Source organism: Mesorhizobium sp. M0960 (assembly GCF_040319055.1).
GTDB lineage: Bacteria > Pseudomonadota > Alphaproteobacteria > Rhizobiales > Rhizobiaceae > Mesorhizobium.
Genome location: NZ_JAMYNN010000001.1, coordinates 163,518 through 217,073 on the forward strand (window position 1 = coordinate 163,518; position 53,556 = coordinate 217,073).

65 protein-coding genes (2 of these 65 running past the window's edge) are annotated in these 53,556 nt (G+C 61.9%); 50 read left to right on the forward strand and 15 right to left on the reverse strand.

The window, feature by feature from the left end:
* From NKH63_RS00905 to NKH63_RS00935, 7 genes are all read left to right on the forward strand, one after another.
* Positions 1 to 62 carry the final stretch of a hypothetical protein gene (locus tag NKH63_RS00905; RefSeq protein ID WP_023718156.1) on the forward strand. The gene continues 928 nt to the left of window position 1, outside the view, so only the last 62 of its 990 coding nucleotides appear in the window; its start codon lies beyond the left edge, outside the window; its stop codon occupies positions 60 to 62.
* 213 nt (positions 63 to 275) lie between these two features.
* Entirely contained in the window at positions 276 to 521 is a 246-nt protein-coding gene (locus tag NKH63_RS00910) for a hypothetical protein (protein ID WP_352589722.1), read from the forward strand.
* A 286-nt stretch (positions 522 to 807) separates the two neighbouring features.
* Complete coding sequence (locus NKH63_RS00915) at positions 808 to 1,410, forward strand: phage connector family protein (protein ID WP_352589725.1); 603 nt, start codon at positions 808 to 810, stop codon at positions 1,408 to 1,410.
* A complete protein-coding gene (locus tag NKH63_RS00920; RefSeq protein ID WP_352917599.1) occupies positions 1,407 to 3,863 on the forward strand; it encodes a phage tail protein in 2,457 nt (818 codons plus the stop codon). Before NKH63_RS00915 ends, NKH63_RS00920 begins: the two co-directional genes overlap by 4 nt.
* A 246-nt stretch (positions 3,864 to 4,109) precedes the next feature.
* Positions 4,110 to 4,775 (forward strand): hypothetical protein, encoded by a 666-nt coding sequence (locus tag NKH63_RS00925; RefSeq protein WP_352917600.1) that lies wholly within the window; start codon positions 4,110 to 4,112, stop codon positions 4,773 to 4,775.
* A 2-nt stretch (positions 4,776 to 4,777) separates the two neighbouring features.
* Entirely contained in the window at positions 4,778 to 5,269 is a 492-nt protein-coding gene (locus tag NKH63_RS00930) for a hypothetical protein (protein ID WP_352917601.1), read from the forward strand.
* A complete protein-coding gene (locus NKH63_RS00935; RefSeq protein ID WP_352917602.1) occupies positions 5,269 to 6,078 on the forward strand; it encodes a hypothetical protein in 810 nt (269 codons plus the stop codon). The genes NKH63_RS00930 and NKH63_RS00935 overlap by 1 nt, the downstream gene beginning before the upstream one ends.
* A gap of 34 nt (positions 6,079 to 6,112) precedes the next feature.
* On the opposite strand, the gene NKH63_RS00940 is transcribed toward NKH63_RS00935, so the two are convergent.
* Positions 6,113 to 6,631, reverse strand: coding sequence for a hypothetical protein (locus NKH63_RS00940; protein WP_352699859.1), 519 nt, complete (start codon positions 6,629 to 6,631; stop codon positions 6,113 to 6,115).
* Between the two features lie 75 nt (positions 6,632 to 6,706).
* Entirely contained in the window at positions 6,707 to 7,168 is a 462-nt protein-coding gene (locus NKH63_RS00945; protein WP_352724593.1) for a hypothetical protein, read from the reverse strand.
* 843 nt (positions 7,169 to 8,011) lie between these two features.
* Between NKH63_RS00945 and NKH63_RS00950 the strand changes: the two genes are divergently transcribed.
* Positions 8,012 to 8,215: a hypothetical protein gene (locus tag NKH63_RS00950; RefSeq protein WP_352505481.1), complete on the forward strand. Its 204-nt coding sequence runs from the start codon at positions 8,012 to 8,014 to the stop codon at positions 8,213 to 8,215.
* A 1,015-nt stretch (positions 8,216 to 9,230) separates the two neighbouring features.
* Here the strand turns inward: NKH63_RS00950 and NKH63_RS00955 are convergent.
* Positions 9,231 to 10,070, reverse strand: coding sequence for an ATP-dependent DNA ligase (locus NKH63_RS00955; RefSeq protein ID WP_502896285.1), 840 nt, complete (start codon positions 10,068 to 10,070; stop codon positions 9,231 to 9,233).
* Positions 10,071 to 10,181: 111 nt separating this feature from the next.
* Positions 10,182 to 10,394 carry a KTSC domain-containing protein gene (locus NKH63_RS00960; protein WP_352917603.1) on the reverse strand — a complete coding sequence of 71 codons (213 nt, stop codon included), beginning with the start codon at positions 10,392 to 10,394 and terminating at the stop codon, positions 10,182 to 10,184.
* 275 nt (positions 10,395 to 10,669) lie between these two features.
* Between NKH63_RS00960 and NKH63_RS00965 the strand changes: the two genes are divergently transcribed.
* Positions 10,670 to 11,263, forward strand: a complete 594-nt coding sequence (locus NKH63_RS00965; RefSeq protein ID WP_352917604.1) for an SGNH/GDSL hydrolase family protein — start codon at positions 10,670 to 10,672, stop codon at positions 11,261 to 11,263.
* On the opposite strand, the gene NKH63_RS00970 is transcribed toward NKH63_RS00965, so the two are convergent.
* Positions 11,248 to 11,967, reverse strand: a complete 720-nt coding sequence (locus tag NKH63_RS00970; protein ID WP_352917605.1) for a hypothetical protein — start codon at positions 11,965 to 11,967, stop codon at positions 11,248 to 11,250. The genes NKH63_RS00965 and NKH63_RS00970 overlap by 16 nt on opposite strands.
* Before the next feature lie 144 nt (positions 11,968 to 12,111).
* On the opposite strand from NKH63_RS00970, the gene NKH63_RS00975 reads away from it, so the two are divergent.
* The 4 genes from NKH63_RS00975 to NKH63_RS00990 all read left to right on the forward strand — a co-directional run bounded on the left by NKH63_RS00975 (position 12,112) and on the right by NKH63_RS00990 (position 17,853).
* A complete protein-coding gene (locus tag NKH63_RS00975) occupies positions 12,112 to 12,957 on the forward strand; it encodes a S1 family peptidase (RefSeq protein ID WP_352917606.1) in 846 nt (281 codons plus the stop codon).
* A gap of 370 nt (positions 12,958 to 13,327) precedes the next feature.
* On the forward strand, positions 13,328 to 13,702 hold the full coding sequence (locus tag NKH63_RS00980; protein ID WP_352917607.1) for a hypothetical protein: 375 nt from the start codon (positions 13,328 to 13,330) through the stop codon (positions 13,700 to 13,702).
* Positions 13,703 to 13,862: 160 nt separating this feature from the next.
* Positions 13,863 to 17,075, forward strand: a complete 3,213-nt coding sequence (locus NKH63_RS00985; protein ID WP_352917608.1) for an SGNH/GDSL hydrolase family protein — start codon at positions 13,863 to 13,865, stop codon at positions 17,073 to 17,075.
* A gap of 64 nt (positions 17,076 to 17,139) precedes the next feature.
* Complete coding sequence (locus NKH63_RS00990) at positions 17,140 to 17,853, forward strand: class I SAM-dependent methyltransferase (RefSeq protein WP_352917609.1); 714 nt, start codon at positions 17,140 to 17,142, stop codon at positions 17,851 to 17,853.
* On the opposite strand, the gene NKH63_RS00995 is transcribed toward NKH63_RS00990, so the two are convergent.
* From NKH63_RS00995 to NKH63_RS01015, 5 genes are all read right to left on the reverse strand, one after another.
* Positions 17,836 to 18,390 carry an acyltransferase gene (locus NKH63_RS00995; RefSeq protein WP_352917610.1) on the reverse strand — a complete coding sequence of 185 codons (555 nt, stop codon included), beginning with the start codon at positions 18,388 to 18,390 and terminating at the stop codon, positions 17,836 to 17,838. The genes NKH63_RS00990 and NKH63_RS00995 overlap by 18 nt on opposite strands.
* Positions 18,391 to 18,572: 182 nt before the next feature.
* A complete protein-coding gene (locus tag NKH63_RS01000) occupies positions 18,573 to 18,746 on the reverse strand; it encodes a hypothetical protein (RefSeq protein ID WP_023723043.1) in 174 nt (57 codons plus the stop codon).
* A 165-nt stretch (positions 18,747 to 18,911) separates the two neighbouring features.
* On the reverse strand, positions 18,912 to 19,079 hold the full coding sequence (locus tag NKH63_RS01005) for a hypothetical protein (protein ID WP_352844564.1): 168 nt from the start codon (positions 19,077 to 19,079) through the stop codon (positions 18,912 to 18,914).
* 181 nt (positions 19,080 to 19,260) lie between these two features.
* Positions 19,261 to 19,410 carry a hypothetical protein gene (locus NKH63_RS01010; protein WP_352917611.1) on the reverse strand — a complete coding sequence of 50 codons (150 nt, stop codon included), beginning with the start codon at positions 19,408 to 19,410 and terminating at the stop codon, positions 19,261 to 19,263.
* Between the two features lie 169 nt (positions 19,411 to 19,579).
* The gene (locus NKH63_RS01015; RefSeq protein ID WP_023723040.1) at positions 19,580 to 19,765 is read right to left on the reverse strand and encodes a hypothetical protein; all 186 of its coding nucleotides are present in this window, start codon (positions 19,763 to 19,765) and stop codon (positions 19,580 to 19,582) included.
* Positions 19,766 to 19,915: 150 nt separating this feature from the next.
* Between NKH63_RS01015 and NKH63_RS01020 the strand changes: the two genes are divergently transcribed.
* From NKH63_RS01020 to NKH63_RS01045, 6 genes are all read left to right on the forward strand, one after another.
* A complete protein-coding gene (locus NKH63_RS01020; protein WP_352917612.1) occupies positions 19,916 to 20,707 on the forward strand; it encodes an N-acetylmuramidase family protein in 792 nt (263 codons plus the stop codon).
* Position 20,708: 1 nt separating this feature from the next.
* On the forward strand, positions 20,709 to 20,921 hold the full coding sequence (locus NKH63_RS01025; protein ID WP_023723038.1) for a hypothetical protein: 213 nt from the start codon (positions 20,709 to 20,711) through the stop codon (positions 20,919 to 20,921).
* The gene (locus NKH63_RS01030; protein WP_023723037.1) at positions 20,921 to 21,190 is read left to right on the forward strand and encodes a hypothetical protein; all 270 of its coding nucleotides are present in this window, start codon (positions 20,921 to 20,923) and stop codon (positions 21,188 to 21,190) included. The genes NKH63_RS01025 and NKH63_RS01030 overlap by 1 nt, the downstream gene beginning before the upstream one ends.
* The gene (locus tag NKH63_RS01035) at positions 21,175 to 21,378 is read left to right on the forward strand and encodes a hypothetical protein (protein WP_352589760.1); all 204 of its coding nucleotides are present in this window, start codon (positions 21,175 to 21,177) and stop codon (positions 21,376 to 21,378) included. The genes NKH63_RS01030 and NKH63_RS01035 overlap by 16 nt, the downstream gene beginning before the upstream one ends.
* Positions 21,378 to 21,701 (forward strand): hypothetical protein, encoded by a 324-nt coding sequence (locus NKH63_RS01040; RefSeq protein WP_036245970.1) that lies wholly within the window; start codon positions 21,378 to 21,380, stop codon positions 21,699 to 21,701. Before NKH63_RS01035 ends, NKH63_RS01040 begins: the two co-directional genes overlap by 1 nt.
* A gap of 171 nt (positions 21,702 to 21,872) precedes the next feature.
* Positions 21,873 to 22,172 carry a hypothetical protein gene (locus NKH63_RS01045; RefSeq protein ID WP_352481618.1) on the forward strand — a complete coding sequence of 100 codons (300 nt, stop codon included), beginning with the start codon at positions 21,873 to 21,875 and terminating at the stop codon, positions 22,170 to 22,172.
* A gap of 63 nt (positions 22,173 to 22,235) precedes the next feature.
* On the opposite strand, the gene NKH63_RS01050 is transcribed toward NKH63_RS01045, so the two are convergent.
* The gene (locus tag NKH63_RS01050) at positions 22,236 to 22,511 is read right to left on the reverse strand and encodes a hypothetical protein (protein ID WP_023723033.1); all 276 of its coding nucleotides are present in this window, start codon (positions 22,509 to 22,511) and stop codon (positions 22,236 to 22,238) included.
* Positions 22,512 to 22,681: 170 nt separating this feature from the next.
* On the opposite strand from NKH63_RS01050, the gene NKH63_RS01055 reads away from it, so the two are divergent.
* The 5 genes from NKH63_RS01055 (at position 22,682) to NKH63_RS01075 (ending at position 25,712) form a co-directional block, all read left to right on the forward strand.
* Complete coding sequence (locus NKH63_RS01055; RefSeq protein WP_352481617.1) at positions 22,682 to 22,978, forward strand: hypothetical protein; 297 nt, start codon at positions 22,682 to 22,684, stop codon at positions 22,976 to 22,978.
* Positions 22,979 to 23,353: 375 nt separating this feature from the next.
* Entirely contained in the window at positions 23,354 to 23,659 is a 306-nt protein-coding gene (locus tag NKH63_RS01060) for a DUF1236 domain-containing protein (RefSeq protein ID WP_031195423.1), read from the forward strand.
* A gap of 77 nt (positions 23,660 to 23,736) precedes the next feature.
* A complete protein-coding gene (locus NKH63_RS01065; protein WP_352481616.1) occupies positions 23,737 to 23,994 on the forward strand; it encodes a hypothetical protein in 258 nt (85 codons plus the stop codon).
* An 83-nt stretch (positions 23,995 to 24,077) separates the two neighbouring features.
* Complete coding sequence (locus NKH63_RS01070; RefSeq protein WP_352481615.1) at positions 24,078 to 24,302, forward strand: DUF2934 domain-containing protein; 225 nt, start codon at positions 24,078 to 24,080, stop codon at positions 24,300 to 24,302.
* 708 nt (positions 24,303 to 25,010) lie between these two features.
* Positions 25,011 to 25,712, forward strand: a complete 702-nt coding sequence (locus NKH63_RS01075) for a hypothetical protein (RefSeq protein ID WP_352589769.1) — start codon at positions 25,011 to 25,013, stop codon at positions 25,710 to 25,712.
* 143 nt (positions 25,713 to 25,855) lie between these two features.
* On the opposite strand, the gene NKH63_RS01080 is transcribed toward NKH63_RS01075, so the two are convergent.
* A complete protein-coding gene (locus NKH63_RS01080) occupies positions 25,856 to 26,188 on the reverse strand; it encodes a hypothetical protein (protein WP_023721299.1) in 333 nt (110 codons plus the stop codon).
* A gap of 274 nt (positions 26,189 to 26,462) precedes the next feature.
* Between NKH63_RS01080 and NKH63_RS01085 the strand changes: the two genes are divergently transcribed.
* The 11 genes from NKH63_RS01085 (at position 26,463) to NKH63_RS01135 (ending at position 35,276) form a co-directional block, all read left to right on the forward strand.
* Complete coding sequence (locus tag NKH63_RS01085) at positions 26,463 to 26,717, forward strand: hypothetical protein (RefSeq protein ID WP_023721298.1); 255 nt, start codon at positions 26,463 to 26,465, stop codon at positions 26,715 to 26,717.
* 161 nt (positions 26,718 to 26,878) lie between these two features.
* Positions 26,879 to 27,250: a GntR family transcriptional regulator gene (locus NKH63_RS01090; RefSeq protein ID WP_352917613.1), complete on the forward strand. Its 372-nt coding sequence runs from the start codon at positions 26,879 to 26,881 to the stop codon at positions 27,248 to 27,250.
* A 29-nt stretch (positions 27,251 to 27,279) separates the two neighbouring features.
* A complete protein-coding gene (locus NKH63_RS01095) occupies positions 27,280 to 27,609 on the forward strand; it encodes a UTRA domain-containing protein (protein WP_352917614.1) in 330 nt (109 codons plus the stop codon).
* Positions 27,610 to 27,612: 3 nt separating this feature from the next.
* Entirely contained in the window at positions 27,613 to 28,653 is a 1,041-nt protein-coding gene (locus tag NKH63_RS01100) for an ADP-ribosylglycohydrolase family protein (protein WP_023721296.1), read from the forward strand.
* A complete protein-coding gene (locus NKH63_RS01105; RefSeq protein ID WP_352481613.1) occupies positions 28,650 to 29,624 on the forward strand; it encodes a PfkB family carbohydrate kinase in 975 nt (324 codons plus the stop codon). Before NKH63_RS01100 ends, NKH63_RS01105 begins: the two co-directional genes overlap by 4 nt.
* Positions 29,625 to 29,677: 53 nt before the next feature.
* A complete protein-coding gene (locus NKH63_RS01110; RefSeq protein ID WP_352481612.1) occupies positions 29,678 to 30,739 on the forward strand; it encodes an ABC transporter substrate-binding protein in 1,062 nt (353 codons plus the stop codon).
* Between the two features lie 66 nt (positions 30,740 to 30,805).
* Positions 30,806 to 31,675 (forward strand): ABC transporter permease, encoded by an 870-nt coding sequence (locus NKH63_RS01115; RefSeq protein WP_352481611.1) that lies wholly within the window; start codon positions 30,806 to 30,808, stop codon positions 31,673 to 31,675.
* Complete coding sequence (locus NKH63_RS01120) at positions 31,675 to 32,463, forward strand: ABC transporter permease (RefSeq protein ID WP_031194613.1); 789 nt, start codon at positions 31,675 to 31,677, stop codon at positions 32,461 to 32,463. Before NKH63_RS01115 ends, NKH63_RS01120 begins: the two co-directional genes overlap by 1 nt.
* Complete coding sequence (locus tag NKH63_RS01125; RefSeq protein ID WP_352481610.1) at positions 32,463 to 33,530, forward strand: ABC transporter ATP-binding protein; 1,068 nt, start codon at positions 32,463 to 32,465, stop codon at positions 33,528 to 33,530. The genes NKH63_RS01120 and NKH63_RS01125 overlap by 1 nt, the downstream gene beginning before the upstream one ends.
* A 79-nt stretch (positions 33,531 to 33,609) precedes the next feature.
* Entirely contained in the window at positions 33,610 to 34,857 is a 1,248-nt protein-coding gene (locus NKH63_RS01130; RefSeq protein WP_352481609.1) for an aconitase X, read from the forward strand.
* The gene (locus NKH63_RS01135; protein WP_352481608.1) at positions 34,854 to 35,276 is read left to right on the forward strand and encodes an aconitase X swivel domain-containing protein; all 423 of its coding nucleotides are present in this window, start codon (positions 34,854 to 34,856) and stop codon (positions 35,274 to 35,276) included. Before NKH63_RS01130 ends, NKH63_RS01135 begins: the two co-directional genes overlap by 4 nt.
* Here the strand turns inward: NKH63_RS01135 and NKH63_RS01140 are convergent.
* Together NKH63_RS01140 and NKH63_RS01145 are read right to left on the reverse strand one after the other, a co-directional pair.
* On the reverse strand, positions 35,273 to 36,355 hold the full coding sequence (locus tag NKH63_RS01140) for an SIP domain-containing protein (RefSeq protein WP_352917615.1): 1,083 nt from the start codon (positions 36,353 to 36,355) through the stop codon (positions 35,273 to 35,275). The two genes, NKH63_RS01135 and NKH63_RS01140, sit on opposite strands and share 4 nt — an antisense overlap.
* A gap of 2 nt (positions 36,356 to 36,357) precedes the next feature.
* Complete coding sequence (locus NKH63_RS01145) at positions 36,358 to 38,490, reverse strand: TonB-dependent hemoglobin/transferrin/lactoferrin family receptor (protein ID WP_352481606.1); 2,133 nt, start codon at positions 38,488 to 38,490, stop codon at positions 36,358 to 36,360.
* A 250-nt stretch (positions 38,491 to 38,740) separates the two neighbouring features.
* Here NKH63_RS01145 and NKH63_RS01150 point away from each other — a divergent pair, with 250 nt between their 5' ends.
* The 3 genes from NKH63_RS01150 to NKH63_RS01160 are packed head-to-tail and all read left to right on the forward strand — an operon-like array spanning position 38,741 to position 39,623.
* Positions 38,741 to 39,022, forward strand: coding sequence for a hypothetical protein (locus NKH63_RS01150; protein WP_352481605.1), 282 nt, complete (start codon positions 38,741 to 38,743; stop codon positions 39,020 to 39,022).
* On the forward strand, positions 38,998 to 39,363 hold the full coding sequence (locus NKH63_RS01155; protein WP_352481604.1) for an ABC transporter substrate-binding protein: 366 nt from the start codon (positions 38,998 to 39,000) through the stop codon (positions 39,361 to 39,363). The genes NKH63_RS01150 and NKH63_RS01155 overlap by 25 nt, the downstream gene beginning before the upstream one ends.
* The gene (locus NKH63_RS01160; RefSeq protein WP_352481603.1) at positions 39,354 to 39,623 is read left to right on the forward strand and encodes a hypothetical protein; all 270 of its coding nucleotides are present in this window, start codon (positions 39,354 to 39,356) and stop codon (positions 39,621 to 39,623) included. The genes NKH63_RS01155 and NKH63_RS01160 overlap by 10 nt, the downstream gene beginning before the upstream one ends.
* Positions 39,624 to 39,686: 63 nt before the next feature.
* On the opposite strand, the gene NKH63_RS01165 is transcribed toward NKH63_RS01160, so the two are convergent.
* Positions 39,687 to 40,718, reverse strand: coding sequence for a LacI family DNA-binding transcriptional regulator (locus tag NKH63_RS01165; RefSeq protein ID WP_023721287.1), 1,032 nt, complete (start codon positions 40,716 to 40,718; stop codon positions 39,687 to 39,689).
* Between the two features lie 373 nt (positions 40,719 to 41,091).
* Here NKH63_RS01165 and NKH63_RS01170 point away from each other — a divergent pair, with 373 nt between their 5' ends.
* The 12 genes from NKH63_RS01170 to NKH63_RS01225 all read left to right on the forward strand — a co-directional run.
* Entirely contained in the window at positions 41,092 to 42,705 is a 1,614-nt protein-coding gene (locus tag NKH63_RS01170) for an extracellular solute-binding protein (protein WP_352481602.1), read from the forward strand.
* Between the two features lie 76 nt (positions 42,706 to 42,781).
* Positions 42,782 to 43,642 (forward strand): carbohydrate ABC transporter permease, encoded by an 861-nt coding sequence (locus tag NKH63_RS01175; protein WP_352481601.1) that lies wholly within the window; start codon positions 42,782 to 42,784, stop codon positions 43,640 to 43,642.
* On the forward strand, positions 43,639 to 44,598 hold the full coding sequence (locus NKH63_RS01180; RefSeq protein WP_352481600.1) for a carbohydrate ABC transporter permease: 960 nt from the start codon (positions 43,639 to 43,641) through the stop codon (positions 44,596 to 44,598). The genes NKH63_RS01175 and NKH63_RS01180 overlap by 4 nt, the downstream gene beginning before the upstream one ends.
* Positions 44,595 to 45,686, forward strand: a complete 1,092-nt coding sequence (locus tag NKH63_RS01185) for an ABC transporter ATP-binding protein (RefSeq protein ID WP_352481599.1) — start codon at positions 44,595 to 44,597, stop codon at positions 45,684 to 45,686. Before NKH63_RS01180 ends, NKH63_RS01185 begins: the two co-directional genes overlap by 4 nt.
* 1 nt (position 45,687) lies before the next feature.
* Positions 45,688 to 46,761, forward strand: coding sequence for an ABC transporter ATP-binding protein (locus tag NKH63_RS01190; protein ID WP_352481598.1), 1,074 nt, complete (start codon positions 45,688 to 45,690; stop codon positions 46,759 to 46,761).
* A gap of 35 nt (positions 46,762 to 46,796) precedes the next feature.
* The gene (locus NKH63_RS01195) at positions 46,797 to 47,900 is read left to right on the forward strand and encodes a Gfo/Idh/MocA family protein (RefSeq protein WP_352481597.1); all 1,104 of its coding nucleotides are present in this window, start codon (positions 46,797 to 46,799) and stop codon (positions 47,898 to 47,900) included.
* Between the two features lie 26 nt (positions 47,901 to 47,926).
* Complete coding sequence (locus tag NKH63_RS01200) at positions 47,927 to 48,841, forward strand: sugar phosphate isomerase/epimerase family protein (protein WP_023721280.1); 915 nt, start codon at positions 47,927 to 47,929, stop codon at positions 48,839 to 48,841.
* A 37-nt stretch (positions 48,842 to 48,878) separates the two neighbouring features.
* Positions 48,879 to 49,820 (forward strand): sugar ABC transporter substrate-binding protein, encoded by a 942-nt coding sequence (locus NKH63_RS01205; protein ID WP_352481596.1) that lies wholly within the window; start codon positions 48,879 to 48,881, stop codon positions 49,818 to 49,820.
* An 85-nt stretch (positions 49,821 to 49,905) separates the two neighbouring features.
* Positions 49,906 to 50,886, forward strand: a complete 981-nt coding sequence (locus NKH63_RS01210; RefSeq protein WP_352481595.1) for an ABC transporter permease — start codon at positions 49,906 to 49,908, stop codon at positions 50,884 to 50,886.
* Positions 50,883 to 51,665 carry an ATP-binding cassette domain-containing protein gene (locus tag NKH63_RS01215; RefSeq protein WP_352481708.1) on the forward strand — a complete coding sequence of 261 codons (783 nt, stop codon included), beginning with the start codon at positions 50,883 to 50,885 and terminating at the stop codon, positions 51,663 to 51,665. The genes NKH63_RS01210 and NKH63_RS01215 overlap by 4 nt, the downstream gene beginning before the upstream one ends.
* A gap of 34 nt (positions 51,666 to 51,699) precedes the next feature.
* Positions 51,700 to 52,881, forward strand: coding sequence for an aldose 1-epimerase family protein (locus tag NKH63_RS01220; RefSeq protein WP_352481593.1), 1,182 nt, complete (start codon positions 51,700 to 51,702; stop codon positions 52,879 to 52,881).
* Between the two features lie 91 nt (positions 52,882 to 52,972).
* On the forward strand, positions 52,973 to 53,556 hold the 5' portion of the coding sequence (locus NKH63_RS01225; protein WP_352481592.1) for a fatty acid desaturase family protein. Its footprint extends 505 nt past the window's final position; 584 of the gene's 1,089 nt are visible here — the first part of the coding sequence; the start codon lies at positions 52,973 to 52,975; its stop codon lies off the right edge, out of view.

The window sequence follows — 53,556 nt, forward strand, 5'->3', positions numbered from 1 at the left end:
ACCGCACGGCGTCGAGCGTCAAGCACATGACGTTCATCGCGCTGAAGACGATGGAGGCCTGATCCGGCCGGAAGGGGCGGGCATCAGACGTCCCGCCCCTTCTGGACACCAGGTCGGCCGGTGTGGCGAATCCCAAGTTCACCCGCTGCGCCGCGCCGGAGTGATGCGAATTTTGCGGTTCGCCACAACGTTCATGTTGCTCGTTTGGCCAATCGACGGCACCAAACAGTTACAAGAAAGGGCGATGCTGCCTTGTCTGAGCAAGGGAGGTAACTATGAACGTGAAGTACAAAACAGTTCAGGAAGTGCTCCGAAAAGCGGGCATTGTCATGAGCAAGAAGGGGGAAGTTCATCGCATAAACTTCTTCAGCGGTCTGGAGGACACCGCCTACTACACACCAAGTCTTCAAGATGCCCTGGACAAGGGCTTGGCTCTGGCGGGAGGTGCCGGAAGGGTGAAAGCAAGCGTCTTTGCCAAGTCAGCCGAAACAGGGATCTCGACCGGCGCACGCATCGGCTGACACAATCCAGGCAAGACATCGCCGCATTGCGCGGCGGTGTCGTGAAACTGCAACAACCGAAGCATTGCCGTCTTCCTCGCTCGAATGGAAAAAGACGGATCACGCAGCACGTGCCACCCATTCCCTGACGGGCGGCTGGCATCGTGACGGCTCCATGCACGAGACGTGCAACGTTCTGCCCAAGCAACAATCACAAAGAATCCCCAGCCGCCTTGAAGCGGCTTTTTGCCGTGGAGGCACCATGCCCCGTTTTCCCCGACCAACCACACAGACAGAGGCCTGAGCCATGGCCATCACCCCGCTCGATATCGCCAACATGGCGCTCGCCGTGCTCGACGAGGCGCCGATCGACAGTCTCGACCAGGACGCCAAGGCGGCGCGTCTGCTCAATCTGCACTTCGACCTGACCCGCGAGGCCGAATTGACCAAGCACGCCTATGTCTTCGCTATCCTGGCGGCCTCGGTCGCCGGCTTCGACACCGGCAGCGGCGCTGGCACGCTGAACTTTGCCTATGAACTTCCCGCCGACTGCCTGCGGCCCTTGCCGCTGACCCATAATGGCGAGCCGGACGGCGTGCCGCTCTCATGGCGGCAGGAGGCCGGGTTGGTCTATTCCGATCAGGCCGGGCCGCGCCTCATCCGCTATATCGCTAACCTGACCGACCCCAACGACTGGGACGCGCTGTTCACCGAGGTGCTGGTTGCGGCGCTCGCCATCAAGATCGCGCATCCCTTGACCCACAAGGCCGGCATGATCGACGTCGCCCGCAGCGCCTATGACAGGGCGCTGGATGCCGCCTACTCGGCCAATGCCATCCAGCGGGGCGGCAGATTGTCCGCGATTTCCTGGGCTTTCCAGCGCGGCGACAACAGGTTCGTCGGCCGATGACCACGCTCTATCCGGTCCAGGACGCTTTCATCCGCGGCGAGATTTCTCCCCGCTTGCACGCTCGCGCCTCGCTTGAGCTCTACCGGGCGGCGCTGTCCAAGTGCACGAACTTCGTCACGCTGCCGCATGGCGGCATCAGAAAGCGCGGCGGCACCTATTTTTGCGCGGAGGTGAAGGCTCCGTCAAAGGCGACACGGCTGATCCCGTTCATCTTCTCGGCCGATCAGGCCTATGCGCTCGAATTCGGCGACCTTTACATCCGCGTCTACGCCTATGGCGCCCGCGTCGGTACGGTCGAGGTGGCGGCCCCTTATCTCGAGGCCGATCTCTTCGACCTGCAGTTCGTCCAGTCGGCAGACCAGATGTGGATCACCCACAAGGATTATCCGGTCAAGGTGCTGACGCGCACCGCGCACACGACTTGGACGCTCGCCGATTTTGTCTTTCTCGACGGCCCATACGACAAGATCAACACCACCGCCACGACCTTGACGCCGGCCGCAACCGGCAACGCCATGCCGGTTATGGCCTCGAATACGCTGCCAAGCGGCACGGTCAGCAACAGCAACGGCTCATCCGACGTGTGGCAGGCTTTCGGCGGCGACAAGCAGGAGGGGGTGGACATAGCGGGATTTCCGAGCGGGTATCTGCGCTGCCAGTTCGGCGGCGACGAGGCCAGGGCAGTCGACGCCTACTGGATTACCGCGACGAATGATCACTCAGACACTGTCTCGCCGACCCAGTGGCAGTTCCAGGCCTCGCACAACGGCACCGACTGGACGACGCTCGACAGCCGGGACGGAGAGACCGGCTGGTCCAAATCGGAAACCCGCTTCTTCGACGGCTTCAACAACACGGTTGCCTACGAATTTTATCAGCTGCTGTTTTCGGGCGGCGACAGCGACGGAACCGCTATCGCCGAACTGGCCCTGCACGAATACGCGCCGTCGCAAACGCCGTTTGATCTCTCGGCCTCCTCGGTCGTCGGCATCAACGACGGCACTGGATTCCAGACCAGCGATGTCGGCCGCGCCATTCGTCTGCTTGGCGCAGATGGCTTCTGGCGCTGGGCCAAGGTCACTGCCCGCACCAGCATGACGGTGGTCACCGTCCAGTTGTATGGGCATGCTCTTCCCGATCTCAGCCCGATCATCCGCTGGCGTCTCGGCACGTTCGTGCCCGGCAGGTACGTGCAGAGCGGTTCGCTTTACGAGGAGCGCCTGGCGTTCAGCCGAAAATTCTCGGTCTATGCCTCGCAAACCGGCGATTTCGACAACTTCGCCACCGGCGAGAAAGACACCGACGCGCTGGAATTCGTGCAGGCCGGCGGCGGTCAGGCCAATGACATTACGTGGGTGGCGGAATCGGACGGTGCGCTGATCATCGGAACGCTTGGCGGGGTGAGGGCGCTGTCCGGCTCCGGCATCGACGAGGCGCTGACACCGTCCTCGTTCAAGAACCGCCGGTCGCGGACCTTCGGCTGTGCCCCGATGCGTCCTGTCGATGCGGGGCAGTCGTTCCTCTATGTCACCCGCTCCCGCAAATCGATCGCCGAGTTGACACAAAACGCCACCGGCCGCTTCACCTCCGACGACGTCGGTCAAATATCGGAGCACATTCCGAAGAAAGGCGTCGTCGAACTCGCCTTTCAGACCGACCCCGACCCGCTGCTCTGGTTCCCGCTCGGGAATGGCGAACTCGGCGGCTACACGCACCAGCCGTCGCAAGACGTGCGCGGCATGCATATCCACCAGATCGCCGGAAGTTTCGCCGGATCGAACTGGGCCGTTGTCGAAAGCGCCGTGGTGACGCCCGGCCAGGACGGCAATGACGACCTGTGGCTGATCGTCAAGCGCACGATCGGCGGCGTGACCAGGCGCTATATCGAAATAAAGACCGTGCCGTTCGAATATGCGGCAATCGAGGACGCTTTCGAGATCGACTGCGGGCTGACCTATTCGGGTGCTGCCGTCAATGTCGTCTCCGGCCTCGATCATCTCGAAGGCCAGGCGGTCGACGTGCTGGCCGGCGGCAAGGTCTACAAAGGGCTCACGGTCGCTTCCGGCCAGGTGATGCTGCCGGGCGGCGCCACCGCCGCCAAATGGCAGGTCGGGCTCGGCTACCAGTCCGAGGCCAACACGCTGGAGCTGGACGTCGGCGGCCGCGACGGCTCGATCGTCGGCCGGCGCAAGAAGGTCGCCAAGCTCATTCTTTCGCTGCTGGAAACCGACATCGCCGGGCTTCAGGTCCAGTCGTTTATCCGCGGCCGATGGGAGCAGGTTCGCATCCCGTCCGCGGTTGCTCCGGGTGCCATGGCGAAATTGTTCACCGGCAATGTCGAGGTGCCGATCGACGACAGCTGGGAAGGGCAGGGGCGGGTGAAGATCCGCCACGTCAATCCGACGCCCTGCACGATCAGGGCGATGACACCGGTGTTCGACGCCGAGCCTTAGACGCATTGCAGGTTGGCGAAACTCTTGACTACGGCCGATCTCCCCCCTCGTGGGGGAGATGTCCGGCAGGACAGAGAGGGGCGCTGTCCCGCCGACCAATCGTAATTACGTCCTTATCCATTCTGGCCTGACCGCAGTTAGCTAAAGCCGCGATCCTTCGCGCCCCCCTCTGCCCTGCCGGGCATCTCCCCCACAAGGGGGGAGATTGGCAGCTGCGATGTCCTCCCTCAAGAAGGAAATTCTCCAGTGACCCAACTCCCCCATGCCGAAGACCTCGGCAGGGCGCGGACGGCTGCCGATTTTGCCGCCGTCATCGCCTTGCTCGACACCGACCTCAACAATGCGATCGCCCGCAAGGGCGAGCTGGAAACGGAAAAGTTTCACGCGATCTTCGGCGCCGGCAATTTGACGGCGGCGCGTGCCGCATTGGACGACTGCACCGCTGAAATTGCGCTGATCGAGAAAACCATCGAGGACGCGGACGAGCGCCGCGTTGGCGCCCCCCTGGACGAACCCCCCGCCGAACCCTGCGCTGACACGCCGCCGCACGGCGACGAGGTCAGGACAAACGCCGAGGCTCTCGGCGAGCGCTGGCGCACGGTCCACTGGCTGATCGAGCAACTGCGCCAGGAGCTGTTCGCGGCCGATGCCTTGAGCCGCGCCGTCACCGCCGCCAACGGCGTGTTCGATGCCGAAGGTGGGGTCAAAGTCAACCTGACCACCATCCGGCGCACGGCCATGGCCGGCCCGCGGGCCGCCGCGCCATCGCGGCTCAGCCGCCCGGCGATCCAGGCCGACCGGCTGCTTTTGTCCTTCCTCAGTCCCGGCGGCGTGCTCGACCGGCGCCCTTCGATCGGCGCGCCGGTCGACGGCATCAAAAGCAAATTCATTCCCGCCGGCGAACGAGGCTGACCATGTGCACACTAGCTCTTATCGGCACGGCGCTTTCGGTCGGCGGCGCGCTGGCGGAAGGCCAGCAGTCCAGGCAGATGGCCGACTACCAGGCCAAAGCCTATGAACAGCAGGCGCGGGCCGACGCTCAAAGTTCGGCCTTCGAGCAGGGCCAGGAGCGCCACAAGCAGGACCTGCTGCAGGCGCAGGCGCGTGCCCAGGCCGGCGCTTCGGGCGTCGCCAGGGCGGGCTCGCCGACCGAGGTGCTGGCCGCCAACGCCAGGCAGGGCCAGCTCGACCTCAAGGCGATCCAGTACGGCTCGCAGCTGCGCCAGAACGGTCTCGCCACGCAGGCGGCGATCGCGCGCTTTTCCGGCAAGCAGGCAGTGGGCGCCTCGATCTTCAAGGCCGGCGGCAATCTCGTATCGGGCATCTCCGGCCTCTACGACCCGGCCAAGGCGGTGACGTTCGGCAGAAGCGCCTTCCCGCCGGCGCCGGGTGGAGGCCTCTACTGATGGCCACCATCCCGCTCCAGCTTGCCCAGCGCCGCCTCGATACCGGCACTGTGGCCTCCTATCCCAACGGCTCGCCGGTGGGCGCCGCCATGCAAGGCTTTGGCGACGAGCTGTCGGCGATTGCCGAACGCTTCCGGCAGCAGAAGCAGCAGCAGGATGCGTTCGACGCCGACATTATCGGCCGCGAGCTGAACGCACGCATCGCGCACGCCGAGGCCGTGGCGGTGCAGACCGCGCCGACCGACGGCGGCGGCCTGCACGACTTCATGTATGGCCAGCTCGATCCGCGCAGCGACGGCGTCGTCAAGCCCGGCCTGTTCGACCAGATGTTCGACGACACCGCGGCGAAAGTGCCGGAGGGCGAACGCGCCAATTTCCTGGCGCAAAAGCAGGCGTTGCGGCTCGCCGGCTCGGCGCGCATGGCCGCGCAGCAGCAGGCGCGGCGCCAGAACTATGAGCAGGCCGAGTGGAGCAAGGTCGAGGACGGCTACACAAGCGCCATCGCGCAGGGCGACCCGCCCGATAGCGGCACGTTCGAGGCGATCCGGCAGAGCGGGCTCGAACTGATCGGCAAGATGGGCAACCCGGTGGCCCGGCAGATGGCCGAGGCCGCCTGGCGCAGCAACACGGCCAAGGCGCTCGCCCAGGCGATGATCGCGCGGGACCCGAAGCGCGCTGCGGAGGTGCTGGGGACTGGGCCGGGTGCCGGCCGGTTGGCCGACCTCACTCCTGACGAGAGGCAAGCGTTGGTCCGACAGGCTCACGCAGCGGCGGTACGGGTGGCCGAGGTGCCGGCCGGTATCCAATAGTTCCCTCGAAGCCGAACCGCGCCTTGGCTTCAGATTAGCGCCAAGGGCCGTCTCCCCTCCGGTTAACTGGAGGCGGGTTGAAATTCCCAGTTTGCTCGTCAAAACCGCAGGAGTGGCATTTCCAATGAGTTCTTCCGTTGTACGTTCCGGTGTTGTGCAGCAGCGATTTGACGCCCTTGTTATAACAATTGGCACATATCTTATGAGGCGGTTCGCCGTTCTCCATGCCGCTCTTCAGGCGGTACATCAAAATACCGGGTGGCAGTTCTTCAAGCTGATAACGCTGTTTCTCAGCTTCCCATGTTTCGAAGCGTCGCACTTGTGCTTCAAGCTCGCTTACGCTGCCGGCCAGCGTCGCATAAGCTGTCTGCGCTGTCATGATCCTGTCCTGCAAATCCATGACAGCGTTATTCCGAATGTTCGCGGCGTCCATCTCCTTAAGAGCCTTCGCCAAATCGAACATGGTCTTAAAAGCGGCTATACCCGCAAAGACTTCGCCCACCATCGCCATACCCCAAGAATCGAGAGATGAGGAGCATACTTCTTTTTTCATACTTTTAGCAGTCGGCGTCTTTTGTTTAGGCGATACCGACTCACCCGAAGATGATGAGGCTAGACAATCGGCCGGCTAATTCCTCGGCAGGCTGTGGATCTCAAGCCTGACCGGTCCGCCTCGATCGCAACTCGTGCAGAAGAGCGCTCGTTCCACGGTGCTGAACAGCGCATCTTTTCCATATCGCCGGATGAGACTCGCGGGCTTTACTTCGGCATGGTGCGAACAGTTTTTGCACCATGCTCTCAGGGTATGCCATTCGCGTAGATCGCCAAGGGAGGCATCGAGGCCGGCGTGGACACTGCCGTCGACTATAGTCTGGGACTCAACCTTCGTCTCGCCGGGTGTTATGATCCTCTCCATTACATGCCGGCCGTTGTAATGAATGAGCAGCATTCCGGGCCGCCGGCGGATAGCTGCCTGCCATGCGGCTTGGCTGACCACCGAATCCGGCGACCGCCCGATGGTCTCGACCAGCCGTTTTTCATCGCGGTCCCAAACCTCGATCCGGAAATTGTCCTCTGCTGTTTTTGCCATAGCTTCGCCGGCCAGCGCTTCTGGCGCCTCGCCACCATTCCTCCCTGCTCAGATGAAAGAGGAATAAGGAATGTTTTCCTCTCAGGTCAAGAGGCCCTTGACCCTATCGTTCGCTTTTTGTTCACTTTGGCAAATCGAGCTAAATCAGGGAGCCGATTCATGCGAGCACCGCGGCGACGGCAAGGTCTCTCTGAGGAAATGATGATTATCCCGCCAAGGCGACAGGGCGAATACGCTAATTGCTTTTCACAAGAAACTCGAGGCTGTGAATCGCGGGCATAGAAGTGATATTCTATATTTTCATGATCTGTTCTCGTGTCGGGAGGCATATGAAGGTGGTCATCTGACTCAGCGAAAAGGATTCGCGCCCATGACCCTGCTTCAAATCGCCTACGCAATGCTTGCCGTTTCGTATATCGTCGCCGTTTTGGCGCTGGCGGTGGGACATTGATGAGTACTAATCCGTTTGTCGGGGTTATCTTCTTCGGCTTGTCGGCCAAGCAACCGAGCTGGAGAGCGGCCTTTTGGAGTGAAACGGCGGCTTCTAAAAAGCGGCGCACGTAGCCGCGAAACTGCGTCAATATTGATAGTGTAGGGCGCAGTCTCCTAGGCGCAGCCCCAGAGCTAAGGTCGGAATCGGCTAGATGCGCTAGCGGAAAGGTCAGGGCCACAAGGGCGCACGTGACGGTAAATTGACAATCTGAAAGCGCGAATGCTCGCCCGACGGGCCCTAAACGACAACAACAAGCAAAGGGAAATGCCAAAGGTCGAGGCGCAGATGGCCATTGCGCGCGAGGATGCGCTTGGACCGATCTTGACGATCGCCAGACCTGCGCCAGAATCATGACGATGAACGACCCGGCCTGTGACGCCCGGAACTGCCTCAACCTCATTCGCATGGTCATCGAGGAGAAGTGCCCGCCCGGCGTGCTGCCGAGCGAGGAGGCCGTATTGGGACTTTACGGTCCCTTGCCTATCCATGAGGCCGAAGCCCTTGCAAAGGCAATCATCGATACTGTCGAGAGGCTGACCCGCGACGCAAAATGAGCAAGAATGTACGCCTTCTCACCCCGACTATCGCCACTGAATGCGATCGCCGCTTGAGCGGTGACTAGATGCATTACTCCTCCTAGCAAGTAACACCGCCCCCGCACGACATAGAACTATGAGCAGCTTGGCAAGCTGCCTGTCGACTTGTGTACAAGACGCCGCCGTCGCCATAGTCATCTGGACAGAGGTTCTGAGTTCTATTTACGACGATACAGTCGTCGTGCCCGGAGCTCTGGCTCATGCAATAGCCCCAGTGATCTTCCTGGGCCATAAGTGTATCTTTCTTTTGATCCGCATCTTCAGCGAGCGCGGTAAAGGAAAATATAACGGCAGCGGCTAAAATAGAATAACGTACTTCCATGTCATCCCCCTATCGACACTAGTTTGTTCTCCATGCCACCCAAGTAGCGGTAGCAGCTACCCGAGCAAAATAAGTAGCATAGTCTGCGTCCTCCGAATACAAGTTCCTCTCTGATCGCCCCGCGTCTCGCAGCAGCGCCGCGGGAGGCCGCCACTCGCAGATTCCGGGTCTGCGCAACTCGGCGGCCCAGTCTTGCGAGATATCTAGGTTTAGGCGTTGCGGATTAGCAGCCTGTTATTTTTTGGCAATTGGCGTATTTCGGATCACCGCTCTGCATTCGTCGGCAAGCCTCCTCCCTACTCCCTCCGCCATCCCCAATTCTTGTCCAAGGGAAGACGCACACGCCAGCCCCAGTGGTCCAACGACATTGCAAGAAGGTGCCATTTGCCCCTAGCTGTCCACAGATTTGGATGTCCTCTGCAAAGGCTGGTCGCCCGAAAACTAGAACGGTGCTGAGTAGTATTCCGCTGACAAGCAGGTTTACCGAAATCTTCATGAGTCCCCCCTCTCAAGATTACGAAGAACATCATATCAGGCCGCTTGCAATTAGATAGGCCTCACGTGTCGACGCGCGGCTCGACAGGAGTGGTAAGGTATTGGCCGGCCAATCGCCGCTCCTCGAACTTGCCAGATTGACGCGGCAAGCTTGGATCACTCATCGACCCAGAAATCCTGCAGCGAAGCGTGCCGAAGGTCTTCCTCGCCCCTGAGATGTTTGACGCGGGCTTTGATCCCCGGCTTCACCCATTGCGTTGCCGGCCGCTTTGGCATGTTCTTTGGCGGTGGGCCGGCATGTTCCTGGACCCGCTTCCACAGCCGCTCGCGCATTTCACGATTGACGCTGACGAAAGCGCTGCCGACATATTTGCGCGTGCCGGGCTCGGCCATCAGGGCGAAAGCCGGTTTGCCGCGCTCGCGTTCAACGCCGAGCAATTCGTATTCGCCAGTTGTGTAGCACTTGGTTTTCAGCCAGTTGTTGGTGGGGCCGCTGACATACTTGCTCTCTATTCGCTTAGACACCATGCCCTCTAGGCCGGCCTTGTCTACCAAATGATAGATCGCGTTTGCCTCGCCTGGCAGCGCCTCGCTGAATTGAATACGGCCACCGGCCTCTATCACGCCGGCGAGGATTTCGCGTCGCTCCTCCAGCGCCATGTCGCGTAAATCATGGCCGTTGAGGTGCAGCAGATCGAAGGCGACGAAATAGAGATCGTGCTGGCGCCGGGTGATCGCCTTGCGCAACTCGGCAAAGTCCGACAGGCCTTTGTCATTGAGGACGATGATTTCACCGTCGATGATGGCGCTCTGGACGTCCATCTCTTTGGCTGCCGCAGCCAGGTCGCGGTATTTCGATGTCCAGTCTAGGCCATGCCGGGTGAAGATTCGCGCGCGGCCGGCGTCGATGATGATCTGGGAGCGGTAGCCGTCGAACTTGACCTCGTGACTCCATCCGACGCCCTGGGGCGGCTTCGCTACCAGAGTAGGCATCATCGGAGGGATGAACTCTAGACCTCCGGCAGTCGGTCCCTTTATCACGACTAGGGTCTAGGTCTTGGTATCTCGTAACGCATCCCTCGAACGGGGGATGATCGTCAAAGGTAGTCACCCGTCGTCGGTAGCGACAAGCCGGTAGCGGAAGTGGTTACGAATGTGATCGTTAAAGTAGCGGCCCTTGGCGAAGGCCGCTTTGAACGCAGCATAGGTCTCCGGCGGCACGCCCTCAAACTCGTACCGTTTGCCACTGGCTACGAACCAAACCGAAAGGATTCTATTCTTCGGATCGTATTCCGTTCTGCGTATCGACGTGGATGGCATAACCGCTCGACCAAAAGCTATCAATGATCAGGGCGGCAGTCGCGTTCCCTAGAAGCTGCTCGCTAAGTCTTCGGCGCACCTCAGTTAAATCTGACCTGAATGGTTGGTTGGCGGTGACTCAATTAGCGTAGTCTATCTAGACCAGATCGTTGAGGTGTGGCAGATGTATTGATGGGTAGTGCTTGGGGTAAAATATGCATCATTTTTTCAAGCCGGTCATTGGCATGGCCAGGGTTGCGTTGGGGCGGTCGCGGACGGATAGGGAAGCTGAGTTGATGGCTCAGCTGATTAACTCACCGAGGCCTTCCATACTGTTGTTGGGCGATAGCTTAGTCGCCGAATCTCGGGGCCAAAGCGGCAGCCCTGATGTTATAATGGGTGCGGTCGGCAGGTCTCGAATCGCCGACGTCCAGGCGATCGTCTCCCGGATCAAGTCTAACGACCTATGGGATAAGGTCGGTGGGTTTGTCGTGGGAGTGGGTATCAACGATGCGGAATTGAGCGAAGGGAACGATCTAGATTCCAGAACGATATACTTCAGGTCGATGTTGGATGCCTTGATCCGCTCCTGTTTGGATCGCCCACTAGCAATACTCACCATAACCGAGCCCGATACGGAAGGGTCTCAGGTCGGCCGTTTTAACAGAGAGCTGTTCCAGCGTCAGAATATCGAAATTCGTGCGGTTCGCGAGCGGGCACTGGTCTTCGATATGGATGCCAAGTTCAGGGCCTCATTGGCAAAGGCCGCGCTGCCGGTTTCATCCGGCTTTTCTGACGGAGTCCACATTTCAGAGCTTGGCTATCAGCACTGGAAGCCGTTCTTGTATGAGTGCATTGAAGAGATACGCCGGTATCAAATCTCAACATAGGGCATGTGTTTGATGGTCTCCCACTGCTGTTCCGCCGTGGTGCCAGACCATTTTTCCCTAAGTTTTGATGGCTTCCATGCAGTCTTCGGGTCCAGCGTTCCGGTCTTGGTGAAAAACGCATTGACCCCGCCATCGGACACCGCAGCTAGGCCGTATCCGTGGGAGGCGCATAGCTTCGACATCGCCGACAGGGAGGCGCCGTGATACCAAGGATGCTTCTTGTGGCGATCGAACGCTGGATCGTAAACAACGGAAACCGAGTGATGCAGGAAGCTCGGGTTGTACTCGATCGAGATCACCGACGGCTGGGTGTCCAGTAGCTTCTCGAGGAACCAGTAGTCGTTGCCGTCGACGTCGATGGACAGGATCCCGATCTTCGGGAACGCTTTCCGTATGAAGTCCAGGTTGTTCAAATCAAGGAAACGTTCTTCAATGCGAATGTCGGAAGGGAGCAGTGCCCGCGCGTCGGCCACCTGCTGGCTGTTGCCGTCAATGAGAAAGCCCTTGAACGAGCCGACCAGCTCAGCGCAGTTGAATTGGATTGGGTGAAAGCCAAATTCAATGAAGTTCTTGGGGGCTCCCGTCGCCTCAGCAAGCCTCAAAAGAATGGAGCCTTCGTCGGATTGGCCGCCGATGCCCTTGGCGATCAGCGATCGATAGTACAATCGCCTGAGAGGCGTGATTCTCTTAATCAAGCTGCGCATCGTGAAGTCCCGTTCAGACTTTTGTGTTGTTGGTGCCTACCACAAGATCATGATCGTTTGAAAGGTACGCACGCCGTGGTCTCCTAGCTAGTGATATTCGACAAAGCGTGACATCGTACTCTCAACGAATGGGAGGAAACGTTCATGCCGATGTCACTCACAGAGCAGATGTTTTATTGCGCTACGAGGGTTACAGCGTACGACGGAGGTAAGCTTATCGGAACGGGGACCGGCTTTTTCTACAGGGTAATACTGGACGATCCCCAGAAGGAAATCCCCATGCTTATCACAAACAAACATGTAATTGAGGGAGCGGATCGTATAGGCATTGCGTTCAATTTGGCAAATGAAGCCCATTCAGGTCCGTCCGGGGAAATTGTTTCCGGGCGTATTCAATTTCGGGACGAAGTTGTCATTAAGCATCCGGACCCTGCCGTTGATCTTTGCGCTATTTTGATTGGTGAGGGGTTGGAGTGGGCTGGCCGGACAGGAAAGGCACCGTTTTACTATCCCATCGACAAGAGACTCATCCCTACTTACGAACAGGTCAGCAAACTGGATGCCATCGAACGGATAACAATGATCGGTTGCCCGAACGGTCTGTTTGATCACGCCAACAACCTACCGATCGCGCGGAGCGGCTACATGGCCAGTGACATCACAAAACCATTTCAGGGGCGTAACGAGTTCATGGTGGATATCGCCTGCTTTCCAGGTTCGTCAGGGTCACCGATATTCGTCTATGATCCGAATGGGGGATTCGAGCGCGGCTCCTCAGATTATCACCTCAAGACGAAGTTCTACTTTGTTGGTGTGCTCTTTGAGGGTCCCACGATTGACCTGGACGGAGAAGTCCAGCTCAGCAAAGTCAAAACGTTTTCGATCTCGTCAATGATGCATCTAGGACTAGCAATTCCGTCAATAGAGTGTTTGGTCTTCGACGCTTGGGTAGGAGAGGCACAAAGGAAAGGGCTAGTAATAATAAAGTGACACTGACGCGTTGAATAAACCGTCTAACCGGAGCTTTCAACGATTGAAGGGCTAGGACCAACAGCAGAATGCCAAATAAGGCTGCAAAAACTACCGCCGACACTACGGCACTTTTCCCCTTTTGTACGACTCTTCCAAAGTCCTATCGGAGACCATGATACACGTGCTGGCCGACATGGCCTCGGCTGCTACACAAGCTGCGAACCGAATTTCTCCGGTTCGCGCCAAGGACCGCAGCGCGAAAAGAGCGCGCCGCGATAGGCGGTCTGATTGTGGTCACGATGCTGGCTTATCGCCTGCTGACCGCAGAGCGGTCCCAATTGGCGGTGCCTTCTGGATCGCCTCCTGTTTCAGATGAAGGATTGACCTGTTGCGTACAGACTCTTTTGCGACCATGGCAAGGATCGCTTTTCTGCTTACCTTGGCCGCTGTTCTCCTGCTCGCGCTTTCGCCGGTGCGGTTCCTGCAGGAGTTGGACATGGGCTTCACCTTCCACCATGACAAGCTCAACCACGCCGCGGCGTTCGCGGTGCTGGCGGCGCTCGGAAGCCTCGGCTGGCCGGAACACAAGACGAGGCTGGTCGTGCTCCTTGCCATTACCGGCGCGGCGATCGAGCTGCTTCAGGGCGCGCAGCTGATCGCGCGCGATATGGATATCCTCGACTGGGTCGCCGACTGCGCCGGCATGGCCTGCGGGCTGGCGGCCATGGGCGGCACAAGAAGGCTTGTTGGCGGATTGCTATAGCCCTGGACCGCGTTGCTCGTTGTCCGCAAAATTGTCAGTGAATACACCGGCCGCGCCGGATAACGCGGTGTCCGGCCGCTCAGCTTAGATTTCCCACCGCCAGCACCGAACCCCCTTCCAGCCTCGCTCATGCGGGGCTTTTTTTATGGAGCAAGCCCTCATGTCCCGACCTGCAACTGCCGCCGTTCGTCTCCTGACCGGCGAACGCGAACCCGTGCGCCTCGCAACCACGGCCGACATCCTCCTGCACGGCCTGCAGGCCATCGACGGCGTGCCGGCCGAAATCGGCGACCGCGTGCTGGTCAAGGACCAGGCCGACCCGACGCAGAACGGCATCTACACGGCGAGCGCAGGCGAATGGTTCCGTGCCGCCGACGCCCGCACGACGCGCACCCTGCAGAAGGGCACGACCGTTCACACCCAGATCGGGTCGGTCAATGCCGACCGCGTGTTCGAATTCACGGCCGACGAGCCGGCCGTCGGCGCCGATGCCATCACCATCGCCGCATCCGTTCCGCCCGACATCGCCGACGTGGTCGAAGAGGTCGAGGCGCTGCGCGATGAAACCCAGGCCTTGAAGGATGCTGCGGAAACCAGCGCCGGCCAGGCATCGGCCAGCGCAGCCGCTTCCGCCGCGAATGCCAGCCAAACCACGGCCGACCGGGCTGCCACCAATTCCGATGCAGTCGCCGCGGCGGCCGCAGTCATCAGCGCCCAGGCCGCACGCGACGCTTCGCTCTACGGCAAGGGCATTTTCCCGACGACTGCGGCGGCAATCGGCTTCGGCGTCGTCGGCAATGGCGCAATCACGGCGGGCTCGGGCGGCGCCAATGGCACGTTCGACCTGGCGTTTGCCGGCGGCACAGGTTCGGGCGCGGCCGGCCGCTTCGTGGTGGCGGGCGGGGCGCTGACGCAGATACTGATCACGGCGCCGGGCTCCTACACGGTGGCGCCGACGTTCAGCTTCGGGGCGTCGGCGGGGCTGGCCGGCGCCGCGGCGGTGGCGGTAATGGGCAGGAATGTCGATGTCGGCGAGTATTTCTGGACGGAGGTCAGCGCCGGCATTGTAGGGCTGCACAGCGTCGGGGCAGGCCCGATTGCCGTCGATACCGGCATTCGCGCGTTACCGGCGGAAATTGCCCTAATCAGCTCACGGACTGTGGGGCCAGTCCCCATCACTGGTTCTGTCGGCGGCACGGTGATTGCCAACGACAACGCCTTTTTCTGGCCAGGGTCGCTGTCGGCTGTCGATGAATATCTGTCGACGTTGGAACTTGGATTTGGCGCCGTGCCGGGGACAGCACATATCGTCTTCGCCCACGTCGAGGCCGACGGGACGCTCAGCCTGGTTTCCGAGCAGACGATATCCGCTCCAGCCGGCCCGTCGTCAGTTGTTTCGGGGCTCGCGATCCTGAAGCCTGCCGGCAGTGTCATGGGCGTCCAGCGCACTGGCGCTGGCAGCTGGTACTACACTGCCGGGGCAATTCCGAACGGCGAAGTCGAGTGGTTCACAGGGGCAATTCCTGGGTCGCACATGGCCAAGACCATAAGCGCGATAAATGGTCCACAATGGAAGGCAACCTTTAGCGGCGAAGTAGCCGGCAAAGCACGCGCGGCTGCGGCGGCGCTTGCCGGCATTAATCAGGCGATCGGCACCACGCAGACGATCGGATGGCCAACGCTGGTCAACACGGGCACGGATACACCGGCTAACTACAGCGTCATCCCTGAAACCCCGTCTTCAATCAGTGGCTACATTACTGAAGTTAATGTCGGAGCCGCAGCCAATGGCGCTGCCAAGATCCACGTTGTCGATATTGCGGCTGGCCCCACCGTCAATGTGATTAGCACCACGCCCGTCGACTTGTTGAACGGCGTTGGCAAACTGCCGCTCGGCATTCCGATTGCGGTCGGGCAATATCTGGCGATCAGTGGTGGCGGCTACAAATATCAGGCGAACAGCAATCCGCTCGGCATTCGAGCATGGGTGAAATCCGGAGCACTGTCGAATGGCGCAGCCGTCATCGAGCAAGGGGCGCACCGTTTCGAGGTTTCATTCACGATCAAGACCGGCATCATCGCCGATGTCTCGCGCGCCTTAAATCCGCCAACGACCAATGGGGCGGCGGCCGCCGGCATCGGTTTGTTGAAGGATGCCGATCACACCGGCGTCTTTGACGCCACCGCAATTTTTGCGGCCGCCGGGGCGCAGCATCCGCAACCCTATGTCGATCCCGGCAGTTTCGCGCTGACTGCAATGCCCGCGACCGGCGATGGATTTTGGGGACCCGGAAAGCCATCTGTCGGCGGACGCCGGTTCTTCATCCCAAGTCGGCCGTCGCTGCAGAATCTGTACGATGGCTTTCGCGCGAAGATGGCGGAACACATCGCCAACAATGACGTGCTTTGTCTGATCGCGGATAGCATCGGTCTTTGGGCGCTTGCCAGCGATGGGCCGAAGCACTGGTTCAACCATGTCACTAGTTTCGCCAACATCGGCATCGCGGCCGACGAGCCGGGCATGACCGCTTTGCGGCCCTCGTCCAGCTATACGCCGGCTTTCTATGGCGTCACGGCTGCTGGAACCGTCTCGACCGGAACGCGCGGGCCGATCGGCGAAAGCATCATCTTGGCGGCCGGCGCGTCTCTCACGTTCACCGGCGCCTATGAACAGGTCGACGTGCACTATACTCAGGACGCCGGTCAGGGCTCGCTTGCCTTCGCCTTTAACGGTGGCGCGGCCTACAAGACGGTCAATGCTGCTGGGGCTCTGGTGCTTGACCAGTTTTCTGGACCGTCGCTTACCGGGCAGGCCGCGAGTGGCAATTACACCCTTACAGCGGTTGGCGGGCCGGTCGAGATCACCGGGCTTATCCGGCTTGGCATCAAGGCAGCTGGTTCGCGCGCACGTCTGCGCACGCTGCGCGCGGCACATGGGAGCTATACCTTCTCGTCCTACAGTACCGCGCGTCTTACCTCTGCCATTGTTCAATGTGGTTATGCCGGTGGCAAGATCGTGCCGGTTCTGGCGCTCGGCATCAACGATAGCTTTGGCACTCCGCCATCGTCCATTTCGTCCACCATCACGACGATCTTCAACACGCTGGAAGCGGCCTTGGCTCCGCGCATCATCGTGATGCCGCCCACGCGGCCGTCGGCGGCATGGGATGCAAGCTACACGTCAGGCCGTACCTACGATGCCGCCCTCGGCGCAATCCGTCAGGCCTATAGGTCCCGCAATGTGCTGAGCATCCCGATTGACGGGTTCGACTATATTAGCTCGGGCAACTATCAAGAGGGTTTGCATTTCAACGATGCCGGCCATGACGGCAACGCGCAGCGCTTCATCGAACACATCGCGGAAAGGGGATAACTAGTCGACGCTGGACGTGGTTGGTGGGTTATGGCAGGGTTTCCCCGAAGGGGAGCCCAGTGCCATGGCCAACGCCGACAGCATTATTGCGATATATGATGACTACTATGCCGGCGACAAGGTGCACGCGAAACGCGAGATTGCTTCTGTTCAGTCAGTCGACCACGTCAAGGAATTTGTCCAAGGCGAAATCTTCGACACGATACTCGATATCGGCGGCGGCGAAGGCGCCGTGCTAGACAAGCTCAACAAGCGTGGGTTCGGAAAGACCCTGGCGGCGGTCGAGATTTCTTCCTCGGGTATCGAGGCGATCAACTCGCGGAAAATTCCCAATCTCGAAAGCGTCTTGCATTTTGACGGGTATCACATCCCGCATCCCGACAAGTCGTTCGACCTAGGATTGGCAATCCACGTGGTCGAGCATGTCGAGCACGAACGGATGTTTCTGAGGGAGGCGGCTCGGGTTTGCAAGAAGCTCTATATCGAAGTGCCTTTGGAACATACCCGAGATCTCAGCAAAGCCATTCGGATGTCGGGGCCGTATGGGCATATCAACTTCTACACGACCCAGACATTTGAAAACCTTCTCAAAACATCCGGGCTAAAGGTCGAACGGCTAAAGGCTTTTGGCCAAAGCCTGCCCTATGAGCAGTATTTGGCTGGCCGCTCAAAAGGTTGGCTAAAGTACCAAATCCGAACGGGGTTGTTGAAAGTCGCGCCCAAAACCGCGATGCGCAGCATGGCCTACATGGCTGGAGCACTATGCTCGACCAGCTGATGGAATTTTCGCGCCAATAGGTTTTGCTGGATTGCCCCCGACCATAGTTAAGGGGGCCACGTCTTTGGTTACGACAGACCCCGCGCCGACGACAGCTCCTCTGCCGATCGTCACACCTTTTAGGATGATAACATTGAAGCCGATGAAGACGTTGTCTTCGATTTTCACCGGCGCCATTGTGATATTCGTCCAGTCCTTCTTGCCCTGATGCCAGTCAGCGACGTCAGTCGTCCGATTTTGCCATGCTGTCGCATGGGAGTTGTGGTCAACAATTGTTGTCCCCCAACTTATGATCACGTCATTCCCGATCTCGATGCGGTCTGCTGCCACAAGATGGCTCTTGCCGATGTAGGTTCCGTTTCCGATAACGATCTGCGCGTCAGGCCGGTCGAACGAAAAATACGAGCTTAAGATGCAACGTTCGCCGATGGAGTGACGGCCGCGCCGAGCGGTGTGTACGCTGCGCAGGTTCATCTTCGTGCCGGCACCGGCCTTGATGCCGGCTAAGCGCTGCAGGAACGGTGGCACGAACGGCATTTATCAGTTTTGCCCGAAACGAGAGATAGCGATGTGCGACCGGTCTGGATTATCTCGATCCTGCTGTCAACCAATGGGCCTGTTAAGCGAAGAGTGCCAAGCATCCAGCACAGCGGGAACGCAGCGAGTTCGCAAGGCAAGATCTTCGCTGTAACCGAGACTTCGCCGACCGAACCCAGCGGCTACCGCCTGCTGTCCTGCGGCTTCTCGTGAGGCTCCTGGCCTTTCGACCACCAGACAAAATACAGCGAGCCCATCTTCATCACGGGAACGCGGCGGTCGCGTTCCCGGGCTCGCAACTCACGATAGGTCTTCATCTTCAGAGTGCCGCCCGGCAGCCTGATACGCACTGCCATCGGTCCAACTCCCGTTGTGCAACGCAGCAATTGTGTGCAATGCGGTAAGTAGAGACCTTCCGTTACGGAAGAGTCAACAGCAGCATCATCAACTTATTTTGCGAGCTGGCTCGCGGAGGCTTCGCGGCGCCGGGCGGGCAGGCGCATGCCCGGACGAAAGGAGCTTCATCCTGGCGACCGATCGTCAATCAGGCGCTGGCGGTTCGACCACCATGTGAAATAAACCCGGCCGAGCCTGACGACGGGTATGCGGCGGGCGCGTTCGCGATCGCGCAATTCGCGATACACCTTCACCTTCAGCGTGCCGCCAGGCATCCTGATACGCACCGCCATCGATTCCGCCACCCCATTGTGCAATGCAGCACAAGAGACCTTCCGTCGCGGAAGAGTCAACGCCTGCCCGCTGACTATTTTTGGGATTTGGCGAGCGGTCCTGGAGGTTTGGCGCGCGCAGGGCGGTTCCTGATCCTGCACGAAGGCGCCAGCGCCCAGTCGAGATCGTCGGGTGCTTGGGCTATTTCCTGGGCGGGGGTTTTTTGGGCGAGGATGGGCGATCGGACACGCTGCTCGGCCACCAGATGACGAAGTAATTGCCGACCTGCCAAACCGGCACCTCGCGCTTCTGCTCGCGACGCCGCAGCTCGTCGCTTTTCTTGATCTTCAAAGTCCCGCCTGGAAGCCTGATTCTTATCGTCACGTGTCCTCCCGCACCCCCTACAGGTACGAACGATATACGCGAACAGTTTCATCCGGCTAAGCAATTTCATGCAGGCCAGAGCCATTTCGGGGCCGGTACAGCGGGTCGGACCGGCGCGAGATCGCCGAAACCGGCTCTATTTGAAGAAATCCGCAATGCCGTTGATGGCCAGCACCGCATAGACGATCGGTCCGGCGATAAACGCACAATAAAGGCAGAGGATCGCCGCCAGCACCGCGAGCAGCGGCTTGTCGCGACCGACGGCACGGAGCTCGGACCTCACCGACCAGCGCGCCGCAGCGGTTTGTTCATCATCAGGCATGTGCACCATCCCGCGCCCATTTCACACGGCGGGTCGAAAACATCAACCTTCCTTGCCACATCGGCACGCGCTGCCGCCCAATTCTGCTTTGCCGCCACGCATCCGTTTTTCAACCTCAAAACCTGCCCACAAGGGCGGAAAGGACTGCCCATGGACCTTTCATTCAAGGGCGCCGCGAGGCGCCTCGATGACATAGACTTGCCGAAACTCGGCGCCCGGATCGGCGTCGGCGAGGACGAGATCCACGCGTTCCTCGATGTTGAAACCAGCGGGCACGGCTTCGACGCCGTTGGCCGGCCGGTCATCCTGTTCGAACCGCACGTCTTCTACCGCAACCTGTCGGGTGCCAAGCGGGCAAAAGCGGTAGCCGCCGGCCTCGCCTATCCGAAATGGGGCGAGAAGCCCTATCCAAGGGATAGCTACCCACGGCTCAGGGCAGCTTGTGCGATCGACGAAACCGCGGCGCTCAAATCCGCCTCATGGGGCTTGGGCCAGGTTCTCGGCGAGAATTTCAAAGCCGCCGGCTTTCCTACCGTGCAGGCGATGGTCGAGGCGATGATGGCGGACGAGGCGCTGCAGCTCGGCGCGGCGATCGATTTCATCGTCGAGAAGCGGCTCGACGACAATCTGCGCAATCACGACTGGGCGGGATTCGCCAAGGGCTACAACGGCGCCGGCTATCGCAAGAACGCCTACGACACGAGGCTTGCCGAGGCCTATCGCAAATGGTCGCGCATCAAGGATACGCCGTGGCCGTCTGCCGGTCTGGTGGTCCTTCGGCCTGCAGCTCCGCTAGAGCCCGCAAAATCGATTCCCGTTCCACCGCCGGCCGCCGCGCTCTCTGCGCCTCCTGTGCCTGTCGCCAAGCCCGGCTTCCGGGCAGCGCTGATCGCCGCCGTCCTGAAACTATCAGCCATCCTCAAACTGTTTGGAAGGAAATGACATGTGGACCCGGATCAAGAGCTTTTTCTGCGATAGCGAGACAATATTCTGGGCGCGGCTTCAGGCCGCCATCGGCGTCATCGCGAGCATCGTCACCTATGTCGACCCGCAGGTTCTTTCGCCGATCATTCCGGGCGAATGGTTCCCCTGGTTTCTTGTGGTCAACGGCGTTTTGACCGAGTTCCTGCGCCGCCGCCGCGCGGAGGATTTGTGATGGCCGCACTCCTCGCCATTCTCGGCGCCATCATCGGCAACAAGCTCGTCATGACGATATTCGCTGCTGTGGCCGGCGGTATCGGCCTTTATGTTGCCGGTGGCATCAACCGGGCGAAGAAAGAAGCGGCCAAACAGGCCGAGGCAAAAGTCGCGGCCGGAGAAGATCGCCTCGAAATGAACCGCGAGGCCGCCGCAGAAGAGCGCAAGGCCGCCGGCATGACCGATGCGGCAGCACGAGCGGAGGCTGGGAAATGGGCAAAGCGCTGATCCTCTGCCTGGTGCTCGCCGGCTGCACGACAACCGCGCCGGCCGGCAATCCGCGCCAGGTCTGGTGCGACCACAACCAGCCGCGCCGGCCATCGGCGGCCGTCGTCGCCGCCGTGACCCGGCCCGAGCTCGACGAGATGAACGCCTTCAACGGGCAGGGTGCCAGATGGTGCGGGTGGACGCCATGATGCATGAGCTGCTCGACGTTCTGGGCATCAAGGCGCCGGTGTTGGTCGCCGGCCTTTCCGGCGGCATTTTGCGGGCCTTGTCGCGTCACCGCTACAAGGTCCGCGAGATGGTGGCCTCGCCGATCTGCGGCGCGCTGGCGGCGGCCTATCTGACGCTGCCGGTCGTGCATTATTTCCGCGCCGCCGGCCTGCCCATTCCTTCTCCGGACGACGACACCACGACGCTCGCCGCCGCGTTCCTCATCGGCGTCTCGGCGATGTGGATCTCGGATATCGTCTTCGAGGTGATCGTGCGCCGGTTCGGGCCGGTGAAGGAGGAGTAAGCCGCCCAAGCTGACAAAAGAGTGACGTTCAGTTGAAGCCCGCGGCGCCGAAAGGTGCGGCGGGCTTTTGCATTTTCCCTGGCAATCTGTACGATCTTTTCTCTGCGAGGGCGGCTCGATCCGGCGCTTGCGAAACCAAGATACGCTTTAGGCCTCACGGGAGATGGTGTCATGCTTGCCAGAGTCCTGACACAAGCGGCAGTCCTGACAGCCGGGGCGCTTCTGTTTGCCGCGACGGCCTACGCCCGGCCGGACAGCCGCGCGATGACGTGCGAACAGACACAGCTACTGATCCAGAGGCATCGCTCGGTAGTGCTCACCACCGGACGGAACACCTACGACCGATACGTCCGCCGATTCGGCAATGAATGCGACTGGCCGCAGGTGCCGGGCGCCGCTTATATCAAGACGCGTGACGGTCAATGTCTGGTCTATCGCTGCCAGGAGCCGGTTTTCGACCTCCCGAATTGAAGGCAGGGGCTTTTTCATCCGGCCGCCGACGCGGACAGCGAGGGCAGTGCGAAAGGCGGTGGCTCATTCTTCGTCGAAAGGACCACCTTCGCGTGCGAGATCGCGTGAAATAACGCGTTCATCGGTATCGTCCGGCAAGGCCTCGTCGCTTTCCTGGTAAGCGTTATCGTCGTCCTCCTCCGGCAGTTCGCCGTCTTTCTCGACGTCGTAACGGATGTCGCCGTTTTGCGGCACGCCGTCTGGGAGAATTCTCCCGCTCCGGATGGCATCCCAGTCCTGTTGCTGGATGGTCGGGCTCTCCGTCTCGTCGTCGGTTCGTTCTTTCCTGCGCGGTTCCATCGCTGGTTCTCCATAATGTCGGCGGCCCTGAACTGGCTCAGTGGTTGAACTCATAAGTCTGGCGGCCGGTTCCCGGGCCACTGCGGTCCGGGCGCATTGCCGCACGACGGAACCAATCGCGCCTGCCTGGCTTCACAAGTCAGACGATCCTGGCGCGAAAGGAGCTCGACATGAGACCGCTCATTTTCTTGCCGTACATGCTAGGCGCGCTGGTGCTGGCGGTGCCGGCGTCCGCGCAGCCGGGCGAACAGTCGCAATTCGACCGCTGCAAGGTCGAGCCGCCGGACAAGAACAGCCAGCAGCAGCAGCCGGCCGGCAACAATTTGTCCGATATGCTCGAGCCATGCGGTGGGGTGCTGAACCCGCCGCCAACGGGCGATCAGGGCATGGCGGCGCCGCCGCCGGATGAGGGTAGGACCCCGGTGATCAAGCCCGGCGATGTGCCGCCACAGCCGCCCAAGCAGTAGCCGCTTCATTGCTGCCACAGGGGCTGCCCATGGGGCTGCGACGGGCGGTAACGCCGCGCCGTTCGAGCCGGCAGGTTTGTTGCAGTCGCCTAGGAACATTAGCTTGTCCTAAATGTTGTTTTAGACGCAGCCGATATCACCCCCTCCGGTATCGCTGCTGATCGGGAAACCGATCGGCCCGCGTCTTGCGACGCGGGCCACCGCAGTTCATCCGCAGTCCATTCGCCGCACGCACGGGCACTTCACCGCTATTCGATTAGCCGCCACTTACGGAACAACAAGGTGGCCTGGGCGTTTGCCTAGAGGGTTCGCCGCTTCGGCCGGAATGCCGCGTCGCAACCGTAAAGGCGAGGCCCGTAACAACAGGAGTAGACGATGAAAATCCACCTTGTTCCTGCTGCGGCGGGATTGGTGTTGCTCGCCGGCGTCGGCGTGGCCACCGCAGACCAGGTGATTGTCACACCCGAACAGCAGACGGTCATCCGCGAATACGTCCACAAGCACCCGTTGGCGTCGATCAATCTTCTGGGGGTGGAGCTCAATATCGGTTCCACGTTGCCCGATACGGTCGAGCTGCAACCGATCGATGTTCCCGACGTGCAATACAGATACGTCGTCGTCGACGGTCGCACCGTGCTCGTCGACCCCGGCACGCGCAGGATCGTGCACGTCATCGAGTGACCGGCGTTCCCAAACCGCGAACCGGATTTGGAAAGGTCACGGTCTTATGAAATCGAGTTCCATCCCGAGCGATCGGGATGGAGCTGCCGCTGTCGTCTCGGAATAAGGAAGGAGCCATTCCCATGCTGCCGCATGTCGAGCCGACCAACGTGGCCGCAGCCGTCGACAAACTGCTTGCTGAACGAGGCGATGGCCTGCTGTCGATGAAGGCGGCGATAGCGCTGTTGCGCGAACGCACCGGAACGGAGCGCTCGGACGCCGATCTTGAAGGGCTGATCATCAAGAAGGCGGCGCTCCTCGGCGTTGCTGTCCTGTGTGACAGAGAGGCTCAATAACGGTGCCTGCCGCTCAAGACGCGGGTCGAAATTTCGGCTAGAACAAAGTTGCTTACGCATGAACCGAGCCGACGGAGGCAACAGTGACGGACAGGCAGGAACGGATTCGCCAGCGGGCACACGCGATCTGGGAACAGGCAGGCAGGCCCGACGGGGCGCATCAGCAGCATTGGGATCAGGCTACCGCCGAGATCGACGCAGAAACCGCCGCGCAGGAGACAGCCAGCCGGCCGAAGCCGAAACCACGCCAGCCTAAGCCGGCCACCAAGGAGGGAGCCAAACCCAAGGCGCGACCACGCAAAGCGTGAACTCGAGCGGATTTGATTCCATCGCTGGATCTCGCGGTCCGGTCGGCCCATCGTAAGGCGGGACCAGTCCTAAACAGTCCCGCTGCCGCCCACCCTCGATGGTAAGCCTGATTGTCGTGGCTTACTACTTACCGCAATTGTTGTCGTTGACAGTCGGGGAAACCGTCCCGGCAGGCTTGTTGGACGCATCGGGTTGGGCACCTTGCGGGGTTGCAGGGCAGTTTTGATCCGCATTGGAGTTCATGGCACCCGTCGTGCGCATCGTGCTGCTGGTCGTGCCAGGGTCGATGCCATTCGGCTTGCGACGATGCTCTTCTCACTGCCAGGCGCATTGTTGTCCGAGCCGGCATTCTGGGCCATCGCCGCGGTCGCCAGACCGGCTGCAAGTATGGAGGCTGTCAGGATTTTCGTAAGCATGTTGATCTCCATCATTCGGTTGTCATCGCATGGCGACCGACCGTTGGGGCGACGTTCGTCTATCGCGGCGCCCATCAGTTGACGCTCGCATTGCTTCACCCGGCAGAGGACCTTCCCGAAGTAAAACTTTCGGAAAATTTCACTACAAACTTCACTCGGCTGTTGTGTGAACAGATACCATGAGGCCAGTAAGTTGATCGGCAAAGAAACCGATAATCTTCTTGCAAATTAGTAGGTATGCAACCGGCGATGTCGCGGGCTGTTCAGCGCAACTACAGCAAGGAGAGTGTTATGACCATCATAATCAAAACAATCACCGATGCGGTGGCGGGCAGCGCAGTTGTTTTCATGCTCTCGATGCCCGTGAATGCCGCGGACGGAATTGCCGTTGGTGTTGGCACTTCCATTGGCGGCAACGGCGGCATCAAAGCCGGCCTCGGCGCGACGGTTGGTGGCCGCCAGGGCATCAACGCTGGTGCCGGCGCAACGGTTGGGGGCAGCGGCGGCATCAAGGCCGGCCTCGGTGCGTCGCTGGGCGGCAGTCGCGGCATCAACGCCGGCGCCGGCGCAACGGTTGGCGGTTCCAGCGGCATTGCCGCGGGCGCCGGCGCGTCGGTCGGGGGCAGAAGCGGCATCAACGCCGGTGCCGGCGCCACGATCGGCGGTTCCGGTGGCATTGCCGCCGGCGCGGGGGTAGGTGTCGGCAGCGGCGTCAGGGCCGGCGCGGGGGTCGGGATCGGCAGCGGCATCAATGTCGGCGCCGGTGTCGGGATCGGCGGTGGTACCAATCCGAGCAATCCGTCCAACCCGGGCAGCCCGTCCAATCCCAACAATCCCAACAATCCCAGCAATCCCAACTTACCCCAGGTCGTCGCCGACATGTCGAGCGACAAGTTGGCCAGGATGAAGAGGCGCTGCGTCGACGTGCTCAGCAGCGAAGGCACTTATGACAGCGATTTGCGCCAGTTGTGCCTGCTGATCGCGCGCCGCTAGGGCGAATACATCGGAATGAAATGTCCGACCGGCCGAGAGGCCTTCGTCCACCAAACCTCCATCAGTCCAAAGCCCGCCATAATGGCGGGCTTTTTGCCGAGCACGTGGCGGCAGCATGACGGGGGCTCACAAGAGCACGCGCCTCAATGCGTTTGACGGCCAAAATCCGGCGAAACGGTCACCCCGCCCTCCAAGGCGTCCCGACCCAGCGCGGGACTGCTTTGCATCGGTTCGGGGCACGCGAACTCCGCCAGATCGGTTTCCGCGAAGCCGTCGAACTCGATAGCTGCGCCTTGGAGCTGGGCTGCTTGCATGACGAGCCATTCGATGTCTTCGCGCGCAACATTCTCGGCAAGGTTCTGCAGTCGCGCGGCTTCGGCGACAGCAGTCAGATTGATGGCAATCCCGGACCGCAATGTAGCTCGGACTCGGGAACTGACGTCTTCGTGCAGGCGAACCGAAAATCCGTAGCGCATGGAAAACCTTCCTTTCGGGAGCGGTTTGTCCCTCGTGTTCTACCATGCGCCCAGGGTCCGCGATTGGCAAGCGAAAATCATCAAAAATCGTGTTGTGCCAAGTAGTTAGAGTATTTTGTTGATTGCCCATTTGATGCTTGATCCGCTTCATCGGACTTCTGCACGGATCATGCATCTGGAGGTCTTGACGTACTCTGCCAATATACCTAACTCTACAAAGAATTAGGAACATACTAACTCAGCTAATTTTAGCCTGGTATGGCTGGAGGCCGAGATGTCCGAACTGGAACGCCCGGAACGATTGCAGATCATGCTGACCGTCGATGAACTGGCGGCATTGGAGAACTGGCGCTTCGACAAGCGCATGCCGAGCCGGTCGGCTGCGGTACGCGAACTTTTGAGGCGAGGCCTCACAGCCGATGGCTTCCTGACGGCGGCGCATGGGACCAAGTCGCGCGACTTCGGCATTCTGCCGCATTCTGCCGATGGTGACGGGGCAGCCGAGGGGTCTTCCAGCAGCGAACAGTGAATCTCCAGCGACCCCGTTCGCCCGCCGCACCTCGCATGGCCTTCACGGCCACTGGGTATCATCAAGCAGCTTGGTTTATCTGTGTGGCCCCTCCGCCGTCGGTTGACAGAGCTGGCGTTGCAGATACATTGCACAGGACTATACAGGTGCAATGAACAGGTATGCCTATGGTCCGCCGCGTGGTCCCATCGTCTCCCGGTACGGGCAAGCCCGAACAGATCGCCACGGTTCTCGAACATGAAATCCGCTCCGGTGTTCTGGGCTTCGGCGACCGGTTGCAAAGCGAGAACGAGCTCGTCCAGCGTTTCTCCGTCAGCCGCAACACCGTTCGCAAGGGCCTCGAGGAACTGTCCAGCCGCGGGCTGATCACCACCAAGGTCGGCATCGGCTCTTTCGTCACCTTCGATGGCAAGCCCGTCGATGACTCAATCGGTTGGTCGCGGGCGCTCGCCAACGCCGGCGCAAATGCCGAGACGCGGACGCTGCGGCTCGAGGTGATCGAGGCCCTGATCTTGCCGCACTGCTTGGTATAGAAAACCCGTTTTTCATCGCTGTCGATCGGGTGCGCACCAATGCCAGCGACGGCCATGCTATCTCCATTGAGCGCAGCCGCCTGCCATTGTCACCCGAACTGGAGGACGTGCCGTTACGCGGTCTGCGCGAAGGCTCGCTCCACCAGACGCTCCGCGGCGCCGGTCTCATTCCAGACCATGGCGAGGAATGGGTCGGCATCGAAATGCTCAACCCAGAGGACGCCGCAATCCTCGGCTGCCCGCAAGGCACGCCGTTCCTGCGCGGTTGCCGCTTGACCCGCGCCGCCGATGACCGGCCGATCGAATATGTGACCAGCCTGCTCAACCCGGCGCATTTTGCGCTGCATATGAGGTTCTGAGTGATGCCGGACGACACCGGGAACATAACCGATCGGGCCATGGGAGCGCTTGTGGGCGGGGCACTGGGAGATGCGCTGGGAATGCCGACGCAGCTTTTGTCGCCGGCGCGGATTGCCGAACTCTACGGTCATGTCGAGGACTTCATTGCTCCTTTCGCCGACCATCCGGTGTCGAAGGGACTCCCGGCCGGGACGATCACCGACGACACAGAACAGGCGCTTCTGCTTGGCCGTATCCTGGTCGAATCCGGTAACCGGTTCGACCATGCGCGGTGGGTCAACGCGCTGCTCGACTGGGAACGCGATGTCAAGGCGCGCGGCAGCTACGATCTGCTGGGACCATCAACCAAACGCGCCATCGACGCCATCAATAACGGTATGCCAGCCGAGGAAGCGGGACGCAGCGGCGACACAAATGGTGCAGCCATGCGCATCGCGCCAGTCGGCATCATGATGCCGCCAGAGCCGCTTGACGCACTGGTCGGCAAAGTGGCCGAAACTTGCAGGGCGACGCACAACACGTCAATCGCAATCGCTTCGGCCGCAGCGGTCGCTGCCGCCATCAGTCGCGGCATCGCTGGCGGTGACTGGCGCGCCGCTTCCGACAGAGCCATCGCCGGGGCGAGGCACGGGGCAACGCTCGGCTATTGGGTGACCGGCGGTGACATCGCCGCGCGCATTGGGTGGGCGCAGAAGCTCGTACGCGGCAAGGAGACGAGCGACGCGATCCGGCTGATCACCGATTTGGTCGGCACCGGCGTCGCCAGTCAGGAGTCCGTTCCGGCTGCATTCGCGGTGCTGGAAGTCGCCGGCGGCGATCCCTGGCAAGCGGCAGTCATCAGCGCCAATCTCGGTGGCGACACCGACACGATCGGCGCCATCGCGGCCGGCATGGCCGGTGCCTGCACCGGCTTTTCCCGATTGCCACAAAAACACATCGCCCGGATCAAAGGCCTAGACATTGGGCGGGTGCGCGCGCTCGCCGCCGACTTGGTCGCCCTGCGGACGGCGAAGAGCAGGTCCGGCAAGGATGCGGCAGCATGAGCGGGCGTCTCGTCCACATCGGCAGCGCGGTAGTCGACTATGTCTACCGCATCGATGCCTTGCCGGCACCGGGCACGGAGAAGACCGCATCGAGCTTTGCACAAGTCGCCGGCGGCGGCTTCAACATGATGGTCGCGGCCAGCCGCACCGGCATGAAGGTGGTGTTCGGCGGCCAGCTCGGCAGCGGACCCAATGGCGACTTCCTGCGCGCGGCCTTAGCCACGGAGGGGATCGAGACACTGACGCGGGCATCGCCGGTTCTGGACAGTGGCAATTGCGTCGCCATGATCTCGAGCGATGCCGAGCGCACCTTTGTCTCGTGGCCTGGTGCAGAGAGTTTGCTCAGCCTTGACATGATGGCGCTCATTTCGGTCGCACCGGGCGACTGGGTGTTCACCTCCGGCTATACGGTTAGCTATCCGGGAAGCCGAGAGGCGCTTGTCGACTGGATCGAGGTGCTGCCGGCGGAAATTCCTTTGGTCTTCGATCCGACGCCGATCATTTCAGACATTCCGCGCACCATTCTCGACCGGGTGCTGGCGCGCACGAGCTGGCTGAGCTGCAACGCCGCCGAAGCGGCTGAGATCGCCGGCACCGGCGATGTCGAGGCTATTGCTGCCCGGCTGCTGGCCAGCCACTGCCCCAACGCGGCAGGCGTGGTCGTCCGCGCTGGCGCAAAAGGCTGCTTCGTGCGGCTGGCCGACGGCACCGCCCAAGATGTGCCCGGGTTCAAGGTCGCGGCGGTAGACACCAACGGCGCCGGCGACACTCATATCGGCGCCTTCGTCAGCGCGCTCTCGCACGGCGTGTCGCCGTTCGAAGCGGCGCGTTACGCCAATGCGGCGGCGGCGCTCTCGGTCACCCGCCATGGCGGGTCGATGGCGCCGAACGACCAGGAGATCCAGCGATTCCTCAGCCATGACGATCGACCGACGACCGTGCATGGCCGGAAACAAGAGGCCCATTTCTGACAGCCTAATGGGATAACAAGCCCGCCAACCGGGCAACAATGAGAGGAACGAACATGCGCATGCCCAAACTGACTGCTTTTCTGACGGCAACCGCTGTCTTCGCTTCGGCGCTTACGCTGGCCGCCAGGGCCGACGAGGTGCACGTACTCAACTGGAAGGGCTATGGCGCCGACGAGCCCTGGGCCATAGCCGCCTTCGAAAAGGCAACCGGCAACAAGGTCGTCAACGACTTTTTCAATTCCGAACAGGAAATGCTGACCAAGCTCAGGACCAATCCCGGCCTTTACGATGTCGTCATGATCAATGCCGCCTTCAACGATCAGGCGATGGCGGAAAAGCTCATTCAGCCGATCGACACGTCCAAGCTGGCGAACTATGCCGACATCAGCAAGGACAAGGCCGGATCATCGATGCTTGTCCATGACGGCAAGGTCTATGGGGTGCCGTGGGTTTGGGGGCTGACGGCGCTCGCCATCAACGACAAGTCATTCGACAAGCCGCCGACCAGCATCGCCGAAATGTGGGATCCCGCCCACAAGGGCCGCGTTACCATCCGTGACGATGCCGTCGAGGCCGTGCAGTTCGGCGCCATCGCTACCGGCCAGAACATCAACGACGTCAAGGACATGGAGGCGGTCAAGGCGAAGCTGACCTCGCTGATGCCGCAGATCAAGACGTTCTGGAGCTCGGAGAACGACTGGAACCAGATGGTTGCCTCCAACCAGATCGACATCGGCACCTATTGGAGCGGCTCGGCCGACCGCGCCAAGACGCATTTCAAGCTGCCGGTCTCGCTGGTCATTCCCCAGGAGGGTGCCGTCGCCTGGCTTGACGCCTTTTCCATTCCGGTCGGTTCCAAGAACGTCGCCGGGGCGCAAGCCTTCATCAACTACATGATCGACCCAAAGTTCTATGTCGAATGGGTTACCAAGGTCGGCGCGCCGGTGTCGGCCAACACCAAGGCGGTCGAAGCGCTGCCAGAGGGTTCCTTCAACCGCAAGGTGATGGGCGACCCGGCAGTCGCCAAGCGCATCCAGTTCCAGGCGCCGATTACTGACGCGCAGCGCGAGACCTATCTGGCGCTCTGGCAGCAGCTCAAGGTCGACGTGAAGTAACAGCAGAAGCCGCGATCAGCCGACCATCAATGTCGGCTGATCCTTCCTATCCTGGGAGGAGATGTCATGGCAGTACAGATCGCAGCCGCGTCGCGCAGCGGGCTGAGATCGGCCTTGCCGCTGTTGGCGCCTGCCTATCTCTGGCTGACGGTTGCAATTTTCCTGCCGCTCTCGGCCATGGTCTTCTTCTCCTTCATGACCGATCTGCCGCTATCGGGAAAGCCGTGGGCATTCACGCTCGAAAACTATGCCGCCTTCTTTTCACAAAGCCTTTACCTGACATTGCTGGTGGCCTCGCTGCGCCTCGGCCTCGAGGTGACGCTGTGGTGCATCGTCATCGGTTATCCCGCCGCTTACGTGCTGGCCAAGGTGCTGAAAGGCCGCAGCCGCGAGGCGATTTTCCTGCTCGTCATCCTGCCGTTCTGGTCGAACGGGCTGGTGCGCATCTTCTCGTGGGCGATGGTGCTGCGTGAAGGGGGCATTCTCGACACAGCGCTCAACGCCGTGCTGCCGTTCAAGATCAACATTGATCTCATGTATTCCTATCCGGCCGTCATCATCGGGCTGGTGCACTCCTACGTGCCTTACATGGTGCTGACCTGCTATCTGACCCTGCAGGCCATCGATGACTCGCTGATCGAGGCTGGGCGCTCGCTCGGCGCCTCGCGGCTGCAGGTGCTGAAGCGGGTCATCATTCCGCTGTCGATGCCGGGGCTAGTGGCGGGCGCAGTACTCATCTTCGTGCCGGTCGTTGGCTCGTTCATGGAACCGCGCATCCTCGGCGGCCGCACCGGCACCTTCTACGGCACTGTCATCGAGGACCAGTTCGTTGCCGTGTTCAACTGGCCGCTGGGTGCCGCACTGTCCTTCATCCTGCTGGCTGTGGTGCTGGTCATCCTGGCGGTTACTTCGCCGGTGCTGCGGAGGGCCGCTTAGTGGCGACGACCCGAATCCTGGAATGGCTCGGCCGGGTCTACATTCTGATGCTGCTCGCCTTCCTGTACCTGCCCATCATCATCATGGCGCTGATGTCATTCAACGTCTCGCCCTTTTACCAACTGCCGTTCGAGTGGACGACGGAATGGTATGCCTCGCTCTGGCAGAACAATCAGCTGATCGCGGCCACGCGAAACAGCGTCGAGATCGCCGTCATCACTACCATCATCTGCACCGCGCTCGGCACCGCGGCGTCGCTAGGGCTCTATCGCTACGACTTCCGCGGTAAGAAATTCCTGCAGGCGCTGCTGTTTCCGCCGATCGCCATACCGTGGCTGATCACTGGCACGGCGATGCTGATTTTCTTTTTCGGCGTTGGCATCGGCCGCGGGCTGCATGCCATCCTGCTCGGCCACGTGGCGTTGGCGCTGCCCTATGTCATCGTCGTCGTCTCGGCCCGGCTGCAGACATTTGCGCCAGAGCTCGAAGAGGCGGCGCGCTCGCTCGGCGCCAATCAATGGCAGGTGACGAACCGCGTCACGCTGCCCTGGATCATGCCGGGCGTCATTGCCGGCGGGCTGTTCGCCTTCGCCGTGTCCTTCGACCAGTTCGTCGTCTCCTACTTTCTGTCGACGCCCGGCCAAACGACGCTGCCGGTCGAAATCTACGCGGCGATCCGCAAGGGTTTCACGCCCGAGATCAATGCTGTCTCGACGATCATCATTGTTGTGTCGATGGCGCTGATGCTGCTGACGGCGCGCTTCTTCAAATTCGGCGGAGAGAAATAATGGCGGGCGTGCAGGTATCGAATGTGTCGCGCAGTTTTGGCGCGCACAAGGCGCTGGACGATGTCTCGATCGATTTCGCCGACGGCGGCTTCTACGCCCTGCTCGGTCCCTCCGGCAGCGGCAAGACCACGCTGCTGCGCCAGATCGCAGGCTTCGACTTTCCCGACTCTGGTCGCATCTCCATAGGCGGCGAAAGTGTTGAGCGGGTGCCGGTGGAGAAGCGGCGCATCGGCATGGTGTTCCAGAACTACGCGCTCTTTCCCAATATGAGCGTCTCCGACAATGTCGCCTTCGGACTGTCGGTGCGCGGCGAGCCCAAGGCGGTGATTGCCAGCGAGGTGCAGCGCGCACTCGACCTCGTGCAACTCGGCACGCTCGGTGGTCGCCGGCCGCACCAGCTCTCCGGCGGCCAGCGCCAACGGGTGGCGCTCGCTCGCGCGATCGTCACCACGCCGCGCGTGCTTCTCCTCGACGAGCCGCTCGGCGCGCTCGACAAGGCGCTGCGCGTGGACATGCAAATCGAATTGAAGCGTATTCAGCGCGAGATCGGCATCACCACGATCTTCGTCACCCACGACCAAGAAGAAGCGCTGACGATGAGCGACCGCATCGGCATTCTGCGCGATGGCAAGCTGGTGCAGGAAGGCCCGCCCGAGGAGATCTACGATCGGCCGAAGAGTGAGTTTGCCGCCACCTTCCTGGGCGACGCCAACATCCTTCGCGGCAACGCCACTGGTACGGGCATCCGGCTGCCTGACGGAACGGGGATTGCCGCAGGCGCGGGGGCTACGCTTGTCGCCGGCATGAAGGCGAGCTGCGCCGTGCGGCCCGAACGAATCCGCATCGCCACCAATGCCGGCGTTCCGGACCGAGCCCATGCCAACATGCTCACGGGGCGGGTCTCCAAGCGTATCTTCGCCGGCAACAACAGCACATATTTTGTCGATCGCGATGGCCAGACAATCAAGGTCATCGTGCAGAACACCGGCATCGAAAAGCTGGCGGAAGGACAACAGGTGGTGCTGCGCTGGTCGTCGGAGAGTACGGTGCTGATCGACGCGAGCTAGCAGATCCAATCCTTCAGTCTTGCCAGGCGTCCGCAATCGGGGAAAGCATGGTCGGGCAAAGTGTGAAGCGGAATACTCGATGTCGCTTGAATTGAATGCGGGCGACCAGTCGATGCTGCATGGCGAGCAAGGCTCGGCAGCGGCTGCCGCCATGAAGATCCTGGTCGCCTTCGCGAAGGCGGTCGGCGCGCGCAAGTTGCTGGACATTGCCGGTGCCCATATCGACGGCTGCCTCTATCACGGCCAGGCCAGCCTCGATTTCGTCGAAAGGCTGATCGAGGGCGGCGGCCGCGTTCGGGTGCCAACGACGCTGAATGTCGGCTCGTTCGATCTGATCCATCCCGGACTGGTGAAGATGACGGCCGCGGAAGAAGTGCCGGCGCGCCGTCTGATGAAGGCGCATCTGGAACTCGGCTGCCAGGCGACCTTCACCTGCGCGCCTTATCAGACGCGGTTTCGGCCAGGGTTTGGCGAGCAGATTGCCTGGGGTGAATCCAATGCCATCGTCTTTGCCAATTCGGTGATCGGTGCGCGGACCAACCGCTATGGCGATTTTATCGATTTGTGCTCCGCAATCACCGGGCGCGCGCCAGCCTGGGGATTGCACCTGATCGAAAACCGGCGTGGCCAGGTTCTGTTCGAGCTGACTGGCGGTCTCGAGCCTACCGACGCCCTGTTTGTCGGCGTCGGGCTGATCGTCGGGCAAAGGAGTGGCGACCGTATTCCGGTGATATCGGGCCTGCCGCCGCCGCGCGACGAGGACCAACTGAAGGCACTGGGGGCGGCAGCGGCAACGACGGGTGCGGTGGCGCTATTTCATGCCGTCGGCATCACGCCGGAGGCGGAGACTCTCGATCAGGCGTTGCAAGGCCTGGTGCCGGAGGAAAAAATCCGCATCAGCCGCGCCGACATCGACCATGCTCTGGCCAGGCTGTCGAGCGTCCCCGACGGCGTGCTGCTTGCCGCCGTCTCGTTAGGCACGCCGCATTTCTCCCATGAGGAATGGATGCGCCTGTTGCCGTTGCTGCGCGAGGTCGCGCCGGGCAGAGGCGTTCCGATCTATGTCAACACAGGGCGTGCCACGCTGGCGCGGCTGCAGGACGAGGGCGCACTGGCCGGCATGGAAGCATTCGGCCTCGTTCCGGTCGCCGACACCTGCACTTACGTCACCACGATCATCGAGCGCCTCGACGGTGTGGTGATGACCAATTCGGGCAAATGGGCGCATTACGCACCTGGCAATATCGGTGCCTCGGTGGCCTTCGGTGACATGGAGGACTGCGTCCGCTCGGCTGCGGCCGGCCGCGTCGTGCGAGGCGCGCCATGAAGGCACCGGCCAGAACCGGTACATTCCACCTTTCCGGCTCGGCACAAGGCCCGGCGCTGGTGCTTTCGCAGGCGCTCAGCTTCTGGGGCGGGATCGAAGTCGAAACGGGCGACATCATCGACCATTCGCATCCGGACCTGGGCGGCAACATCGCCGGCAAGATCCTGGTGATGCCGAGCGGGCGGGGGTCGTCGTCCTCGTCTTCGGTTCTGGCCGAAGCGATCCGCAGGGGCACGGCGCCGGCCGGCATTATCCTGGAGCGGCCGGACCCGATCCTTGCCGTCGGCGCCATCGTTGCCGAATTCCTCTACGAAATCAGCATGCCGCTGGTCGTCTGCGAGATATCAGGCATTGTCTCCGGCGACCGGATCGCAATCGGTCTGGGCGAAGATGCCCAAGCGATGGTGAGCAAGATCTAGCCGGCCATCAGTCCCGCCGCGCCCCGCCGCCAGTAGGCTGCCGCCAATGTTTCGTTGCGGCCGAGCGTCAGCGTGCCACGCCAGTGTTCGCGCACGGTCCTGGCGGCGGCTGCTTCGGCCGCGAACCAGCCGAATGGCGAACCGGTCGGCCATGCGACCGACCGGATGGCGCGCGCCAGCCTGTCGTCGAGCCCGGCCGGCACGCTATTTCTCGGCAGCCAATGCAGCTCGATACCGGTCTCGTTGTCGATGGCCTGCCGTTCGCCGTCGTCGGCGATCTCTATGAACGCCACGCCTTTGGTCTCGGCGGGCAGCGTCTCCAGCATGCGGGCCAGCGCCGGCAGGCCGGTTTCGTCGGCGCCCATGAGATACCATGATGCCGGTCGTACCGGACGGCCGACCGGCCCCATGATGCCGATCTTCATGCCAGGCGCCGCCTGCATGGCCCAGCAGGCGCCGACGCTGTCGCCGGGATGGATTAGGAAGTCGACGTCGATGATGCCGTTTTCGACGTCGAGGGCTCGAATGGTATAGACGCGCGCTACCGGGCGCCTGTCGTCCGAGGGCCAGGCCGGCAAGCCATTGCTGCCAAGCACGGGCCAGAGCGGATCGGGGACATCCCTGGTCGGGAACAGCATGCGGATATGCATGCCGCCGAATTTTGCGAAGCGCGTCAAATCCTCGCCGGCGAAGCGGATGCGGCGCATATGCGGGGTCAGGTCGCCGACCTGGGTGACGACCATCTCACGGAACTGCGCAAGGCGGGTTTCTTCGGCGAGATCGCCGGTCCAGACGATCTCGGGTTTTTCTTCCTTGGCATAGACTTCGACAGCGGTAGCCAGCAGGTCCTTGATGCGGGCCAGCCCATCGCGGTCGGCGGCGTTGGCCCGCATCACCAGCCGCTCCATGTCAAGGGACGCGTCGCCGAAGGCGAAGCGGAAGTCGAGCCGCTGCCCCTCGCGCGAGGCATCGGCATCGAAGCTTTGCAGCCTGTCGCTGATGCGGTCGATGTAATGCGGCAGGTTGCGCAGGTTCAAGCGCGCTTCGCAGGCCAGTCCGCTCGCTGATGCTTGCCTCATTCTCAACCTCCGATCCTGCCTGTGAGCGCCACCTTGAAGGTGCGGCCCTTGCCCTGTTCCGTTGCCGCCGTCGTCGACCAGGCGCTTTGCGGGTCGGTGTAGGCGGTGTTGAAGACGTTATCGACGCCGAAATCGAGTTTGGCATGGTCGTTGATGCGCCAGTTGGCAAAGACGTTGACGAGGTCGAAGCCTTCATCCACCACGGCCGGCGCGTCGGGGTTGGTGCGGCTTGTCCGGGTGATCTTGCCGACGCTGAGATATTGCGCACCGACGGTGAGCTGGTTCTCCAGCATGCGGAAACCGACGGTCGCCGAGAAGCGGTCGAGCGGCGTGTTGTTCAGCGCCTGGCCGGAGTAAACGCCGCTGACGACCTTGGCGTCGATCAGGGCGCCGGCGAGGTTCACGAAACCCCAGCCATAATCGTAGACGGCCTCGGCCTCGATGCCCTTCAGCCGTGCGTCGCCGATGTTGATCGCCGTGCGCGGCAACACAGTGAGGTCGACGTCGATATAATCTTCGACGGCGGTGTGGAAGACGTTGACCTTGGCACGAAACAGGTCACCCGCGGCCAGCACATCGTCATATCTCAGATTGATCCCGGCTTCCCAGTTCTTCGCCGTTTCGGGCTGCAGAAGCAAATTGGGCTGGTAGCTGTCGCCGCCGCCATGCGCGCCGCCGCCGCGGTAGACGTCCTGCAGGCCCGGCGCCCGGTAGCCTTCCGAATAGGTGCCGTAGAGTTGGAAGCCTTCCAACGGCGTCATGCCGACGGTAAGGCGGGGCGACCAGCGATCGCCCGAAATCGAGGCTTCCGCCGGCGGCACGGTCTTCGTTTCGCCGTCGAGCTGATAGCCGTCATAGCGGACAGCGGCAATGACCTGCAGCCAGTCGCTGTAGTCGCCCTGCCATTGCAGGAAGCCACCATAGCCCTGCTGTTCGCCGGCGCCGAAATGCGCGGCGTCCGACGAAGCCTCCAGATAGTAGTAATCGAGGCCGTAGGTGAGGGTGTGAGCGATCTCCCAGGCATCGAAGCGCGAGGAGTTCTTCAGGTTGAAGCCGCTCGTTGCGAGGTCGTAGTAGCGGAAGTTGCCGATCGCCGTTGCCGGCCAGACCTGCGTCTGCTCGGCGCGCGTGCGGTTGTGGTAGGCGTTGACACTGAGGTCGATCAGCTCGTTGTCGTCCGGCCTCCACGTATAGCCAGCCGTATAGGTCTGGTTGGTCGTGTCGGTGTCGTAGCGGCTCAGCGTCGGCGAGGTCGAGCCGCTCGATCCGGTGACCTGGTCGCCGTAGCGCTGCAGGATCGCGCCGAGCTTGAGCTCGTGGCCGTCGGCGGGCCGCAGGGTCGCCTTCATATAGCCGCTGGTGATGCTCTCGCCGGTCCACGGCACGGTGTCGCCATTGCCATCGGTGTAGCTGTCGCGGTCGCGGTAAATGAGGTTGCCGATGATGTCGGCGTCGTCGCTGAAACGGTAGGCGCCGGTGGTGCTGGTGGTGAAGCCGTCGCCATTATCCTCATAGCCCAGCTTCTCGCTCAGCGCCCAGCGTTCCTCCTGCTTGAGGAAATCGCCGGCATCCCTGGTCTCGAAGGAGACGACGCCGCCGATGCCGCCCGAACCATAGGCATTCGAGACCGGGCCGCGAATGACGGTCGCTTCCTTGATCAGTTCCGGCTCGACATAGAACGAGCCCGAGCCGTGTCCGACGCGCCAGTAATCCTGGCGGGCGCCGTCGAGCGTCACCACCACGCGGCCATATTGTTCGAGGCCGCGAATGTTGATGGCGGTCGCCGGATCGTCGCCGTTCATCGAGGCGGCAACGCCGGGCGTGGTGCGGAACATGTCGGCGGCGGTGTCGGGTTGGATGCGTTCGAGCTCTTCCTGATCGACGGCGCTGATGGCGGCCATCGATTCGATGATCGCCGTCTTGATCATCGTCGCCGAGATGGTGATCAGGTCGAGCACGGTCGGCTCGTTCTGCCCAGTCCTGGCCTGCTGGGGCGGCTTGACCGGCCGGTCGGCCTTGGCGGCGGCGCCCTTCTTCTCCGGCTCCTGTGCTGCGGCGGGCGGCGCGGCACACAGGCCGAGCGCGAAGGCGAGCGCGGTGCACGCCATCAAGGTTTTGTTGCTTGTCAGTTTCATGCGTGCAGCCCCGGAAAAGCAAAGATTGCTGGCGGCGGCCGTTGGCCCTGGCTGGCATGATGGAGAAGCCTCGACACGCGGGCCGGGCAGGGCTACTTATTAAAACATGATGATAATAGTCAACTTAATTTTACAGGCCGCGACCATGACCGAATTATCTAAAATGGAGCAGCGAAACGGCGGGGTCTGCAGCGGTAGACGGTGGAGGCAGACGCGCTGGTTTCAATTGGGCGGGATGGTGGCGGTGCTGATGCTGGCGCTTTCTGCTCTTGCGCCGTCTTGCGGCTTCAAGGCGCTGGCCGCCGAGACGATTGTCGATGCATCGGGGCGCACCGTCGCGACCGGTCCGGGAACCAGGATCCTGACACTCGGTTCCGATGTTACCGAGATCGTCGATGCGCTGGGTGCCGGCGAGCGGATCATCGCCGTCGATCGCGGCAGCAAATATCCCGCTTCCGTCGCGCAAAAGCCCAATGTCGGCTACCGGCGCAGTTGTCCGCCGAAGGCTTGGTCGCGCTTCGCCCGGACCTGATCCTGGCGGCCGAAGACAGTGGGCCGCCGGAGGCGATCGAAGTGCTCAAATCGCTGGCGATCCCGATTGTTCTTGTCCCGGAAGACAACAGTCCTCAAGGCATCGACCACAAGATTACGTTGATCGCTGCCTCGCTCCACCTCGAGGACAAGGGCAGGAAGGTTTCAAGGCAAGTGCTCGACGCCTTCCAGGCCGCTGCCGACCTGGCCGCGAAAATGCCGGCCGAGCGCCGCAAGAAGGTGGTGTTCTTCCACGGCCTCGTGCGGCTGAGTGCTGCCGGTGCGGGCACTGCGGCCGACGCGATCATCCGCTATGCCGGCGGCATCAATCGATGGCCGTAATGCAGGGTTACAAGGCAGCGTCGGAGGAGAAGCTGATCGAAATGGCGCCCGACGTCATCCTGATGATGAGCGACGGCAAGGGCGGACCCACCGCCGAGCAGGTGTTCGCCACGCGCGCGCTGAGCGCCACGCCGGCGGCGAAGGCAAAGGCGCTGATCGTATTGGACGGCGCCTATATGGTCGGCTTTGGCCCGCGCACCGCCGATGCAGTCCGCGACCTGGCGCAGGCGCTGTATTCGGAGACAGCAGACGCCGACTAAGTCATGAACTTTATGACGTCATGTTCAGTGGGTACTCGCGCCCCATCTGCCCCAAGCTTCCGTTCAGATCTCCGGGATGCTTTCCCTGAAGATCACCTGCAGCCTTGGCTGGTGCAGTTCGTAAGGCAATCCCCTGACCGCATGGGTCAAGGTGTTGAGCGCTTCGCGGGCTTCGACGCGCGGGTTCTGGTCGATGACCGCGTCGAGCGTGCCGTCGAGCAAAAGCTCCTTGGTGCCTTCCGTTACTTCATGGCCGAGAAAGACCGTCGACAGTGCACGCCCGCGTTCCCGTAGCGCGCGGGCGATGCCGGTGTTGCCGGCGCCGACATTGTAGATGGCGGCCAGGTCCGGGTGCCGATCCAGCAGGGCGGAAGCCTCCGAATAGGCCTTTTCCCGATCGTCGAGCATTTCGCGCATCTCGACGATCTGCAGATTGGGCGATTCTTCCGTCAGTATGTGGCGGAAGCCCATCTCGCGCTCTTCGTGGCCGCGGTAGGAGAGCGAACCGGCGAACAGCGCGACCTTGCCCGGACGCCCTGCACCCATGAAGCGGTTGAGCAGGTAGCCGGCGAGCCGGCCGGCGGCGCGGTTGTCGATGCCGATATAGGCGACCCGCGGCACATGCAGGATGTCGGAAGCGATGGTAACGACCTTGACCCCGCTGGCCGAAAGCGAGCGGATCGCCTCGCGCACCGTCGGATGGTCGAGTGCGATCACACCGACGCCTTGCGTCTGTCCGTGCAATTCCTGCAGCAGCCGGGCAAGCCGGTCCGGATTGAAGCCTTCGATAGTGGCGACGCGGACGTCGAGGTCCGGCCGCGACTGCGCCTGCGCCTCGATCTGGCGGTGCAGCATCTTGATGAAGGAATTGGTGCCGGCGGGCAGGGCGAAATCGAGCCGTATAACCTCACCAGGTATCGCGTTGCGCGAGTTCGGATTATTCGAATTTTCAGCGATATAGCCAAGCCGTTGCGCCGTTTCGAGCACGACCTCGCGGGTGCGCGCCCTGACCCCGGCGCGGTTGTTGAGCACACGGTCGACCGTAGCGGCGGAAACGCCGGCTTCCCGGGCTATGTCTGTCAGGGTGGACCGCACTGTCGATCACCTCATTCCAAAATGCGCCAAGGGCGCATCGAGATTACGCATTTCATGGGTCCGCTGTCGAAGCGGCAGCTTCATCGCCAGCCGCGATTCTGATGGGAAATGATGTAACCAGCCTTGGCCGATACGCAAGCTGCCGCGCTACACCAAAATGCCGAAACGGACCAAAGCGAGGAGGTGGGCAGCCTGGCTCCCTCAAATTCAAGCACCGGCTTCAGTGTGAGTGCCTTGATACACGCCATTCGTCCCCTCCCATGAGATGTTATGAGGCGTCTTGATTATTTATGATGTTGACAGGCTTCGTATAGTGCCGTCAATATCCATCATAAGGGCCGTGGAGGAACAAGGCCCTGAGGGAGGAGTTCCAATGTCGAATTTGATCCGCGTGTCGCGGCGCCGTTTGCTGGCGTCCGGTGGAAAGGCGGCAGTCCTTGTTGCTGCCGCAGGTATCGCACCGAAATTCATTCGCCCAAGCCGTGCCTATGCGGCCGATGCCCTGGCGCCCGGCATGATCGGTGGCCCGACGGGCTTCGACGGCTCGGAGCGCTATCAATATGGCGCCGACACGCCCGAGGGCCGCGCCATTGAGGCGGCCAAGGCGATGAAGGGCGCCGGCAAGGCGCCGGCCAAGATCGTGCTTGGCCTGTCCGATGGTTCGATCGGCCAATTGACACAGCCGTTTCCGGCCGGTGCGCCGTCGATCAAGGATCTCTGGGAGAAGGAAACCGGTATTCCGCTCGAGATCGTCGGTGTGCCGAATGGCCAGGAATTCACCAAGACGATGCAGGACATCTCCACCAAGGGTGGGGCGTATGACATCTACGCGGTCGAATGGAACCGTCTTGGCGACCTCGCCGAAACCGGGGGCATCCTCAAGCTCGACGACTTCGTCGCGCAGTACAAGCCGGAATGGGACGATCCCGAGCGCGGCTATGTCAATGGCGCCAAGGGCGTCTCGCTGCTCAATCAGTATCGCGGCTCGACCTATGGCGTGTCGCTGGATGGCGACTTCCAGACCTGGGTCTACCGCACCGATCTGTTCGGCGACGCAGCCGAGAAGAAGGCCTTCTCCGACAAATACGACTATGAACTGGCGGCGCCGAAGACCTGGAAGCAGCATGACGAGATCGCAGCCTTCTTCCAGCGCCCGGACAAGGGCCTGTTCGGCTCGACCGATCTGCGCAACCAGGGCTGGGGCTATACCAACTGGTATCAGCGTTATGTCTCAATGGCTTCGCCCAATCAGTTCTTGTTCGACGATACCGGCAAGCCGCTGATCAATTCGGAGCAAGGTATTGCGGCGACCAGCGAGTACATCGCGTCGCTTGCGCACCATTCGCCGGATGCGATCTCCTGGGGCTGGCCGGAGCAGTACGGCAATTTCGCAAAGGGCGGTGCGGCCATGACCTGCGCCTTCTCCAATCTGCCGAAATTCCTCGATAATGCCGGCAACAAGGATTCAGCTGTCACCGGCAAGATCGGCTCGATGCTGCCGCCCGGCCGCGAGATCGACGGCAAGCTGGTCAGCCGTTCGGTGCTGTGGCTCAATCTGTCGGCGTCGGTGTCTTCGCAGGCCAAGAACCCGGAGGCCTGCTACCTGTTCCTGCAATGGCTGGGATCTAGTCGCATCTATGCGTGGATGACCGCCAACCCGGGCGGTTACTTCGATCCGTTCCGGCTGTCGGATTTCTCCGATCCGCTGGTCCGCCAGACCTATCATGCTTACCACATGGACGTGGTGCGCGAGACGGTCGCCCGCACCGTGCCCACCATCAACTATCCCGGCGCCACCGCCTTCCACAATGCGCTGGACGAGAACCTCGTCGCCGCGCTGACCAAGGCCAAGACAGCAGAGCAGGCGATGGCCGACACCGAGGCCGAGTGGAAGAAGATTGCCCGCCGCACCGGCGAGGAGAAGCTTCTCGAAGCCATCAAGACCAACAAGGAGGCCTGGCCCACCGTTCTCGATCCGATCGCCTGATCCTCCCGGATCTTACCAAGAGGGGAGGAGTGATTGCTCTTCCCCTCGATAACGAAGGACCCAGCAAAGCCGCAAGATGAAGCGTTCAGTTCCTTTCGAGATATTCCGCTATGCCGCGATCTTTGCGGCAATGGCGGTGACGCTGGTGCCGATCCTGTGGATGATGTCGATGGCGTTCAAGCCGATCGCCGAATGGTCGGCGACCGGCGCCGACCTGACCTGGTGGCCGAAGAACCCGACACTCAGCAATTTCCGCTTCGTCTTCGGTGAATCGACCAACAATCTTATCGTCGCGCTCGACCGCACAGCTTTGAAGCCGATCCTGTCGTCGCTGCTGTCGGCCACGTTCGGCACGGCGATCGCCATGTCGGCGGGCACAGCGGCGGCCTACGGGCTGTCGCGCTTCAACTCGGGCCAGAACCTGCCGCTGGCGCTGATCCAGCTTCGCCTGTTTCCGCCGATGGCGGTCATGACCCCGGTGATGATCATGTGGGCCTTCCTCAACTTCACCGACAGCTGGTGGGGGCTGTCGCTGATCTACGGCATCGTCACGCTGCCTTTCGCCTTCTGGCTGATGAAGACCTTCTTCGACGACATGCCGCGCGAGATCGAGGAGGCGGCACTGGTCGAGGGCTGTTCGCGGTGGCGCGTCTTCACCCGCATCACGCTGCCGATGATGCGGGCGCCGCTGGCCAGTGCCGCGCTGTTCGTCTTCATCCTCAACTGGTCGGACTATCTGATTGCGCTGCTTCTGACGACGCGCGAATGGGTCACGGTCCCGGTCTACATGGCCTCGCTGTCCTCCTCGATGACCGGACAGCTCTACGGCGCCAAGGCAGCTCTCGGCCTGATCGCCGCGGTGCCGCCGGTGATCTTGGGCATCGCCATCCAGCGTCATCTGGTGCGCGGGCTGACCTTCGGGGCGCTCAAGCAATGAGCTCGGTGACAGCCACGATTTCGGAGGGCGACATGCAAGCCTCCAAGGCGGCGTCGGTGTTGCCGGACGAGGGCGCGCGGCTCGGATTCCGGCTGACCCTGCCGGCGCAGATCCTGGTGCTGTTCATCGCCGTCTTCCCGCTGCTGATGCAGCTCTACATCAGCCTGACCGACTGGTCGCCGCTGTCGGGCACCGGCTGGTGGAATGCCTGGTCGATGTGGAACAGTTTCGCCAATTACACCGACCTTGCCGCGGACGCGCGCTTCTGGAGCGCGCTGAAGCGCACGGCCATCGTCATGATCGTCTGCGTGCCGGCGGAGTTCCTGCTCGGCCTCGCGCTGGCGACGCTGTTTGCGGACGAATTTCCCGGCAAGCGGATCTTCTATTCGATCCTCTTGATGCCGATGATGGTGGTGCCGGCGGTGGCCGGCTACATGTTCTTCATGCTGTTTCAGTCGGGCGGCCCGGTCAACGACATCCTGTCGGCGATGTCAGGCTTTCCCGTCACCATCGCCTGGCTCTCGGATCCGACGCTGGCGCTGATCGCGGTGATGGTCGCCGACATCTGGCAGTGGACGCCGCTAATGTTCCTGATCCTGCTTGCCGGCCTGGTCGGCGTGCCGGAGGACCAGATCAAGGCGGCGACGCTGCTCGGCGCCAACCCCTGGCAGCGCTTCGTCACCATCGTGCTGCCGAAGATGAAGACGATCATCATCATTGCGCTGGCGATCCGGGTGATCGAGAACTTCAAGATATTCGACACCCTCTACATCATGACCGGCGGCGGTCCCGGGGTCGCTACCGAAACCATCTCCGTTTACATCTACAAGCTCACCACGCAGGACCTGATCTGGAGCTATGTGGCGGCAATCGCGCTGGCCATATTGATCGTGCTGTCCATCGCCGCTGTGTTTGCCATGAAACGCATGGCCCGGGTACGCGAGGTGGCGGCATGAGCACGATCCATCTGCAAAACCTTGTCAAGAAATTTGGCGACTTCACTGCGCTGCAGACGATGGATCTGGCCATTGCCGACGGCGAGTTCATGGCGCTGCTCGGGCCGTCCGGCTGCGGCAAGTCGACGACGATGAACATGATCGCCGGCATGGAAGAGCCGACCAGCGGCAAGATCCTGTTCGGCGAACGCGACATGGCCGGCGTGCCGATGGGGCGGCGCGGCGTCGGCTTCGTCTTCCAGAACTATGCGATCTTCACTCATATGAGCGTGCGGCAGAACCTCGCCTACGGCCCGAAAATGCGCGGCGCACCAAAGGCCGAGATCGACCGCCGCGTCGGCGCCATTGCCGAGATGCTGCAGCTGACGCCGCTGCTCGACCGCAAGGCCGACCGGCTTTCGGTCAACATATTGCAGCGGGTGGCGATTGGCCGTTCGGCGATCATGGAGCCGGCGATCTTCCTGCTCGACGAGCCACTGTCCAATGTCGACGCCGCCTTCCGGGCGGTGATGCGGACCGAATTAAAGCAACTGCAGCGGCAGTTCCGGCAGACCATGGTCTACGTCACCCACGATCAGCTCGAAGCGATGACCATGGCCGACCGCATCGCGGTGATGGACCACGGCGTGCTGCAGCAGGTCGGCACGCCACTGGAAGTCTACAACAACCCGGCCAACGTCTTCGTCGCCCGCTTCATCGGTGCGCCGGGCATGAACCTGCTCAAGGGCTGGTTGGCGGAAAGTGACCGTGGCCTGGTCGTCGATCTTGGCCCACTCGGGGCGACGCCGCCGCTGCCGGTCGAGATCGCCGATGCCGCCAGCCGGATGCGCGGCGAGGTGTTTTATGGCTTTCGACCGGAGCAGGTGACGCTGGCCGAAAGCGGCCGTGGCCTCTGCATGCCGGTGAGTTTCGTCGAGCGGATCGGCGCGCGCACCATCATCCATCTTGGCGAGGGAGAGACCGCGGTGAAGGCGGTGTTCGACAATGATGTCGGGCTGGCGATCGGGCAGACAGCCGTCGTCGCGCCTGCGGCGGAGGCGGTGCGCGTCTTCGACGCCGCTACCGGCCTTGCGTTGAGAGCAGGTTGAGATGGCCGATATCGTTTTCCGTAATGTGACAAAACGCTATGGCGGCACGCTGGCTGTCGACGATGCCTCGTTCGCGGTCAACGACAACGAGTTCTTCTGCTTCTTCGGGCCGCCGCTGTCGGGCAAGTCGACGATACTCCGTCTGGTGCTCGGGCTGGAAACCCCGGACACGGGCGAGATCCTGATTGGCGGCAAGCCGGTCAACACGGTGTCGCCGGCGGAGCGCAATGTCGCCATGGTGTTCCAGAATCTGGCGCTGTTCCCGCATATGAGCGCGCGCGACAACATCCGTTTTCCTTTGGTCGAGCGGAAGGTGGCAGAAGCCGAGATCGAAAAACGCGTCGCCGATGTCGCGGCCAAGCTGCATATCAGACATATCCTGCACAAACCGCCGGCGCAGCTTTCCGGCGGTGAGCGGCAGCGCGTCGCGATCGCCCGCGCGCTGGTGCGTGATCCGGCTGCCTATTTGATGGACGATCCGATCTCGGCGCTCGACGCCCGGCTGCGCGAGGAGACGCGCGTCGAGCTCAAGCGCATCCAGCGCGAGCTCGGCAAGACGCTGATCTATGTCACGCACGACCAGGAAGAGGCGATGTCGGTCGCCGACCGCATGGCCATACTGGAGAGCGGCAAGATCAGGCAGATCGGCGCGCCGGCCGAGATCTATGACCGGCCGGCCAGCACCTATGTGGCGCGGCTGCTCGGCTCGCCGATGATGAACATATTGAAGTCGGTGCACGGCGCGGAAGGCGTGGAGGCGGCCGAAGGCACGATCCGCATCGCGGACAAGGCGGCGCCGGCCGATGCCGTCGAGATCGGGCTCAGGCCGGAAGACATCAAGGTCAAGGCCTGGTCGGATGGAATCTCGGACGGGGGCGCGGGCCGCCCGGCGCGAGTGTTCGAGGTCGAGCCGCTCGGCGGCTACACCGTGGTGACGCTCGCCGCCGGGCAGGCGCGCCTGCGGGCGCTGTTGCGCGGCCAGCCGGACATCAGGCCGGACGCGATGGTGGCGATATCCTGCGAGCCGGGCAGGGTGCATTATTTCGGGCAAAGCGGGGAAGCGCTGGCAAGATGACGGCGGCTGCAAGAAACGAGCTTCGGGAGGAACATATGGCAAGCGAAGAAATAGCGGGCAACGGCTTCGAGCCGGACGTTAAAGTCCGCACCAGGGAATACAGGATCGGCTGCGTCGGCGCCGGTATGATCATGGCCGAATGTCACCTTGCCGCCTACAAGGAAGCCGGTTTTCCGGTGGTGGCGATCGCCTCGCGCACCAAGGCCAGCGCCGAGAAGGTCGCCAAGCGCTGGGATATCCCGACCGTCCATAACACGCCGGAACAACTCATCGAGGACAAGAACGTCGAGATCATCGATCTTGCCTTTCCGCCGGACCAGCAGCCGGCGCTGATCCGCCATGCGCTGAACCAAGCACATATCAAGGCGATCCTGGCGCAGAAGCCACTGGCGCTGTCGCTCGATGAAGCCGTCAAACTGCGCGACGAGGCGGCCAAGGCCGGCAAGATCCTCTCGGTCAACCAGAACATGCGTTACGACCAGTCGATGCGCGTCTTGAAGCAGATCATCGACAGCGGCGCGCTCGGCGACATCGTCTTCGCCCAGATCGACATGCATGCGATCCCGCACTGGCAGACCTTCCTCGAGGACTATGACCGGCTGACGCTCGCCAATATGAGCGTCCACCATCTCGACGTACTGCGCTTCTTGTTCGGCGATCCCCTGGAGATCACCACCCTGACCCGCAAGGATCCGCGCACCCGCTTTGATCATTCGGACGGCATCATCGTGTCGACGCTGCGGTTCCCGTCCGGCGTGCTCGCCGTATCGCTGGAGGATGTCTGGTCCGGTCCGCGCCAGGAGGGCTACCAGGACGACCAGCACATCAACTGGCGCGTCGACGGCACCAAGGGTGTCGCCAAAGGCACCATCGGCTGGCCGACGGGCGCTGCGTCGACGCTGACCTACGCCTCGACCGAGACCACCGATGGTCAATGGGTGACACCCAGCTGGGACACGATGTGGTTCCCGCATGCTTTCATCGGCGTCATGGAGCAGCTTCAGCACGCGGTTAAGACGGGCGAGCCGCCAGCGCTGTCCGTCGCGGACAATGTCAAGACCATGGCGCTGGTCGAAGCCGGCTACCGCTCGATCGACAAAGGCCGGACGGTCAAGCTTTCCGAAATATCAACTGACTGAATCACTTACAGGGAGGAATTCACACCATGATGCAGGCAGGTATTTTCACGGGTTATTTCCCGTATGGCCTCAAGGAAACCGCGCAGAAGATCCGTGCGCTCGATTTCAACACCGTGCAGCTCGACCTGCATTTCAGGGATATCGACCTGTCGTCCGGGCAGATCACCAAGGACAAGGCCAAGACCGTCCGCGATACGTTCCGCGACCACAATCTGCCGATCTGCTGTGTGTCGGGCTACACCAACATCATCCATCCGGATATGGGCGAGCGCGAGAGGCGCGTCGGCTATTTGAAGGAGATCATCCGCAACGCGCGCCATTTCGGCACCCCTTACGTGATCTCGGAAACGGGTACCTACAACACCGAATCCGACTGGGTGCATCACCCGAAGAACAAGACCGAGGAAGGGTTCGAGGAATGCCGCAAGGTCATCGCCGACCTTGCCCAGACGGCCTATGACCACGGCGCGGTCTTCCTGCTCGAAACCTATGTCAACAATGTCGTCGGCTCGGTCGAGGAGACGGTGAGGATGTTCGCGCAGGTCGACCACCCAGGCCTCGGCCTGTTGATGGACCCGACCAACTATTTCGAAACCCACAATATCGACCGGATGGATCAGATCCTGAACCAGGTGTTCGACACGCTGACCGACAAGATCAAGATCGCCCACGCCAAGGACGTCAAGCGTTCCGGCGGCGACAAGTCGGAGAAGCACGCAGACATTGGCGACGAGGACGCGCTGGAGAGCCACACTTTCCGCGGCGTCGGTGAGATCGAGCTGCCGGCGCCCGGCCTCGGTTCGCTGAACTACGACCTTTATCTCAAGCGGCTGGCCGAAAAGCACCCGAACATCCCGGTCATCATCGAGCATCTTTCGGAAGACGACGTGCCGCGCGCCAAGAAATTCCTCGATGGGAAATTCCGCGCCAACGGACTGTGATGGCGCGGTTCGGCTACGAAACAAGGGAGGAAGAGAAATGTTGAAATTCGCGTTGAAAATCGCGGCTGCCGCGACGGTTCTAGCCGGTGCAACGCTGGGTACTCCGGCGGTGGCGCAGGACGCCCAGAAGACGTTCTACCTGTTGTCGCATGGCGGCCCGTCGGATGCCTTCTGGATCGACTGGAATGCCGGCGCGACCAAGGCCTGCGACCAGCTCAAGGTGACCTGCAAGATCTCGTTCAGCGGCGGCGACATGGCGGCGCAGAAGGAAGCCTTCAACTCGGCACTCGCCGCCAAGCCGGACGGCATCGCCACGACTTCGGCGCAGCCCGGCCTGTGGACCGAGGAGGTCAAGGCAGCGAAGGCGGCCGGCATCCCGATCGTGTTCTTCAACACCGACGATCCGGCAACCGGCCGGCAAGCCTATGTCGGCGCCGACCTTAGGGAAGCCGGTGTCATCTGGGCGAAATATCTGGTCGACCACAAAATGGTGAAGCAGGGCGACAAGGTGTTCCTGCCGGTCGAAGTGCCGGGTGCCAGCTACCAGCAGCTCGAGACCGAAGGCATTGCCAGCGTCTTCGATCCGCTCGGCATCAAATATGACGTGGTCGATTGCGGCACCGATCCGGCCGGCATCATCGCCAAGATGACGGACTACATGGTGGCCAACAATCCGCCGGCAATCATCGCGCTCGGCGATTCCGTCGCGGCCAGCGTCAAGCGGGTGTTCGATGGCGCCGGCGTGCCGGCCGGCAAGATTCCGGTCGTCGGCTGGGGCAATTCGAAGGAAACGGCCGAGTCCGTCAAGGCCGGTTTCGTCAACGCGGCTGCCTGGCAGTTCCCGTCGGCGCAGGGCTTCATGCCGGTGGCGCTGCTCGGGTTGGCCGCCGCCGGCGAACCGATCGGCTACGACATCCACACTTTCAGCCTCTACGACGCCTCGAGCGTCGAACCGATCCTGAAACTCTACAACAAGTGATTGGAACTGACGCCCGCCGCGCAGGCGGGGGGCGTCACCCTGAGATATGGTCCAAGCAGTCATGACAATTGCCGCAGAAGAGGAAATGCCGCGTGCCAAACGCAGGTCGAGCCTGATCCGCTCGCCGCAGTTCTCTTCGCTCGTCATCCTGATCGTCCTGCTTGCGGTGTTCGCGATCGCCGACGCGAATTTCCTGTCGCCGCTCAACATCTCCAACATGATGGCGTTCCTGCCCGAGCTCGGCATCATAGCGCTCGGCATGACGCTGCTTCTGACGGCGGGCGAGTTCGACCTTTCGGTTGGTGCTGTGTTCGGACTGGCGCCGGTTGTCGTCATGCTTCTGGTGCAGAACGGCGGGGTGGATATTGGCGTGGCGCTGCTGGCCGGCCTGCTGCTCTGCATAGCGATCGGTGCGATCAACGGGCTGATCGTCACCAAGATCGGCATCTCCTCCTTCCTGGTGACGCTGTCGATGCTGCTGGTGGTGCGAGGCGCGGCCCTCTACATCACCCAAGGCTTTCCGCTGAAGTCCTGGGACCAGCCAGGGTTCTTCGTGACGCTGCTGGCCGGCAGCTTCAATATCGGAACGTTCCGTTTCTATACCTCGCTGTGGTGGTTCATCGGCCTGTCGCTACTGGCGATCTATGTGCTGCGCTACGCCAAGCTCGGCAACTGGATCAGCGCCATCGGCTCGAACCGTAACGCCGCCGTGGCGCGTGGTGTGCCGGCCGATGCGGTCAAGATCTGGCTGTTCATCCTGACCTCGGTGCTGGCCGGTCTCGCCGGCATGATCAGCGCCTTCCGCATTTCTGCCGCCTCGCCGGTGGCCGGCACCGGCTACGAACTCGAAGTGATCGCCATGGTGGTGGTCGGCGGCACGGCGCTGACCGGTGGGCGCGGCACCATTTTAGGTACCATCGTCGGCGCGCTGATGCTGCGCAGCATCCGCAACGGCATCGTGCTGATCGGCGTGCCTGGGCTCGCCTACAACATCTTCGTCGGCGTCATCATCCTTGCCATGCTCATTCTGCACGCTTTGCTGCAGAAGAACGCCGCCAGGAGCTGACCATGGAAGTGCTTCGGCTGCACAACCTGCAAAAGTCCTTCGGCAGCGTCCGCGCCCTGAAGAGCGCCTCCTTCACGCTCAACGAGGGCGAAGTGGTGGCCTTGCTCGGCGACAACGGCGCCGGCAAATCGACGTTGATCAAGGCGATCTCCGGGGTGTTTCCGGTCGACCGCGGCGACATCTATGTGCGCGGCCAGAAGGTCTCCATCCGCTCGACGCGCGATGCGATGGATCTCGGCATCGAGACCATCCACCAGGACACCTCGCTGGCACCGGACCTCAGCATCGCGCGCAATCTTTTCCTCGGCCGCGAGCCAGTCAACCTCAAATGGCTGGGTGTGTTCGCGCCGCTCGATCTCGCGCAATTGCGCGATGCCGCCTCGGCTCTTTTGAAGCGCGTCGGCATCTCGAAGAAGCTCGACGCCGATGCGCTGGTCAGCACGCTGTCGGGCGGCGAACGCCAGTCGATCGCCATCTCGCGCGCCATGCAATTCGCCGCCAAGGTCATCATCCTCGACGAGCCGACCAACAATCTCGGCGTCGAGGAAACGCACGGCGTGCTGCGCTTCGTCAAGGAAGTGCGCGACGCCGGTCACTCGGTGCTTTTGATCACCCACAACATCCATCACGTCTTCCAGGTCGCCGACCGCATCATCGTCATGCGGCGCGGCGAGATCGTCGCCGAGCAGACGGTCGCCGACACCGACCTGCTGACCGTGGAAAGTATCATCACCGGCGCCGACATGTCGGCCCTGCTCAAGGAGACGAGAGCCAAGTGAAGGACGGGAGCAAAGTGAAGGAACTGGCCGTCACATGGTAGAGCTTTACGGCAAGACGCTGTCGCGCCGGCAGGTCTCGGAACGCTCGGGCATGCTGTCGCAGTTCGCCGGCGTGCGACTGATGACGCTTGGCGACGGCGTCGAGCGCGGCATCCGCATGCTCGAATTCCGCACCGGCTCGGGCCTGCGCTTCACCGCGCTGGTCGACCGGGCGCTCGATATCGCCGATTGCGACTTCAAGGGCCAGGCGATCGGCTGGCATTCGCCGAGCGGCTTTCGCAATCCCGCCCTGCACGAGTATGAAGGCGAGGACGGGCTGGCCTGGGCGCGGTCGTTTTCCGGCCTTCTACTGACCTGCGGCCTCGACCATATATTGTTCATGAACGAGGTACCCGCCGACACCTACAACTATCCGCCGAAGAAGACGGTGCGCCATTCGCTGCATGGCCGCATCAGCACCATCCCGGCGCGGCTGAGTGGCTACGGCGAGACCTGGGACGGCGACCGCTGCGTGTTGTGGGCCGAAGGCATCGTCCAGCAATCGACTGTATTCGGCGAGGATCTGCATCTATTGCGGCGGATCGAGGCCGATGTCGGCGGCAACGAGATCCGGCTTTCGGACCGTGTCGTCAATCACGGTTTCAACCGAACACCGCATATGTTTTTCTACCACATCAATGTCAGCCATCCGGTGCTTGACGAGGGCGCGCGCTATCTGGCGCCGATAAGGGATGTCGTTTGGGCCGGGCATGCCGGCGAGCGTTATGAGGCGCAAAAGGTCGGCTATCGCACGGTCCCGGCGCCGCAGCCGCGTTTCAGCGAACAGGTCTGGCAGCACGAGCTCGGCGCTGGCAGCACCGGCGAAGTCCCGGTGGCGGTGGTCAACGATAGGCTCGGCCTCGGGTTCGAGGTGGTAACGCGCAAGGACCAATTGCCCTGCACCTACCAATGGCAGAATTTCCAGGCTGGACAGTACGCGCTTGGCATCGAGCCGTCGACGCATCATGTGCTGGGAAATCTGGCGGCGCGCGAACGCGGCGAGATGATCTGGCTGGAGCACGGCGAGAGCCGCTCGTACGATGCGGTGTTCCGGGTTCTCGACGGCGCCGGCGAGATCGCCGCCGCCGAGAGCCGGATCGCGGCAATCGCCAGGCAGCCGCAGCAGGATTATCCCCAGCCGTCGGGCCGTTTTCCTGTTCTTGGAGGCAGGTCGTGATAATGGCTAGGACGATACGAGACACCAGTTGGGAGGCTGGTCCCGGCCGGAGCGGGGAGGGTTCGCGGCCGAGCTGGAATTGGAGGTCACAATGGCTGGCACGGTAAAGCGCGATTACAGCCTGGTCGGCGAAAGCACGCGCAGGGCGATCGAGACGGGACTGGCCTCGGCGGAGTGGTACCACACCGATGTCCCCCGCAAGGCGATCAAGGAGTTGATGCAGCGCTCAGACGGCCCGGCGATCCGCGACACGATCATCTGGATCATCGCCATCCTCGGCTCCGCCGCCGGCGCCATCTATTTCTGGGGCACCTGGTGGTGCGTGCCGTTCTTCTTCGTCTACGGCGTGCTCTACGGCTCCTCCAGCGACTCGCGTTGGCACGAATGCGGCCATGGCACTGCCTTCCGCACGCGCTGGATGAACGATGTCGTCTACCAGATCGCCAGCTTCATGCTGATGCGCAATCCGGTGACCTGGCGCTGGAGCCATGCCCGGCACCATACGGACACGATCATCGTCGGCCGCGACGCCGAGATCGCCGTGATGCGCCCGCCGGACCTGCTGCGTGCCGCGCTGGCTTTCACCGGCATCCTCGATTTTCGCTATTCGCTTCCGGCGCTGGTACGCCAGGCGTTCGGCAAGCTGACGCCCGACGAGAAAAGCTACGTTCCCGA

Excerpts from the sequence above, each read along its gene's own strand:
- NKH63_RS00910 (WP_352589722.1), top strand. The coding sequence starts at position 276 with ATGAACGTGAAGTACAAAACAGTTCAGGAAGTGCTCCGAAAAGCGGGC.
- NKH63_RS00915 (WP_352589725.1), top strand. The coding sequence starts at position 808 with ATGGCCATCACCCCGCTCGATATCGCCAACATGGCGCTCGCCGTGCTC.
- NKH63_RS00920 (WP_352917599.1), top strand. The coding sequence starts at position 1,407 with ATGACCACGCTCTATCCGGTCCAGGACGCTTTCATCCGCGGCGAGATT.
- NKH63_RS00930 (WP_352917601.1), top strand. The coding sequence starts at position 4,778 with ATGTGCACACTAGCTCTTATCGGCACGGCGCTTTCGGTCGGCGGCGCG.
- NKH63_RS00935 (WP_352917602.1), top strand. The coding sequence starts at position 5,269 with ATGGCCACCATCCCGCTCCAGCTTGCCCAGCGCCGCCTCGATACCGGC.
- NKH63_RS00940 (WP_352699859.1), bottom strand. The coding sequence starts at position 6,631 with ATGAAAAAAGAAGTATGCTCCTCATCTCTCGATTCTTGGGGTATGGCG.
- NKH63_RS00945 (WP_352724593.1), bottom strand. The coding sequence starts at position 7,168 with ATGGCAAAAACAGCAGAGGACAATTTCCGGATCGAGGTTTGGGACCGC.
- NKH63_RS00950 (WP_352505481.1), top strand. The coding sequence starts at position 8,012 with ATGACGATGAACGACCCGGCCTGTGACGCCCGGAACTGCCTCAACCTC.
- NKH63_RS00955 (WP_502896285.1), bottom strand. The coding sequence starts at position 10,070 with ATGATGCCTACTCTGGTAGCGAAGCCGCCCCAGGGCGTCGGATGGAGT.
- NKH63_RS00960 (WP_352917603.1), bottom strand. The coding sequence starts at position 10,394 with ATGCCATCCACGTCGATACGCAGAACGGAATACGATCCGAAGAATAGA.
- NKH63_RS00965 (WP_352917604.1), top strand. The coding sequence starts at position 10,670 with ATGGCTCAGCTGATTAACTCACCGAGGCCTTCCATACTGTTGTTGGGC.
- NKH63_RS00970 (WP_352917605.1), bottom strand. The coding sequence starts at position 11,967 with ATGCGCAGCTTGATTAAGAGAATCACGCCTCTCAGGCGATTGTACTAT.
- NKH63_RS00975 (WP_352917606.1), top strand. The coding sequence starts at position 12,112 with ATGCCGATGTCACTCACAGAGCAGATGTTTTATTGCGCTACGAGGGTT.
- NKH63_RS00985 (WP_352917608.1), top strand. The coding sequence starts at position 13,863 with ATGTCCCGACCTGCAACTGCCGCCGTTCGTCTCCTGACCGGCGAACGC.
- NKH63_RS00990 (WP_352917609.1), top strand. The coding sequence starts at position 17,140 with ATGGCCAACGCCGACAGCATTATTGCGATATATGATGACTACTATGCC.
- NKH63_RS00995 (WP_352917610.1), bottom strand. The coding sequence starts at position 18,390 with ATGCCGTTCGTGCCACCGTTCCTGCAGCGCTTAGCCGGCATCAAGGCC.
- NKH63_RS01000 (WP_023723043.1), bottom strand. The coding sequence starts at position 18,746 with ATGGCAGTGCGTATCAGGCTGCCGGGCGGCACTCTGAAGATGAAGACC.
- NKH63_RS01005 (WP_352844564.1), bottom strand. The coding sequence starts at position 19,079 with ATGGCGGTGCGTATCAGGATGCCTGGCGGCACGCTGAAGGTGAAGGTG.
- NKH63_RS01015 (WP_023723040.1), bottom strand. The coding sequence starts at position 19,765 with ATGCCTGATGATGAACAAACCGCTGCGGCGCGCTGGTCGGTGAGGTCC.
- NKH63_RS01020 (WP_352917612.1), top strand. The coding sequence starts at position 19,916 with ATGGACCTTTCATTCAAGGGCGCCGCGAGGCGCCTCGATGACATAGAC.
- NKH63_RS01025 (WP_023723038.1), top strand. The coding sequence starts at position 20,709 with ATGTGGACCCGGATCAAGAGCTTTTTCTGCGATAGCGAGACAATATTC.
- NKH63_RS01030 (WP_023723037.1), top strand. The coding sequence starts at position 20,921 with ATGGCCGCACTCCTCGCCATTCTCGGCGCCATCATCGGCAACAAGCTC.
- NKH63_RS01035 (WP_352589760.1), top strand. The coding sequence starts at position 21,175 with ATGGGCAAAGCGCTGATCCTCTGCCTGGTGCTCGCCGGCTGCACGACA.
- NKH63_RS01040 (WP_036245970.1), top strand. The coding sequence starts at position 21,378 with ATGCATGAGCTGCTCGACGTTCTGGGCATCAAGGCGCCGGTGTTGGTC.
- NKH63_RS01045 (WP_352481618.1), top strand. The coding sequence starts at position 21,873 with ATGCTTGCCAGAGTCCTGACACAAGCGGCAGTCCTGACAGCCGGGGCG.
- NKH63_RS01050 (WP_023723033.1), bottom strand. The coding sequence starts at position 22,511 with ATGGAACCGCGCAGGAAAGAACGAACCGACGACGAGACGGAGAGCCCG.
- NKH63_RS01055 (WP_352481617.1), top strand. The coding sequence starts at position 22,682 with ATGAGACCGCTCATTTTCTTGCCGTACATGCTAGGCGCGCTGGTGCTG.
- NKH63_RS01060 (WP_031195423.1), top strand. The coding sequence starts at position 23,354 with ATGAAAATCCACCTTGTTCCTGCTGCGGCGGGATTGGTGTTGCTCGCC.
- NKH63_RS01065 (WP_352481616.1), top strand. The coding sequence starts at position 23,737 with ATGGAGCTGCCGCTGTCGTCTCGGAATAAGGAAGGAGCCATTCCCATG.
- NKH63_RS01075 (WP_352589769.1), top strand. The coding sequence starts at position 25,011 with ATGACCATCATAATCAAAACAATCACCGATGCGGTGGCGGGCAGCGCA.
- NKH63_RS01080 (WP_023721299.1), bottom strand. The coding sequence starts at position 26,188 with ATGCGCTACGGATTTTCGGTTCGCCTGCACGAAGACGTCAGTTCCCGA.
- NKH63_RS01085 (WP_023721298.1), top strand. The coding sequence starts at position 26,463 with ATGTCCGAACTGGAACGCCCGGAACGATTGCAGATCATGCTGACCGTC.
- NKH63_RS01090 (WP_352917613.1), top strand. The coding sequence starts at position 26,879 with ATGCCTATGGTCCGCCGCGTGGTCCCATCGTCTCCCGGTACGGGCAAG.
- NKH63_RS01100 (WP_023721296.1), top strand. The coding sequence starts at position 27,613 with ATGCCGGACGACACCGGGAACATAACCGATCGGGCCATGGGAGCGCTT.
- NKH63_RS01105 (WP_352481613.1), top strand. The coding sequence starts at position 28,650 with ATGAGCGGGCGTCTCGTCCACATCGGCAGCGCGGTAGTCGACTATGTC.
- NKH63_RS01110 (WP_352481612.1), top strand. The coding sequence starts at position 29,678 with ATGCGCATGCCCAAACTGACTGCTTTTCTGACGGCAACCGCTGTCTTC.
- NKH63_RS01115 (WP_352481611.1), top strand. The coding sequence starts at position 30,806 with ATGGCAGTACAGATCGCAGCCGCGTCGCGCAGCGGGCTGAGATCGGCC.
- NKH63_RS01125 (WP_352481610.1), top strand. The coding sequence starts at position 32,463 with ATGGCGGGCGTGCAGGTATCGAATGTGTCGCGCAGTTTTGGCGCGCAC.
- NKH63_RS01130 (WP_352481609.1), top strand. The coding sequence starts at position 33,610 with ATGTCGCTTGAATTGAATGCGGGCGACCAGTCGATGCTGCATGGCGAG.
- NKH63_RS01135 (WP_352481608.1), top strand. The coding sequence starts at position 34,854 with ATGAAGGCACCGGCCAGAACCGGTACATTCCACCTTTCCGGCTCGGCA.
- NKH63_RS01140 (WP_352917615.1), bottom strand. The coding sequence starts at position 36,355 with ATGAGGCAAGCATCAGCGAGCGGACTGGCCTGCGAAGCGCGCTTGAAC.
- NKH63_RS01145 (WP_352481606.1), bottom strand. The coding sequence starts at position 38,490 with ATGAAACTGACAAGCAACAAAACCTTGATGGCGTGCACCGCGCTCGCC.
- NKH63_RS01150 (WP_352481605.1), top strand. The coding sequence starts at position 38,741 with ATGCTGGCGCTTTCTGCTCTTGCGCCGTCTTGCGGCTTCAAGGCGCTG.
- NKH63_RS01160 (WP_352481603.1), top strand. The coding sequence starts at position 39,354 with ATGGCCGTAATGCAGGGTTACAAGGCAGCGTCGGAGGAGAAGCTGATC.
- NKH63_RS01170 (WP_352481602.1), top strand. The coding sequence starts at position 41,092 with ATGTCGAATTTGATCCGCGTGTCGCGGCGCCGTTTGCTGGCGTCCGGT.
- NKH63_RS01175 (WP_352481601.1), top strand. The coding sequence starts at position 42,782 with ATGAAGCGTTCAGTTCCTTTCGAGATATTCCGCTATGCCGCGATCTTT.
- NKH63_RS01180 (WP_352481600.1), top strand. The coding sequence starts at position 43,639 with ATGAGCTCGGTGACAGCCACGATTTCGGAGGGCGACATGCAAGCCTCC.
- NKH63_RS01185 (WP_352481599.1), top strand. The coding sequence starts at position 44,595 with ATGAGCACGATCCATCTGCAAAACCTTGTCAAGAAATTTGGCGACTTC.
- NKH63_RS01190 (WP_352481598.1), top strand. The coding sequence starts at position 45,688 with ATGGCCGATATCGTTTTCCGTAATGTGACAAAACGCTATGGCGGCACG.
- NKH63_RS01195 (WP_352481597.1), top strand. The coding sequence starts at position 46,797 with ATGGCAAGCGAAGAAATAGCGGGCAACGGCTTCGAGCCGGACGTTAAA.
- NKH63_RS01200 (WP_023721280.1), top strand. The coding sequence starts at position 47,927 with ATGATGCAGGCAGGTATTTTCACGGGTTATTTCCCGTATGGCCTCAAG.
- NKH63_RS01205 (WP_352481596.1), top strand. The coding sequence starts at position 48,879 with ATGTTGAAATTCGCGTTGAAAATCGCGGCTGCCGCGACGGTTCTAGCC.
- NKH63_RS01210 (WP_352481595.1), top strand. The coding sequence starts at position 49,906 with ATGCCGCGTGCCAAACGCAGGTCGAGCCTGATCCGCTCGCCGCAGTTC.
- NKH63_RS01220 (WP_352481593.1), top strand. The coding sequence starts at position 51,700 with ATGGTAGAGCTTTACGGCAAGACGCTGTCGCGCCGGCAGGTCTCGGAA.